Origin of the sequence: Bradyrhizobium sp. NP1 (genome assembly GCF_030378205.1) — a bacterium.
In the GTDB taxonomy this organism is placed as follows: domain Bacteria; phylum Pseudomonadota; class Alphaproteobacteria; order Rhizobiales; family Xanthobacteraceae; genus Bradyrhizobium.
On the sequence record NZ_CP127385.1, the window covers coordinates 2,983,739 to 3,041,163 of the forward strand.

The window sequence follows — 57,425 nt, forward strand, 5'->3', positions numbered from 1 at the left end:
CATGGTGGTGCTCAACCTCGTCATCATCGACCAGCAGAGCTATACCGGCGGCTTCAACGGCATCACCGATCTCGCGCAGCTCGAGATCTTCGGCTTCGCCTTCGACGCCTATGGCCGGGCGACCTATTACCTCGTCGCCTCCTGCGTCGCCCTCAGCCTCGTGGTCGCGTTTGCCTTTACCAAGAGCAAGGCTGGCCTGATCGTCCAGGCGATCCGCGACCATGAGAGCCGGGTGCGCTATTTCGGCTACGATGTTGCCGCCTATCAGATCTTCGTCTTCGCGCTGTCGGCCGCGATCGCGGGCCTTGCCGGCATGCTCTACACCATCGTGATGGAATTCGCCTCGCCGACCTTTCTCGGCGTGCCGCTCAGCCTTTCGGTCGTGGTGTGGTGCGCGGTCGGGGGACGGCAGAGCCTGGTCGGCGCCTTCCTTGGCGCTGTGCTGGTGGCGGGCATGCAGGGCGCATTGTCGGAAACGGCGGCCTTCCTCGAAACCTGGACGCTGGTGATGGGGGCGCTGTTCGTGCTCGTGGTGCTCTTCCTGCCCAAGGGCCTTGCCGGGTTGATGCACACGCTCTGGCAATGGCTGACGCGGCGGCGGCAGCCGGCTTCGGCCATGGTGCAGAGCCTCGAGCAGACGGAGGGCCGGATATGACTGCCTATCTCGATCTGCTGGACGTCAATGTCAGCTTCAACGGCTTCAAGGCGCTCAACGGCCTCAATCTGAGCGTTCGCAAGGGCGAGCTGCGCTGCCTGATCGGACCGAACGGCGCCGGCAAGACCACTGCGCTCGACATCATCTGCGGCAAGATCAAGCCGACCGCAGGCACCGTGACCTTCGGCGGCACCACGCTCAACGATCTCGAGGAACATGAGATCGCGCGCGCCGGCGTCGGGCGCAAATTCCAGGTGCCGAGCGTCTTTCGCGAACTGACGGTCAGCGAGAATCTCGAGGTCGCGCGCGCCCGCCGCACCGGGGTCTGGCGCAACCTGCGCTGGGACGACCGGCGCCTGAGCCGGCACGACATCGAGAAGCTGGCCGACATGATCGGCCTTGCCGATCAGCTGGAGAGGCCGGCGGCGCATCTGTCGCATGGCCAGACCCAGTGGCTCGAGATCGGGATGCTGATCGCGCAGGACGCCGAGCTGATCCTGATGGACGAGCCGACCGCCGGCATGACCGCGCAGGAGACCCGCAAGACCGCCGAGCTGTTCGCGCGGCTGAAGGGCCGCCACACGCTGGTCGTGGTCGAGCACGACATGGGGTTCGTCAAGGCGATCGGCGACGTCATTTCGGTGATGCATCTCGGCCAGCTGCTGGCCGAGGGAACGGCTGCAGAGGTCGAGGCGCATCCGGAGGTCAAACGCGCCTATCTCGGCTCGGGAGGCATCACCAATGCTTGAGCTCGCCGACGTCGACGCCTTCTACGGCAACAGCCGCGCGCTGCAGAACATCAACCTGCGGGTCGGCGCGGGTGAGTTCCTCTCCGTGCTGGGCCGCAACGGCGTCGGCAAGACCACCCTGATGCGCAGCATCCTCGGCCTGATGGACCGGGTGACCGGCCGTCTCCTGCTCGACGGCGCCGACATCTCCTTTCTTCGCACCGATCAGCGCGCCAAAGCGGGGATCGCCTATGTGCCGCAGGGTCGGGGCATCCTGCCGCGCTTCACGGTGCGCGAAAACCTGATGCTCGGAACCTTCGCGGCGCGGGCGAGCAAGGGGCTGGAGGAGTGGGTCATGGAGCTCTTCCCGATCCTGAAGGAGTTTTTGCATCGCCCCGGCGGCAATCTCTCCGGCGGCCAGCAGCAGCAGCTTGCGATCGCGCGCGCGCTGCTCGCGCAGCCCAAGGTCATGCTGCTCGACGAGCCGACCGAAGGAATCCAGCCCAACATCGTCGAGCAGATAGAGGAGGTCATCACGCGGCTCAACCGCGAGCACGGAATCACGGTGGTGCTGGTCGAGCAGAATGTTGCGTTCGCGCGGCGCTCCTCGACGCGCTTTGCGCTGCTGGAGAAGGGACGGGTGGTCGCCAAGGGAGACATCGCCGAGCTCAGTGACGAGCTCATTCACCGGCACATGGCGGTTTAACGCAAAGGCAAACGTTCACTTGGAAAGGGAGTCGAACTCATGTTGCATGGAGACATATCGAGCAGCAAGGACACGGTCGGCGTCGCCGTGGTCAACTACAAGATGCCGCGCCTGCATACCAAGGCGCAGGTGATCGAGAACGCGCACAACATCGCGAAAATGATCGAGGGCATGAAGCTGGGCCTGCCCGGCATGGACCTCGTGATCTTCCCGGAATATTCGACCCACGGCATCATGTACGACTCCAAGGAGATGTACGAGACCGCGTCCACCGTCCCCGGCGAGGAAACCAAGATCTTCGCCGATGCCTGCCGCAAGGCGCGGACCTGGGGTGTGTTCTCGCTGACCGGCGAGCGACACGAGGAGCATCCGAAGAAGGCACCCTACAACACGCTCATCCTCATGAACGACAAAGGCGAGATCGTGCAGAAGTATCGCAAGATCATGCCCTGGGTGCCGATCGAGGGCTGGTATCCCGGCGATTGCACCTATGTCTCCGACGGGCCGAAGGGGCTGAAGATCAGCCTGATCATCTGCGACGACGGCAACTATCCGGAGATCTGGCGCGACTGCGCGATGCGCGGCGCCGAGCTGATCATCCGCTGCCAGGGCTACATGTACCCGGCCAAGGAGCAGCAGATCCTGATCTCGAAGTCGATGGCCTGGGCCAACAACTGCTACGTGGCGGTGGCCAACGCCTCGGGCTTCGACGGCGTCTACTCCTATTTCGGGCATTCCTCGATCATCGGCTTCGACGGCCGCACGCTCGGCGAATGCGGGACGGAGGAGAACGGCATCCAGTACGCGCAGCTTTCGGTGTCGCTGATCCGCGATGCACGGCGCAACATGCAGTCGCAGAATCATCTTTTCAAGCTGATGCACCGCGGCTACACCGGACTGATCAACTCCGGCGACGGGGACCGGGGCCATGCCGTGTGCCCATATACCTTCTACAAGAACTGGATCACCGATCCCGAAGGCACGCGGGAAAAGGTCGAGGCGATGACGCGCTCCAGCGTCGGCACCGAGGAATGCCCGATCGAAGGCATTCCGAACAAGAAGGTCGCGCATCGCTGAGCGGACGGGTGGGCGCGACGGGAGCCGGCTGATGCTCCGCGCCTTGCGGCATCAGCCCGCTCTCTCGTCGTTGCCATGTCTGAAGCGTGAGCTGCCGGACCGGAGAGGCCCGGCAGATGGAGCATGATCCGGAAAGCCGGATGCATGCTCAGACAGGGCGTCAGTGCGTCGTATCACCGGAAATGCGAGAGGTGATCAAATGAGTATCGACTATGAAATCTTCGATCTCGGCAACGTCGTGCTGCAGCGCGGCGCGACGATCCGCGACTGCAAGCTGGCCTACAAGACCTTCGGCAAGCTCAATGCCGCCAAGGACAATGTGATCGTCTATCCGACCTGGTATTCCGGCCAGCATTACGACAACGAGTGGCTGGTCGGGGAGGGCATGGCGCTCGACCCCGCCAAATACTTCATCATTATCCCCAACATGTTCGGCAACGGCCTGTCGTCCTCGCCGAGCAACACGCCGGAGCCCTACAATGGGCCGCGTTTTCCGCAGGTGACGGCCTACGACAACGTCCGCGCCCAGCACCGTCTCGTCACCGAGAAGTTCGGCATCCGGCACATTCGCCTCGTGGTCGGATGGTCGATGGGGGCGCTGCAGACCTTCCACTGGGGCGCGCTCTATCCCGACATGATGGACCTGATTGCCCCGTTCTGCGGCTCGGCCAAATGCTCCCGGCATAATTTCGTCTTCCTCGAAGGCGTCAAGGCCGCGCTGACGGCGGACGCCGCCTGGAAGGAGGGCTGGTACACCGAGAAGCCGGCGCGCGGCTTGCGCGCCGCTGCACGCGTCTATGCGGGCTGGGGCTTTTCGCAGGCGTTCTATCGCCAGGAGCTCGACATCAAGACGCTGGGCTTTTCGTCGCTGGAAGATTTCCTGGTCGCGTTCTGGGAGGGCTTCTTCCTGCCGAAGGATCCGAACAACCTGCTCACGATGTTATGGACCTGGCAGAACGGCGATATCAGCGCCAACGAGATCTACAAGGGTGACTTCAGGGCGGCGCTTAAGGCGATCAAGGCCAAGGCCTACGTGATGCCGGGCCAGACCGACCTCTACTTCCCCCCTGAAGACAGCGAGTTCGAGGTTGCGCATATGCCGAACGCGAAGTTCGTGCCGGTGCCATCGGTCTGGGGCCATTTCGCCGGCGGCCCCGGAACCAATCCGGTCGACGTCGCCTTCATCGACTCCAAGCTCAAGGAGCTGCTCGCTTCCTGACGCCGCATCGCAAGGCCCCCGGGTATTTCGGATCGCCACGAATCCGGAGCAAGACAAAGAGGACTTCAGGATTGTCCGACGCGACATTGCTGCTCGATCAATACCGCATCGTCGAGGAACCCTATTACCGGCCGATCGGCGAGGAGATCACGCTGTTCAGTGCCGCCTATGCGAGCCGCATGCCGGTGATGCTGAAGGGGCCGACCGGCTGCGGCAAGACGCGCTTCATCGAATACATGGCCTGGCGGCTGGGGCGGCCGCTGATCCTGGTCGCCTGCCACGAGGACATGACCGCGGCCGACCTGGTCGGCCGCTGGCTGCTCGATCCGCAGGGCACCGTCTGGAATGACGGGCCGCTGACCACCGCGGTGCGGTTCGGCGCCATCTGCTATCTCGACGAGATCGTGGAAGCGCGCCAGGACACCACCGTCGTGATCCATCCTTTGACCGATGACCGCCGCGTGCTGGCCCTGGAGAAGCGGGGCGAGCTGATCCACGCCCATTCCGATTTCCAGCTCGTGATCTCCTATAACCCCGGCTATCAGAGCGCGATCAAGGATCTCAAGGAATCCACCAAGCAGCGTTTCGCAGCGCTCGATTTCGACTATCCGGACAATGCTGTCGAGGCCGAGATCGTGGCGCGCGAAGCCTGCATTGATCGCGCTGTCGCGGACATGCTGGTTGCCATCGGAATGCACAGCCGCAATTTGAAAGGGCAGGGGCTCGACGAGGGCGCATCGACCCGCATGCTGATCAACGCGGGACGGCTGATCGGCGGTGGCATCGACCTCAACCATGCCTGCGAGGCCAGCATCGTCATTCCTCTGACCGACGATGCCGACATCCGCAACGCGCTGCGCGACACGATTTCTGCGTGCGTCTAGCGCGCGTCCAGCGTGAGTAAAAAGTCCGGAGGCGTCGTGCCGGTTGCGCAAATCCGTTCCCTCGAAGGCTTTCGCTCCGGCCGACGCCTCGCCACGATGCTGCGGGGCAACGATGCGCTGGCGTCGGCCTTTCAGGCTGCCCAGGCCGCGCTGGACGCCCGCAACGACGTTGCCGAGCTCGGCGCGTGGGACGAAACCGCGCTGGCGCTGTTCGAGGCCAACCTCGGCGATGTCACGCTGCGTATCTTCCTCGAGCTTTCCGGGCGCTGGCCGCGCGAGCATCCGCTCGCCGATCTCGTTGCGGTCGGCGGGGCGGCGCGGCTGATCGGCCGCGAGGCCGGCAGCCGCAGCGCGCAGACGCTGCTGGTGGCGTGGCCCAGGGCAGACGCCTGTCTGCGCGCGTCTGCCGAGCGTCGTGTCGTGCTGAATGCGCTGATTGCACTGGCGGAGGCTGCGCCTGAATCGGTCGTGCTGGTTCTGGGCCGGCTGGAGCAGCTTCTGGCCGAGGCTGCGGCCGACGATTTCGCCGCGTGGATAGCGGGCGGCCTGCGCGCGGCCGGCGGCAGCACCGCGCGCCGGCGCGCCTTCTTCAGCCTCGACGATCCCTTGTCGACGCGCCTGCTCAGCCTGGGGCGCGCCGGCGGCGATTTCATCCGCCTGGAACGGCGCCTTGCCGCCGGCATGGCCGCGATGTGGAATCGGAGACCGCGCTTCCGGAAATTGCCGCCGCAAGCGTTGCCGGTGCCGCGGCGCACCTCGCTGATCGGCGGGCTCGTAGGATTGCCCGACAGCTTTCCCGGTTTCGAAGGCGCGCAGGCGCAAGCGATCTATCGCGCGGCGGCCGCGCATGCGGGCGCGCACTTCGTCCATTCGTCCGTGCGGTTTCCGGTCGGCAAGCTGAAGCCGCTGCAGCTTGCGCTGGTCTCGCTGATCGAGGATGCCCGCGTCGAGGCGCTCGCGCTCCGCGCCATGCCGGGGCTAAGGCGGCTCTGGCTGCCCTTTCACGCACAGCCGTCCGATCACACGACGGCCGCCGGGCTGATGGTGCGGCTGGCGCGCGCCTTGATCGATCCGCGCTACGAAGACGGCGATGCCTGGATTGCCAAGGGCAGGGCGCTCTTCGCCGAAGCGGCGCACCGCATCCACGACCCCGCGATCAGCCGGGAGATCGGCGGGCTGCTCGGCAACGATCTCGGCCAGATGCGGCTGCAGTTCAACGCCCGCACCTATGTGGTCGAGCCGGCCTATCGCGACGACAACCTCGCGCTGTGGGATTTCGGCGATCAGCCCGACGCACCCACCGAGGAGATCGAGCTGCTGGTCGATTCCGTGCGGATCGAGCGGAGGGACGAGGTCGATGGCAAGCGCTCGGAGGAGACGACACCGGACAACGCCCAGCGGGCGCGGGGGCGGGCGGTGGCCTCGCTCGAAGGCATTCCAGTCGCGACCTATCCGGAATGGGACTATGCCGCCGGCATCGAGCGGCCCGATTGGGTCACGATCCTCGAAGCCGACGCCCCGGCGCTTGGAAACACCACGGCGCCCCCGTCGGAGAGCGGGGAGGCAAGCCGCCACGTCGCCGCGCTGACGCGCGACGCCTCGATCGGCCGGCGCATCCGCACGAAGGGACAGCGGGAGGGCGAAACGCTCGATATCGACGCGGCCATCACGCTGATGGCGGAGCGTCGCGCCGGCTTTCTGCCGGAGGCGCGGGTCTATCAACGCGACGTGCCGGGACCGCGCGACGTCGCCGTCCTGCTGCTGCTCGACTTGTCGCAATCGACCGCCGACCGCGACCGCCAGGGTCGGCAGATTCTCGCCGTCGAGCGCGAGGCGGCCGCGATCATGGCCGCGGCGATGCAGGAAGCCGGCGACGCGATCGCCGTCCACGGCTTCAGCTCCGAAGGGCGCGAGCGGGTGCGCTATTTGCGCATCAAGGATTTTGCCGAACCGCTCGACGCCGTGGTGCGCGCGCGCCTTGCCGCGCTGACGAGCAGTCATTCGACCCGACTGGGCTCGGCGCTACGCCATGCCGGCCGTTACCTCGCGCGGCGCCGCGCCTTTCGCCGGGTGCTGCTGGTTTTGACCGACGGCGAGCCGTCGGACATCGACGTCGAGGATCCGCTCTATCTCGCCGAGGATGCGCGGCGTGCCGTGCTGCAGCTGCGGCGGGACGGCATCGACAGTTTTGCCTTCGGTATGGGCGGTGGCTCGCTTCGTCTGCTCGACCGGATTTTCGGCGGCCGCCACACGCTGCGCGTTCCCCGTATCGACGTGCTGCCGGCGCAGCTCATGCACCTCTACGGCGAGCTCAAGAAATGAGCTTGGGGCGGTCTCGCGGGGCGGGGCCCGCGGACCGCTGCGGCGACGCGCCGCTTCGACGCCCTTGACAGCGAAGGCGAAATCGCTACGGTTGCCGGCAACGCGACCCTTTCCATGCGCAGAACTCGATGACGAGATGTGCTGGGTCGCGATTAGTTTGCCCAGCGGTCGGTGTTAAGGAGCATCAGCTCGACGCCCGCCACCAGCACGCCAAGGAAGTGCTATGGTGAAAACGGGAAGCGATCATCGTCGGTCGCTGCATGACGGACGCGCCGTCTATATCAATTCGCAAAAGGTTGATGACGTCACGACGCACGAGGCGTTTGCGCGCTCGGTGACGTCGGCCTGCAATCTCTACGACTACCAGGCCGCGAACCAGGAGAAGATGACGTTCGTCTCGCCGACCAGCGGCAAGAACGTCAATCGGCTCTGGCAGCTCCCCAAGTCGCACCGCGACCTCGTGGCGCGCCGCAAGGCGCTCGAAGCCTGGGCGGAAACGACCTGCGGCATGCTTGGCCGCTCGCCCGACCATGTCGGCTCGTCGATCGCCGGCATGTATATGGGCCGCAAGGTGTTCGAGAAATACGATCCGGCGCGCGCGAAGGCGCTGGTCGACTATTTCGAATATGCCCGCGACAACGATCTCTATCTCTCCTACGTCATCATCAATCCGCAGGCCGATCGCTCCAAGGCCTCTTCGGCGCAGCCCGGCGAAGACCTGGTCGCGCGCATCGTCGATGAGGACCAGGAAGGCATCACGATCCGCGGCGCCAAGATGCTCGGCACCAGCGCGATCTTCGCCAACGAGCTTCTGGTCGCCGGCTTCATGGGGCTGCAGGCGGGTGAGGAGGCCTATGCCTTCACCGCGATGGTGCCGATGAATGCGAAGGGCGTGAAGGCCTTCTCGCGCAAGTCCTACGAGCAGGCGGCGACCTCGGTTTTCGACAATCCGCTGTCCAGCCAGTTCGACGAAAACGACGCCATCCTCTACTTCGACGACGTCAAGATTCCCTGGAGCCGGGTGTTCGTCCATCGCGACATCCAGATGGGGCAGGCGCAGTGGTTCGATACACGCGCGCACCTCTACCAGAACTACCAGTGTCAGATCCGGCTGATGGTGAAGCTGCGCTTCCTGATGGGCGCGGTGCGCAAGGTCGCCGAGGTCAACGGCATCATCAACTTCCCGCAGGTGCGCGAGACGCTCGGCCTGCTCGCCGCGAAAGCGACCACCATCGAGAGCATGGTGATCGCCATGGAGGCGGCCGGCGAGAACTACGGCGAATATTTCGTGCCGAGCCGGACGATCCTGTCCGCCGCGCAGGTGGTCGCGCAGCAGATCTATCCCGAGATCATCGATTCGATTCGCACGCTCGCGGGCGGCGGGTTGATCATGCTGCCGTCCAGCGCGCATGATTTCGCCAATCCCGAGTTCGCCTCCATCATCGACAAGACCCAGCGATCCTCGGCCGTTTCCCCCACCGAACGGGTCAAGCTGTTCAAGCTGGTGTGGGATGCGATCGGCTCGGAATTCGGCTCGCGGCATCTGCAATACGAGATCTTCTATTCCGGGGCGACATTCGTCACCCGCGGTCATTCCTTCCGCTATTTCGACTGGGATCGGTCGAAGGGAATGATCGAGGAGTTCATGGCCACCTACGACCTTCCGGACGCTTCCGACGCGGCCAGCGGCATCGCCGCGCGCGCCGCCGAATAGCAGCCCGCCACCAGTCGAGGTCAAAGCCATGGACTCTTCGCTCCGCGAGGAAGCGGCGGCTGCTGCCGCACGAGAGCAGGTGCACGCGCTGCGCCGATGCCTCGGACATTTTGCAACGGGTGTTGCCGTCGTCAGCTACGAGACGGCGACGCAGGGGCCGCGCGGCCTTACCGTCAATTCCTTTACCTCGGTCTCGCTCGATCCGCCGCTGGTGCTGATCTGCCTCGACAGGCGGTCGCGGGCGATCGAGCATCTGCCCGGCTCGCCATTCGCGGTGAACGTGCTGGCGGCGGACCAGCGCCATCTGGCGCATCATTTCGCCGGCCGCGTGACCGAGACGGCGCCGGCCTGGCGCCGGGTCGGCGGCGTTCCGCTGCTGGATCGCTCGCTCGCCTGGCTGACCTGCGCGCCCTGGTCAAACCATGAGGGCGGTGACCACGTCATCCTGCTCGGACGCGTCACCGAGTTCGGCAGCGATCCGCACGATCCGCTCTGCTTCTACCGCGGTGAATTCATCGGCGTCGCCCCTTCGCCCGGCCAGCGCGACAGCGAAGAGGTGACGGCATGAACGGAACAACCGCCAGCCGCATGGACGCGCAGCCGATCGATCCGGCGATCCTCTATTTCGGTACGCCGGTCGTGCTGATCGGCACGCGCAACGAAAACGACACGCCGAACCTCGCGCCGATGTCATCGGCGTGGTGGCTCGGCTGGGGCTGCATGCTGGGCCTCAACGCCAGCTCCAGGACGGTCGAAAACCTCAGGCGGACCGGCGAGTGCGTGCTCAACCTCCCGAGTGCGGAGCTTGCGGCCAGCGTCGACCGCATCGCGCTGACAACGGGAAGCAACCCCGTGCCGGCGAACAAGCTGGCGCTGGGCTTTCGCCACGTCGCCGACAAGTTCGGCCTTGCCGGGCTGTCGCCACTACCGGGCGACGCGGTCAACGCACCGCGCGCGCTCGAATGCCCGGTGCAGATGGAAGCCCGCGTCGAGCAGATCGTGCCCTTCGGCGCGCGCAATCCGAAGGTGCGCACGCCGATGCTCGCCGTCGAGGTGAAGGTGGTTTGCGTGCATGCGCACCCGTCGATCCTGGTCGACGGCAATCCGAACCGGATCGACCCCGACAAGTGGAAGCCGCTGATCATGAGTTTTCGCGAGTTCTACGGGCTCACAGGGCGGGTGCATCAATCGCGCCTCGCCGCATTTCCGGAAGACCGCTATCGCCCGCCGGCACGGCCCTATGCCGCCAGTCCGGCGCCAATCCCTTCTCAAGCCGCGGAGATTGATCGATGAAGACTATCATTATTGGGTTGACAGCCGCTGTCCTTCTCGCCGGTACCGCCGCACAAGCGCAGTCCGCTCCGCCGATCAAGATCGGCGCGTTTGCCTCGGTCACGGGACCGAACGCCTTCCTGGGCGAGCCGACCAAGAAGACGCTCGAACTGTTCGTCGAGCGGATCAATCGCGAAGGCGGCGTCAACGGCCGCAAGCTGAGCCTCGTCCTCTACGATTCCAAGACCAGCGCCAAGGACGCCTCGTCCATCGCGCGGCGTCTGGTCGACGAGGACGGTGTAGATCTCGTGATCGGCGGCACCAGCACCGGCGAGACCATGGCGGCGCTGCCTTATCTGGAGGAAACCAAGACACCGTTCATTTCGCTGGCCGGCGCCTTGGTCGTCGTCGAGCCCGTCAAGCGCTACACGTTCAAGACCCCGCACACCGACCTGATGTCGGTCGAGAAGATCCTTCAGCGGGTGCAGCAGGAGAAGCTCTCGCGCGTCGGCCTGCTCTCGGGGGCAGGCGGCTACGACCAGTCCTGTCGCAAGAATGCCGCTGCCGCTGCGCCGCGCTTCAACGTCACCATCGTCGCCGACGAGCAGCACGGCAATGGCGACACCGACCTGACGGCGCAGCTGACCAAGATCCGTGCCGCCAATCCGGATGCCGTGATCTATTGCGGCGCCGGGGCCTCCTCGTCGATCGCGGCCAAGAATTACCGCCAGCTCGCCATGACGCCGAAGCTCTACATGACCGTCGGCGTCGGCTCGACCTCCTATATCGAAGGTGCCGAGGGCGCGGCCGAGGGCACGCGCGTCACCGGCTCGGCCTTGCTCGCCTTCGCCGATCTGCCGCCGAGCGATCCGATCTACGCGGTCACCAAGAATTACGTCGAGACCTATGAGGGCACCTTCCACGAGGCCGCGTCCAATTTCGGCGGCTACGCCTATGACGGCCTGATGATTGCGGTCGCGGCGCTGCGCAAGGCAGGCTCCGCCGACAAGGAGAAGGTGCGCGACGCCATCGAGTCCCTGCACAGCTTTCCCGGCGTGACGGGCATCTACTCCTTCTCTCCCGACAATCATCTCGGCCTTTCTTCCGACGCCCTGCGGATTCTCGAGGTGAAGGGCGGTCGTTACCATCTGGTCGCGCCGGAGCGGCAGTCATGAGGACGCGCTCCCGTTCGAGGATCAGCGGCGCGGCCTGCTTGCCGCGCGCCGCGGGAGAGAAGCCGTGATGGTCGACTTCTTCCAGTTCATTGTCGCGGGCCTCAGCCAGGGCGCGATCTACGCGCTTGTCGCGCTAGGCTTCTCCCTGATCTATCGCGCCACGACCATCATCAACTTTGCGCAAGGCGAGTTCGTGATGATTGGCGGGCTGGGCACGGCGAGCGGGATCGCCTGGGGCCTGCCGTTCTCGCTGGCGCTGGTGATGAGCCTCGCGGCTGCCGCCTTCGGCGCGCTGCTGCTGCACCAGATCCTGGTGCGGCTGGCGAAGTCGGCCTCGATCACGCTGATCATCATCGTCACGATCGGCGCCTCGATTGCGCTGCGCGGCGCCGCGCAGATCGCCTGGGGCGGCAATTTCCACTCATTGCCTTCGATCGCGGGCGTCGAGCCGCTGCGGCTCGGCGGCGTCGCGATCATGCCGCAGACCATCCTGATCCTGGGCGGCGCCCTGGTGATGGTGGCTGCGCTCGACCAGATGCTGCGCCGAACGCGCTTCGGCAAGGCCATGGTTGCCGCCGCCATCAATCCGCGCGCAGCGACGCTGGTCGGCATTGATCTCGCCAGGGTCAATGCGGCGGCGTTTCTGATCGCCGCGCTGCTCGGTGCGATCGCGGGCTTCCTGGTCACGCCCTTGTCGATGGTGCAGTTCGAATCCGGTCTGATGTTCGGGCTGAAGGGCTTTGCCGCGGCCGTGCTCGGCGGCCTCGGCGGCCTCTACAGCGTCGTCGCGGGCGGCCTGGTGCTCGGCGTGGCTGAAGCGCTCGGCGCGGGCTACGTGTCGTCGGCCTACAAGGACGCGCTCGCCTTCGTGCTGATCATCGCCATCCTGCTCACCTGTCCGGCAGGCCTGTTCGGCCGGCTGCGCAGCGAAAGGGTCTGATTCGATGGTTTTCCTTCCGCGGCGCCTGCTTCCGTTCCTCAGCCTTGCGGTGATCCTGGTGATCCTGCCGTTCGTGTTCACCAGCAAGTTCCAGCTTTCGGTCCTGCTGCTCGTCGGCATCAATGCGATCGCCTGCGTCGGGCTCAATCTGCTGGTCGGCAACACCGGGCAGATCAGTCTCGGGCATGCGGCGTTCTTCGCGATCGGCGCCTATGCCAGCGCCATCCTCACCGACGACCACGGCTGGAACGCAGGCGTCGCGGCCGGCGCTGGCCTTGCCGCATCCTGCGCGCTCGCGCTTGCCGTCGGCTGGCCGATCCTGCGGCTGAAGGACAATTACCTGGCGATGGCGACGCTGGGCGTCGGCCTCGTGATCTATCTGGTGCTGACGCATGAGATCGCGCTGACCGGCGGACCGGACGGCCGTTCCGTCAGGGCACTCGCGATCGGCGGCTTTCGGCTGCGGGGCGAAGCGACCTGGTACTGGATCGTCGCGGGCGCGCTGCTCCTCAGCGTCTGGGCGGCGGAGAATCTCTCGTCCTCGCCCTGGGGTCTTGCGCTGAAAGCGGTACATGGGTCTGAGCGCGCGGCGGCCGCCGTCGGCATCAATGTGCATGCTCTAAAGGTTGCCGTCTTCGTGTTCTCGGCGGCGCTGGCGACCCTCGCCGGCAGCCTCTATGCGCATGCCTATGCCTTCGTCACGCCCGACGTGGCTTCCTTCATGCATTCGGTCGAGTTCGTGGTCATGATCGTGATCGGCGGGCTCGGCAGCGTCTATGGCGGCGTTGCGGGCGCGGCGATCGTCGTCGTGCTGCCGCAGCTTCTTGCCGCCGCCAGAGATTATGAGCAGCTCGTGTTCGGCCTGATGCTGATGGCGATCGCCTTCGTGATGCGGCGCGGGCTGGTGCCGACGCTTGCCGGCGCGATCGGGGGGCGGCGATGACCGTACTTGCGACGCATGACCTGCGGGTGCATTTCGGCGGGGTGAGGGCGCTCGACGGCGTTACGCTCGCGCTCGGGCTCGGCGGCAGCGTCCACGCCATCATCGGCCCGAACGGCGCGGGCAAGACCTCCTTCGTCAATGCGGTCACCGGCGTCTACCGCGCGACCTCCGGCACGATCGACCTAGACGGGCGCAATGTCTCCGGATTGTCCGCGCACGAGCTCGCCCGGATCGGTGTCACGCGCACGTTCCAGAACCTGCAGATATTCTGGACCATGACGGCGCTGGAGAACGTCGTGTGCGGATTCCATCTCGTCAACGAGGCGGGCTTCTGGCGGGGCCTGTTGCGGACGCCGCGCCTGGTGCGCCGCTCCCGTGCGATCGAGCAGGAGGCGTTGCAGATCCTGTCCTCGGTCGGGCTCGGCAAGCGGGCCTCCGACATGGCGGGCAGCCTTTCCTATGGCGAGCTGAAGCGGCTGGAGATCGCGCGCGCGATCGCCTCGAAGCCCCGGCTCCTGTTCCTCGACGAGCCGGTCGCGGGTTGCACGGCCACCGAGAAGAAGCTGCTCGGCCGCCTGATCCGCGAGCTGGCGGAAGCCACGCATGCCGCCATCGTGATCATCGAGCATGACATGAAACTGGTGATGTCGATCTCGGACCGCGTGACCGTTCTGGTCGGGGGCTGCGTGCTTGCCGACGGGCTTCCCGAACTCGTCAGGAACGACGCGTCGGTCATCGAGGCCTATCTGGGCGCAGCGAAAGTCAGGCAGGAGCGCAGCTATGCTTCTGCAGGTTGACGGCGCCTCCACGAGCTATGGCCGCATCCCGGCGCTAACAGGTGTCAGCATCGACGTCGCGCGCGGCGAACTGGTCGCCCTGATCGGGGCTAACGGCGCCGGCAAGACGACGCTGCTCAACGTCATTTCCGGCGTTCAGCCGCTGTGCGGCGGCTCGTTGCGCTATGATGGCCGCGACATCGCGGTCGTGCCTGCCGCCGGGCGCGTCGCCTCCGGGATCGTCCAGGTGCCGGAGGGACGGCAGATCTTCACGCCGCTCACGGTGCGCGAGAACCTCGAGCTTGGCGCCTACACCAGGCCGCGCCAGGAAATCGGCGGCTCGATCGAGCGCATCTTCGCGCTGTTTCCGGTGCTGGCGTCGCGCCAGGCGGCGGTGGCCGGCACGCTTTCCGGCGGCGAGCAGCAGATGCTGGCGATTGGCCGCGCGCTGATGGCGGAGCCCCGACTGCTGCTGCTCGACGAACCCTCGCTTGGGCTGGCGCCGCAGATGGTCGCCCTCATCTTCGAGAAGGTCGCCGATCTCAACGCGCAGGGCATGTCGATCCTGCTGGTCGAGCAGAACGCCTCGCTCGCGCTGGAGCTCGCCGATCGCGCCTATGTGCTCGAAGCCGGTCGCGTCGCGATGACGGGATCGGGCATGAACCTGCTCGGGAATCCGCAGGTGCAGTCGGCATATCTCGGAGCTTGAAGAAGGAGAAGACGAAGTGGGTATTGCAGCGGAGCTGCTGGTCGTCGCCGCGACGATCGAGCCGGCGGTGGAGAAGGAATGGAACGAGTGGTACGACAACGTCCACTTGCCCGAGGTCGCCGACTGCCCGGGATTCCTGTCGGCGCAGCGCTATGTCGCCGAGGAGCCTAACGGCTCGCGCAGCTATCTCAGTGTCTATGAATTGAAGGATGCCGGTGCACTCGACAGCGCCGAATTCGCGGCCCGGCGCGGCTGGGGACCCTTTGCGGCGCAGGTGAAGTTCAAGACCCTGCGCTACCGGCGCATTACTCCAATCGAAGGACGATGACGATGCAGGCGGAGAGCTGGTATTGGCAGAAGACATGGAGCGATTTTCGCCGCGGCGAGCGGCGCATCGGGATGACATGGGACGGCGGCGCGGCTGAAGTCCTGCTCTATGAGGAGGGCGTGCCGAACACGGTTGCGGCCTTCGTGGCGAAGCTTCCGGTCGAATTGCCGATGGTGCATGTGGCCTGGAGCGGCGACATGCTGATGGGCGCGCGGTCGGTTCCGATCGGCTGCAAGGAGTTCGAGAACCATACCCGGCTGGTCCGGCCGGGCGATGTCGCCTTCGACGCCAAATACGACGAGGTCACGGTGACCTACGGCACCGCCGAGGCGCGCCTGCCGTCCGGTCCGAACACGCTGACCGTGTTCGGTTCGGTTGTGACTGGTCTTGAGGATTTTGCCCGCTGGGCGCGGGCACGGCGGTTCGAAGGCGTCGGCACGGTGAGGTTCGCCGCGATCGGCTGAGAGGGGACGCGAAACTTCGATGCCTTGGGACCGATGGTCCGCCTGGCCCGATGATGGGCGGCGTAAAGGCTCCAACCAAGCAAGAACGGCCGGCCGCAGCAGAATTGAATCTGGCGGCCCGCTCAGCTCCCGGGAGTGATTTCATGATTCGCAATAGCTGGTACGTCGCGGACTTCGGCCGCAATTTCAAATACGCGCTTCAGAAGAAGGTCATCACCGGCCTTCCGATCGTGATGTGGCGCACGCAGGAGGGCGAGGTAGTCGCCTTCGACGGGCGCTGCCCGCACAAGGGATTCCCGCTGTGGGAGAGCAACCTGCTCGCCGACGGCACGCTGCAATGCGGCTACCATGGCTTCTGCTTCAACGGCAGCGGCAAGTGCACCGACGTTCCCTCGCAGCGCGACCTGCCGATCGCGCCGACCGCTGACCTGCGCCGCTACCCGACGGTGGAGCAGGATGGACTGGTGTGGATCTGGCCGGGCGACCCGGCCAGGGCGAAGCACGTCAAGCCGCCGCGCATCCCGGAGCTGGTCAGCGGCGAATACGAATTCGTCGCGGCCGATCCGCCGCTGAAGGTCAGGGCGAACTACCGTTTCCTGATCGAGAACATTCTCGATATCACCCATCTTTATCCGCTGCACGACGGCAATATCGGCAATCTCGCCAATTCCTTCATTCCGGCGGAGGTGATCGAGCGCGACCACGAGGGCAACCCGTTCATCATGACCATCCGCAAGGTCGAGAACTACCAGCTCGCGCCTTACTTCAAGCGCTGGTTCGAGCTCGACACCGTCGACCGCGAGCACACCCACCAGATGGTCGGTCCGGGCCTGATCCGCGTCGACCTGCGGATCGCGCCGCATGGCAAGCTCGGCACCGCGGAGCAGCGCGGCTATATCGTCGCCAACTGCAACACGCCGATCGACGAGAACAACCTCGAATGGCGCTGGATCATGATGACCAGGCGCGGCGAGCGGTTTCCGGCCGACCCGACCATGACGCTGGTGCAGGGTATCGCGTCGGAATTTCCGGCGGTGGCGCAGCAGGATGTCTGGGCGCTCGAGAAGCAGCATGAGGCGCTGGAGTTCAGCCCGGAATTCGCCGACGGCTCGCAGTTCCGCGAGGTGAACCTGCGCGCCGACAAGGGGGTGGTCACCGCGCGCCTTGCGCTGTCGAAAATGGCGCAGGCCGAGGGCAATCGCCTGTTCGGTATTGCCGTGCGCGAGCGCCCGGACAGGGTGGTGGCCGCCGGGTAGGAGCGGTCGCGAGCGGCGGCCTTGCGCCGCGCAGATCGCCACGCCCTCGATCGCCGATCAATGGCCGCGCGCTCGCGATGTTGATGGCAGTTCATCGAGCAGGGCTTTCGCGTCGGCCAGGTCCGGCGCATCGCACCCTGCGTCAAAGAACTGATAGATGTTCAGTAGGCGCTCATGCGCCTCCGCATGCCTGCCCTGATCGGACAAGACACGGGCGAGGCTCGTTGTCGCACGCAGTTCGAACGATCGTGATCGCTGCCCGCGGGCGACCGCAACGGCCTGCTCGTAATTGGCGATCGCCGCGGCACTCGGCCCGCGGCGGGCGAGGAGATCACCGAACAGGCGATGGATTTCTGGTTCAGCCCATCGCTCGCCGGTTTCGCTCGCAGTCCGAAGTGCTTCCTCGAACGTGCGATGGGCGAGGTCCGGCTTCTCGTCAGCGGCATAGGCCTCGGCGAGGAACGCCAGGCAAATCGGGCGAAAAATCCGAGAGCCCGTTTGCGCCCAAATCCGCAGCCCATCTTGCAGCAGCCCGACCGCGTCTCCTGCTCGGCCTGCGCGCATGGCGCGCCAGCCGCACAAAAAGTCACCGAGTGCCTGCCAATACGGAAGCTGGCGATCATCGGCGAGCTCCGTTAGCTGACTTCCGATCTCTGCCACCTTGTCCACATTGCGGAGCAGCACGTACGTCATCCCGGCATGCCATAGGGCATACAGCCGTGACTGATCGTCATGCTCCAGCGCGTGACCTCGTTCCAGCTCGCCCTCCGCAGCCATCGCCGCGTCCGCAGGCCGGCCGGACAGCCACAGCGCCCATGATCGATACGAGTACATCGTCACGCCCACATCGTGGCCGAAGCGCGCGCGCAGGCTCCGACCCGCCGGGGAGGCGGCGCTATGCTCGTCGGGATCGTAGCGCACAAACGCCTGGTCCAGTGCGTCGCTCGCGTCTGCGATATACCCGTTGATCAAGCGCGACGTTCCGACCAGGCGATACCCGACCATGATCGCACCCGCCTCGTCTTCGCGCACGGCAAAGGCCAGGAATTCGTTGGCTTGCTCCAGCATCGGCCCGGGTTGGCCACTGAGGTATTGATAGGCCCACAGCCCGTAGAGCGCGGCGAGATGCAATCCCGCGTCGCCCACGCGTTTCGAGAACTCGTGCGCTTTGGTGTAGGCCTCGCCCACCTGCTGGTCCGCGTAGCCCTTCAGTTCTTGCAGCGTTCGGGCGAGCGCAGTCTGCAGCTTCAGCTCACCACGCCGTCGGATGTCATCGTCAGGTAATGCGGAAATCAGCTGCAACGCCTGGGTGATATGCTCGTGCGCCTCCTTCAACGCCGAGTGCGACAGCGCGCGGTCACCGGCGACAGACAAATAGCTGACCGCCTTTACCACATCGTCCGCCTCTCGGTAGTGACGCGCAATCAGCTCGGGCTGGCTCGCCGAGATCTCCGTGAAGTGATTTTCGAGGGTTTCGGCGATTCTGGCATGAAGCGCGCGTCTCGGCTCGCGCAGCAGCGTGCTGTAAGCCACATCCCGTACCAGCACGTGCTTGAAAGAGTAGGTCGCCTGCGGCGTGCCACCTTGCCGGAGCAGCAAACCGGCCGCAATAAGACGGTCAAGCGCCGCTTGCAGCTCCGCCTCCGGCTTGCGCACGACCGCAGCCAGCAGGGAGTGGGAGAACTCGCGTCCGATCGCCGCCCCGATTTGCGCCAACTCCTTGCCAGGGCCAAGCCGGTCGAGCCGCGCCATCAACGACGCGTGTAAGCTCGCAGGGACCGCCAGCGCCGGCGGAGGAACCAGGGCGGCGGTCCGCTGTGCTTCGCTTTCGCTCTCGGCCTCCAGTACCGCCTTCGTCATCTCTTCAACGAAGAGGGGGATGCCGTCCGTGCGCTCGATGATATCCTGCCGTATGTTCGCCGGCAGAGGCTTGTTTCCCACGATGTGGTCGATGATGGCGCCGACTTCGCGAGGCGCCAGCCGATTGAGACTGAGGGAGGTTACGTACGGCTTTCCGACCCAGCCCGGCTCGAACTCCGGCCGGAAGGTTACGATCAGCAACACGCTCAGTGTCCGAAGCCGGTCCACCACCCGACCCAACAGTTCCAGGCTGCTGGGGTCGGACCAATGCGCATCTTCGAAGATCATCAGTACCGGACAGGAGCGGGCCAGAGCCTCCACTTGCAGCGCAACTGCTTGCAGCGTTCTTTGCCGGCGCTGCGGCGGAGTGAGTTCGACCGCGGGATAGCGTTGGTCGTTCGGCAGCGACAGCATCGCGGCAAAGAGCGCAGCGTCCTGCGCCGATGTCGAGGTCTGTTTGAGCAACCCGTCGAGTTTGTCGAGTTTCGCTCGCGCTGTGTCCTCGCGCGCCAGTCCGGCGGCACGTTCGATTTGGCCGATGAACGGGTAAAATACACTGTCAGTGTGTTGCGGGGAGCAGGAATAGCGCAAGCGTATGTGTGGTTCGTCAGCAAGAAGTCCGACCAACGCGCTCGTCAGCCGTGATTTCCCAATACCGGCCTCGCCGGAGAGCAGCACGACCTGGCCTTTACCGCCCGTTGCCTTGAAGAAGCGCCGCCGCAGCAATTCGAATTCCTTTTCGCGCCCGACGAGCGCGGTCAGGCCGGTCGCATGCAGCGCCTCGAAACGGCTTGCCACGGAACTCGCCTGCAGCACCGCCCACGCGCGCACCTGCCCGGCAATACCCTTGAGACTCCTCATTCCGAGGTCATCGAGCTGGAAGAAACCGCCGAGAAGTCTTCGCGTGCTTTCGGCGACGACGACCATGTTCGGTCCGGCGATGCTTTGCAGGCGCGCCGCAAGATTCGGTGTCTCGCCTACCATGCCGCGTTCTTCCGATTCACCCGATGGGATCAGATGTCCGACCACGACCACTCCGGTCGCGATACCGACCCGGACTTGCTGAGGAGCGCGCGTCTTGAGTCCGGCAACGACCGCAATCAGCTCAAGCCCGGCCCGTACCGCTCGCTCGGCGTCGTCCTCATGGGCCTGCGGATAACCAAAGTATACGAGGACACCATCCCCCACATATCGGGCGACGAACCCGCCGAAGTGGCGCACGGTATCGGCGACGCATTTCTGATAGGCCGAAATGACCTCTCGCAAGTCCTCCGGGTCCATGCCGGTGGAAAGCGCGGTCGAACCGACCAGGTCCGCGAACATCACCGTGACTTGCCGGCGCTCGGCTTCGTCCCGCGGGCTGGATTCGGGCCCAGGCGCAGGCTTGGCCGTGGTGGAGGCTGTCCCGGCAAGCTCGGCAATCGCCCGGAGCAATCTCCGGCGATCGCCAAGAGGCACGATGCCAAGCTCCTCCTTGATATCCTTGTCCGTGAGGTCTCGAAGGATCGAAAAATCGATCCGATGTTCGGCGAAGCGGTCCGCGTACTCGGACAATCCGAGCGAAGCGAGCCACTGTCTGACCGACGGCATCGCGCTAGGCGTTCCGTTGCGCGAGGTCGTTCACGCAAGCGCGCAGCGACCCGAGACCGCGACTTGCCGGCGCGACGGCCATCTCCTGATCAACGGTCATCTCTTTAGTCTCCTTCAGATGGACCCGTCGTCTTTTTGGTCGCCTTCCACGTAGCAGCGGCAGACGGTTGCGGCTCTCGCTGCAACGGCGTCGTTGCCGAACGGTTGCGTCCGCGATCACTGCACGGCCGCGTCAGTGCGGCCAGCTTTGCGGTATCGATCGGCTTGCGGACGCAGTTCCACGAAGACGGTCGCGACATCGCGGCTGCTGGTCATGTTGGCCCTCCCGGCTGGCTTGGACAAGAGATGGTATTTTCAGGAGCGGGGATGCTGCGGTTGGGCTTGCCGCACTTTTGCGCTTTTTTCCGCTTGACACGCAAGCCGCCCGGAAAAACCATCGCGGTTTTTAGGATGCGCTCAAGAGAAAATCTTGTGATTGCGAGCCAATGATTTGTGTTTTCGCGCCGTAAGCCCAGATCCTGGATTGTTGGCAACTATGCACTCTGCCAGGCCCAAAAGCTTCCGTACGATACCGAGCGCCACCGGAGGGATCGCTCGTCTGGCATGCGCCCGACTGCGCAAGTCGGGCAAAGACGTGAGGCCGGTTCTGTCGGGGGCCGGGCTGACTGTCCAAGAAGCGGACGATCCGACCATTCGTCTTGCGGTACGCACCCAAATCAAGGTCCTGGAGTTGGCGGCCGAAGAACTTCAAGATGAATTTCTCGGGTTTCACTTGGCGCGCAGCTTCGACCTGCGCGAAATTGGTCTGGTTTACTATGTATTGGCATCCTCAGAGCAACTGGCGGACGCTCTGCGGAACTGCGAGCGCTACAGCAGGATAAACAATGAAGGGGTCCGCTTGCATTTCACCCTGGATCGGTCGGCGACCATTGCTCTCGACTACGTAAACGTAGACCGATGGTCGGATCGGCATCATTTGGAGTTCTGGCTGGTTACGCTGCTGCGGATCTGCCGACAGGTGACAGACAACCGACTGGTGCCACACCAATTGAAAGTCAGGCATCATCGTGCCGACTCGCCTGCGGAATTCAAAACCTTCTTTGGAATTGATGTTCAATTTGGCGCGGATGCTGACGAGATCATGTTTTCGGCGTCAGTGGCTTCGCATCCGATTGTAGGGCGCGACAGCTATCTAAACAGGTTACTGCGACGATACGCGGAAGAAGCACTTTCTTCCCGGCCGGGAGCGCGCGCGAGTATTCGTTCGGACGTGGAGCGGATCGTAGCGCAGCTGCTTCCACACGGCAGAGCCGGAGCTTCGGAAGTCGCGCGCCAGCTTGGGATGAGTTCTCGAACGCTATCGCGAAAACTTCGTGATGAGGGCGGTAGCTTCGCGGATATCCTGGACGAACTGAGGGCCGCGCTCGCCAAACGGTATCTCAGCGATCGCGACTTGCCGGTTTCCGAAATAGCGTGGCTGACCGGCTATCGGGAAGTCAGTTCTCTAACCCATGCCTTCAGGCGGTGGACTGGAATGACCCCGAGGCAATTCCGATTATCCGAGTGCGGCCGCGGCAAGAGAACAGGTAGCCGGCGAGTTTCAAAAAAGGCGGTCGGCAAGAAACAGAATCGTAATTGGCGACGCCCGCGCCTCTAAATCGAAAAGATTACCCATATCGCCAGCGCGGATGCTGCGGACCGGTGGGTTCGGCACGTCGCAATGAACTCGGAATGGTGCAACAGTTTGCCGAGGTCGGAAACGGCAGGCTGGACGTCGGAATCGCAGGACACCCGGCCAATAGCGGTGAACGGCCCCGGCGTCATCACGGGCGGTGGCTGGTAGCCTCCGTCCGCGACGTTGCTGCCGGCTGACCGGCTGCGAGCCACAGCGAGAGCAGTGCGGCAAGCATCAGCAAGGCGACGTTGCAAGTCAGCGCAATGGCGAAGGCGTGCGCGTAGGCCGTCAGGTTCTCGCCGGCGCCGAGCGCGCTGAAGAAGACGCCGCCGATCAGCGCGACGCCGAGCGCGGCGCCAATCTGGAAGGTGGAGATGATGACCCCCGAGGCGAGGCCGGCGTGGCGCTGGTCGACGCTGCCGATCACGACCTTGATCACCGAGGGCACCACGATGCCGTAGCCGAGGCCCGCCACCAGAAGCGCGATCTCGATATATCCTGGAACCACGTCCAGCACCGACAGGATCACCGCGCCGAAGCCGATGACCTGGACGATGAATCCAAGCGTCAAGGCGCGGGGCCCGAGGCGCTGCATGATGCCGGCCGATGCGAAGGAGGCCGCGAAATAGCCGATGGCGAAGGGCAGCGTGCGAAGGCCGGCGTCGAGCGGCGTCAGATGAAGGCCGCCCTGCAGATAGACCGAAAACGTCAGGTAGAAGGACGACAGCATGTAGAAGACCAGCGCCATGACCGTGCCGGTCGCAAAGCCTCGCTCGCGGAACAGGGAGAGATCGACGAGAGGTGAGCCGCCTCGCGACGTCACCCGCTTTTCGAACTGCATGAAGACGGTCAACGAGACGGGTGACAGCATGAGCATGATGATCATCCAGAGTGGCCATCCCGTTTCGCGCCCCTGAACCAGCGGATAGACGAGAAGACCGAGCGTGGCGGAAAGCAGCGCCACGCCGCTGATGTCCAGCCGCTGGACATGATCGGCCCGCGAATCGGCGACAAAAAGCAGGCTGCCGGCAATGGCAACGAGACCGATCGGGACATTGATGAGAAAGATGGCCTGCCAGGTGAAACCGAAGGGATGCGACGACACCAGAACGCCGCCAAGGATCTGTCCGGCGATGTTGGCGAGCCCGAACGTCGCGCCGTAGAGCGCAAACGCCGTGCCTTGCTCGGCGGCCGGAAACAGGACGCGGATCGAGGCAAGGACCTGCGGCGCCATCGCCGTCGCCGTCAGGCCCTGCAGGATTCGTCCGGCGATCAGGACGCCCGGCGACGACGCAAGACCGCACAGGACGGAAGCGAGCGTGAAGCCGGCGGCGCCGAGCATGAACATGGGCTTGCGCCCGAGCCAGTCGCCGAGGCGGCCACCCGTGATGAGGAATACGGCATAGGTCGCCGCATAGGCGGAGATCACGAACTGGACATCGCTCGACGTCGCACCGAGACTCTGGCGGATGGCGGGCAGCGCCAGGTTGACGACGTTGAAATCGAGGACCGGGAGAAAGGCGCCGATCAGCAGGACCGGAAGCGCAAACCACCGGCGCGGATCGCCTTCCGCTGGCAAGACACTTCGCTTCGCCAGGATTCCAGCCTCGATACTCATGACTTGCTCCTTATTGGTACGCCCCGCTTCGAGCAGGGTGGCTTGGTGGAATTGTCGGATCTCAGGGCAGGGGATGCTTCCGCGTCGGCCGCTTCGAGCAGGGTGGCAATGTCCAGCATTTCGTGCTCTCCGATGCAAAGCCGGGCTTACGGAGGCGAGGGCTTTTCTCGCGCGACGGACGCCGACAGCGCGCCGCCAAGGACGAGCACCGCCACGACGCAACCGAGTGCGAGCGCGAAGGCGTGAGCGTAAACGTAAGCAGCCGACGTCTGCGATGGCCCGAGCGCGCCATAGAAGACGCCGCCGATGACCGCGATGCCGAGCGCAGAGCCGATTTGCAGCGCGGAGATGACGACGCCTGACGCGAGCCCGGCGTGACGCGGATCGACACCGCCGACGACAGCCTTGATCACGGAAGGCATGATGATGCCAAAGCCCATTCCGGCGCCGACAAGACCGGCATCGCGGCCGGCGGGAAGGATGCTCGCGACCGCCAGCATGAGCAGCGCGAAGCCGAGCGCCTGAAGCGCGAAGCCAAGGGTCAGCGCATAAGGTCCAAGCCGCTGCATCAGGTAAGACGATGCCAGGGAAGCAACAAAACTCCCGCTGACGTAGGGCAACGTCGCGATGCCTGCGTCCATCGGCGTCAGATGCAGCCCGTTCTGGAGATAGACGGAGAAGGTCAGGAAGAACGCGTTCTGCATGTAGAAGGCGAACGCCATCACGATGCCCGTGGTGAACCGCTTTTGTCGGAACAGCGACAGCTCGACCAGCGGCGATCCTCCACGCTGACCCAGCCGGCGCTCGAAATTGACGAAAAAAGCAAGCGCCGCGGGCGAGGTCGCGAGCATGGCGACGGTCCACCACGGCCAGCCCATCTCGCGTCCCTCGATCAGCGGATAGACGAGAAGGCCAAGCGTCAGGGAGAGCAGCACGACGCCGCCGGCATCGAGCCGCTGCGCATGCTCCGCGTGCGAGTCGCGCAGGAGGAACCATCCGCCGAGCAGGGTGGCGAGGCCGATCGGTATGTTGACAAGGAAGATCGCCTGCCAGGCAAGGCCGAAGGGATGCGACGAGACCAGGATGCCGCCCAGAACCTGACCAAGCAGATTGGCCAGACCAAACACCGCGCCATAGAGCGCAAGTGCTCGTTCCTGCGACGCGCCCTGGAACAGGACGCGGATCGACGCCAGCACCTGGGGCGCCATCACCGTCGCCATCACGCCCTGCAGGATGCGTCCGGCGATCAGCGCCGCCGGCGACCAGGCCGCGCCGCACAGCGCCGAAGCCGCGGTGAAGCCCGCAACGCCGATCAGGAAGATGCGCCTGCGTCCATAGAGGTCGCCGAGCCGTCCCCCCGTGATGAGGAAAACCGCATAGGTCGCGGCATAGGCGGAGATCACGAACTGGACGTCGCTGGACGTGGCGCCGAGGCTCTGGCGGATGGAAGGCAGCGCCAGATTGACGATGGTGAAGTCGAGCGGCGGCAGCAACGCGCCGGTGAGCAGCACCGGCAGGGCCAGCCAGCGCCGCGGGTCGCCCGTGGGCTGCCGCGCAGCGGGGAGGGGCGTTGGTTCGATTGCCTGAAGCTGCATCCTGCCCTCCGGAGCCTGCGCTGGCCTGGATTTGGGATGTGCATTGCCAAACAACAATTGTATATTTTGACCAAGTCAGCTTGCAAAAATGGACAGGCCGCCGTGGACTGGGACGATTTGCGTCTGGTACTTGCCGTGACGCGGGAGGGCACGCTCTCCGGCGCGGCGCGCCGGCTGGGCGTGACGCACTCGACGGTGTTTCGCCGGTTGGGTGCGATCGAACAATCGCTCGGTGTCCGGCTTTTCGACCGCTTCCGCGACGGTTATTCAGCGACCGCTGCCGGCGAGAGCACAGCCGCGCTTGCCGCGCGCTTTGCCGATGATTTCGTGGCGCTGGAGCGTCGTCTGTCCGGCCAGGACCTGCGCCCCTTCGGCATGGTCCGGATCACCACGACCGATACGATCTGCACGATGCTGATGCGGCACATTCCGTCGCTGCGGGCCGCGCATCCGGAGATCCGGCTTGAGATCACGATTTCCAACGTGATGGCGAATTTGACGCGCCGCGAGGCCGATATTGCGCTGAGGCCCGTTCCCGCGCCGCCCGAGACCCTTGTCGGACGGCGGATCGCCACCATCACGCATGCCGTCTATGGCTCGCCCAGCTATCTGTCTCGCCGGGGGAGTGCCGACAGGACCGACCACGACTGGATCGGGCTTGACGACATGATGGCAACGTCGGTGATCGGCCGGTGGATGCGCGAGAACATCGAAGACGACCGCATCGCCGTCAAGGTCGATGCGCTGCCTGCACTCACGGATGCAGCCTGCGCAGGGATGGGGCTGGCGCTGCTGCCTTGCTATGTCGGCGATGCGGAGCCCCGCTTGCGTCGCGCGCGATCGGTTGCCGTCTCGGCCGCGAGTTCCACGCTGTGGCTGCTGACCCATGGCGACCTGAAGCGCACGGCCCGCATCCAGGCGGTGATGAATCACCTGGCGACCGCGCTGGGTTCGGAGCGCGCACTTCTGGAGGGCAAGCGGCCAGGCAAAGGGGCCGCTCCACGCGCGCCGCGGACGAACGCCGGCTGAGCGCCTATCGTTCTCGAAGCGCCGACCGCTGCAGCTGCCGGCCGCACACGCTCGCGAGCGAGGGTCGGGATATCAACGACTATCGAGCTTTACTGTCCGACAAGCTGTAGAGATAGTTCGTGTCCAGCGGCTTGATGCCGCTCACATCGATGTTTTCCTCGGCGAGTACGCGTCGCGCGATTCGGAACATGTCGGTTCCGGTCGGGATGCCGCAATATTGCGCGATGTGGAGCAGCAGCTCCCGCAATTGCTCCAGCGGAACCTTGGTTCGCAGGAGCGCGTTGCGGAAATGATGCTCGAATTCGTGCATTTGCCCGGATGCGGCCAACATGGCCAGATTGATCAGGCTGAGCTGTTGCGGCGGAATGATGTTACCGGATGTTGGACGTCCCGCAGTCGGAGAGCCACACCAACTATCGGTCTCGGAAATATCTGAGCAAGGCATCAACCGCGTTGTTCGTCCGACAGTCGCAAAATGGGCATGTCAACTATTCGCCGGCCAAGCCAAGGACCAGCGTTGCAAGCACACGAGCGCCCGCGAGTGCATCGGCCGGCGTGATCCGCTCGTTTTCGTTGTGGCTGATGCCCTTCCAGCATGGAATGAAGATCATCGCCGTCGGACAGATATAGTGCAGGTAGCGCGCGTCGTGTCCGGCTCCGGAGGGAATCTCCATGTGACCGAGCCCGCGTGCGGCCGCCGCAAGGCGGATTTTCTCGCGTAACGGGCCGGGGAATTCCAGCGGAGGATCGTGGATGAGCTCGCGAATCTCGGCTTCGCATGTGAGGCTGTTGGCCTTGCAGATCGGCGCCACCTGATCGCCAAGGCGAGCGAGCGCTGACGTGTCGGGATGACGCAGGTCGATCGAAAATTCAACCTCGGACGGCACGACCGACGGGGCGTTCGGCCTGACGGTGAACATACCGACGGTGAAACGTACGATATCATCGGGATCGGCGAATGTATCGCGCAGCGCCGAGACGATCCTCACCGAATCCATCAATGCGTCCTTTCTCGCGCTGCGAGGAGAGGTGCCTGCGTGATTCTCTTCGCCGACGATCCGGACGCGGAAGGTGCGCTTGCCCTGAATGCCAGTCACGACCCCGATCGGGATCGACCTCATGTCAAGGATCGGCCCCTGCTCGATGTGCGCTTCCACATAGGCCGCAGGCGTGCCGCCGAGCGGCCGATGCGCCAGCGCATTTTCGGCGGCGCGAACCGCGCGCAGCGCACCGGCAACCGTGACGCCGTCGGCGTCGCGTACGGCGAGGATGTCCTCAAGGCGGCGCTTGCCCGCAAAGGCGGCCGAGCCCATCATGCCCGGCGCAAATCGCGAGCCCTCCTCATTGGTCCAGCAGACCAGCTCGATTGAACGTCTCGGCTTGGCTCCGGCGGCCACGATCGCTTCAAGGCACTCGAGACCCGCCAGCACGCCATAGACGCCGTCATACTTGCCCCCGGTCGGCTGGCTATCGATATGCGAGCCGACGAGAACCGGCGGCAGGTCGGGATCACGGCCGGGCAGGCGCAAGAACAGGTTCGCGATGTCGTCGGTGGAGGGCTGCAGGCCGATTGCGGCGGCCCACGTCATGAGCTGGGCGCGGGCATCGATTTCGGCCCTCGACAACGCCGGCCGATCGACGCCGCCCGCAGGCGTCGCGCCGAACGTGGCCAGTGCCTCGTGCCGTGCCCAGAGCCGGGCGCCGTCGATGAAATGGTCGATGTCAGCCATGGTCAGTCGGTTCGCATGATCTGCGCGGGATTGGCCCGCGGATCGCGTTTGCTCCACTTGCCGTGTTCGACCGATTTGAGGAAATCGGCGACGAAGCCGTTGAACGCGGTCGGCTCCTCGAGGTTGATGGTGTGGCCGCATTTCGGCAGGATCAGAAGACCGCACGCCGGGATCACCCGCTTCAGGAAAAGCCCGGGCTGCAAGCAGTGGTCGTCTTCATCCCCGGATACGACGAGGGTCGGGACGGCGAGCGTGCGCAAGCCCGCCTCGAGATCGTAGAGCGAGGGCCGCCTGGCCTGCACACCGCGCATGGTGTTGGCCGCGCCGATCTCGGAATGCTCGCCGAGCCGCTCGGCGAATTCCAGCCAGCCGCGAGAATCCTTGTTCTGGAATTGCACCCGCGAGGCGCCGGAAGCGTAGGTCGGCGCGAACTTCTTGCTTCCCAAAGCGAGGAAGGTGGCGGCGACGGTCTCGGAGACGCCCTTGAAATAGTCCTCGTGCTGCTTTTCCGCGCCATAGCCGCTGCCGGCGACCACCAGCGAGCGGGCCTTGTCGGGCCACATGAGCCCGAGATGCAGGGCGGCGAAGCCGCCCATGGAAAGGCCGACGATATGGGCGCGGCCGCCGGCGACGCCGTCGACGACATCGCCTATGTCGGCGGCCGCCCTTGCCTGGGAGTACAGCGAGACGTCCTGTGGCACGTCGGAGGGTGGATAGCCGCGGGCCGCGAAAGTGATGCAGCGGTACCAGCGGGAGAAGAAGCGCAGTTGCGGCTCCCAGCTCCTGTGATCACCGCCGAACTCGTGGACGAAGACGAGCGGATCGCCTTGGCCGGCTTCCTCGTAATAGAGGCTGATGCCGTCGCTGGTCGTGATGTTTGGCAAGGCTACACCTCTTTAGAATGCGGCCACAGGCTCATTGATGCCTCTGGCTTCCTCGATCGCCTGCGGCAGCAGTTCGCAGAACTCCCAGGCCCAGGCCTCCGGTACGGTGACGCTCACCTTGATGAAGCGATCGCCGAACGCCTTGGTGTGATAGCCGCCATGACGGATCTGGATGTTGTGGCGGCCCATGACGGCGGCGAGAGCCTCCGGGCGGACACCGGCGTCGGTGCATTCGATCACCAGGAAGTTTCCGTTCGAGGGAAACACCGGCATCGACAGGCCTTTGATCTTGTCGACGGCGCGCTTGATCAGCTCCTGATTCTTCCGCTGTGCTCGCAGCACGGTCGGGAACCATTGCGCCTTGGTCTTCAGGCCTGCGATCGCACCGCGCTGGGCGAGCATGCTCGATCCGAGATTATTGGGAGGAGCCGCGGCAAGCTGCTCGATGATGTCGGCGGACGCCACCAGTGCGCCGACCCGCAAGCCGGCAAAGCCGAGCCATTTCGAAAAGCTCCAGACCGTGATGGTCCTTTCCGGATAGAAGGTGGCGGCCAGCGTGTGATTGAACGCGAAGTCGCGGTAAGTGCAGTCGTGCACAAGGATCGCGCCCGCGCCGCGTGCAATCTCCGCGATCCGGCGCATTTCGTCTGCGGTGCAGCAGGTGCCGATCGGGTTATTCGGATCGACAATATAGATCATGCGGGTCCTGGCGGTGACGACCTCTGCCAGCCGCGCCGGATCGAGGCGAAAGCCATGCTCCTCGCCATAGATCGGGATCTGGATGACTTCGGCGCCGGCCGCCTTGGCGAACGCCATCGGCCACGCCCAGGTCGGGTCGGTGGTCACGAACTGGTCACCGGGACGGCAGAAGGTGCGGCAGACGTTATAGAGTCCCTCCACCGCGCCGTCGGTCACCATGCAGGCGTGCGGCGCGAGGCCGAGTTCTTCGACGATCAGGCTGCGGAGTTCCTCGAGCCCGAGCGGCGGCGCGTAGGCGTGAAACTCCTCGTTCTCGATGCAGTCGACCATCGCCTTACGAACGGCAGGATCGACCGTGTAATGGTTGGTGTTCTGCCCCATCCAACGCAGGCCCTTGGTATTGACCAGATGGTCGAAGTGCCTGTTACGCTGCTCGAACTGCTTCATGGACTTGCCCTTCAAATGATCGAGCGGCGCGAGGCGATGCCGCCGTCGATCGTCACGATGGTTCCGGTGATGTATCCCGCGCGAGGGGAGGCGAGGAAGACGATGAGGTCGGCGACCTCTTCGGGCGTGGCGGGACGCTTGCCGGGATACTTGTCGTGCAGCTCTTCCCAGCGGCTCTCGTCACCGTGCCATTCGGTCGCGCGCTTCTTCATCATCTTGACCATGCGGTCGGTCGCAACCGGTCCGGGATTGACGCCGACCACGCGAACGCCGTGATCCAGGCTGACGCCGCCGAGCCCGCGGGTGAACGCCATCAGGCTCGCATTGCCCGAAGCGCCTGCGATATAGTTGGCGTCCCAGTTTTCGCCGGAATTGCCGATGTCGTTGACGATGACGCCGCTTCTGCGCTCCACCATGCGCGGATAGAGGTGACGGGTCAGATTGATGTAGCCGTAGACCTTGACGTTCCAGCCGTTGCGCCACGCCTCTTCGCTGACGCTCGCGAGGTTGCCGGCCGGAATATCACCGGCGTTGTTGACGAGGATGTCGGCATCGGAAAACCGCTCGGCGAGCTTGCCGACCTGCTCGGAATCTCCCATGTCGACCGGATGAGTCGTCACCGAGACGTTGCACTCGCGCGCGATCGCCTCGCTGTTTGCCTGTAGCTGGTCCGCCGAACGCGCTGTCAGATATAGGTCGCATCCCTCGCGCGCGAAGGCCCAGGCCGTCGACAACCCGATTCCCTTTGACGCGCCGGTGATGAGGACGCGTTTGCCCTTCAAGTCGAGATTCATGCAGTTCTCCCTGTGCTCATGAACGAGATTGCGGTGACATGTGCAGCCCGCGGTCGTAGAAATCGCGCAGTGTTTTCTGGTGGCGGGCCATCGCCGGCTTGAGCGCGCGCATCTGCTCGCCGGCCGCGCGGGCCTGGGCGAGCACGTCCTGCTCGGCCGCAGCGAGGTCGATGGTGACGAGCTTGCCGTCCGAGACGATCTGCCTGCCGGCAACCCAGAGATCCCTGACATAGCGGGACGAGGCCCGCGCGATCATCGCGTCCTCGGGTTCGATCATTCCCTCGATCAGGTCGCGCGTCATCGCCGCATAGTCGAGCGAGAGCACGTCCATCGGCATGCCGGGCTCGATCGCGCCATAGCCGTGCTTGTTGGTGACGATCCAGAAGCCGGTCTTGAGCGCGGCATCGAACAGGCTGGCCGGCGTCAGTCCGGGCGGACGATGCGCGACCGAATGCAGATAGAAGCTCAGCCGCAGCTCGCGCAGCATGTCCTCGTCGTCGTCGAGCGAAAAGGAATCGAGGCCGAAGGCGAATTTCAATCCGGCGCGCAGATAGCGGTCGATCGGGGACAGGCCGGAATAGAGATGAAGATTGGAGCTGGTGTTGACCGCGATGCTCGCGCCACGGCTTGCCAGGAAGTCGCATTCGGCCTGCGACAGCCAGATGCCGTGCGCGCCGGTAAAGCGTTCGGAGAACAGGCCCATGGCGTCGTAATGCTTGAGGATGCCGTTCGGAAACGCCGCATCAGCCCATTGGCGCTGCGGCTCGCTTTCGAGGAAATGCATATGGATGCGCCGGTTGTCCGCGGCGGCGGCGGCGATGATCGCCTCCATCAGTTCGTCGGAGCAGGCGTGCGGGCTGTTGGGCCCGTACTGCACGAAAAAGGTGTCGGACTCGAGCTTGCCGATCTCGCGCGCGATCTCGATGTAGGTTTCCGCCGACGGCCACGGATAGAGCCAGGTCTTTTCGATCAGCGCCCGGTCCTCGGGGGACTGCAAGGCCAGGACCGCCTGATCGTCGCCGAGCGCCATGGTGCAGCGGTTGCGGAATGGAACGACGAAGCCGACGCGGATGCCGACATCTTTGGCTGCCCGCGCGATCGCGCGGGCGTCGTCGATCAGCCGGTCGACCCGGATCGATGAATAGACGCAGAGCGTCGTGCCGATGCCGGCCAGCGCCATCCGACCCAGCGCAAGACAGGCATTGGAATAGACGTCGATGCGGGGGTGGGCATAGAGCGCGGCACGCCAGGTTTCGAAACGCTCGTCCCTGGCGCCGAAGGCGAGATGCCTGAGGCCTCGCACATGGTCGTGCGCGTTGACGAGGGCCGGCATCAGCAGGCGGCCATCGCGAATCGCTGGGCCGCCCACGGCCACGTCGGTGATCAATCCGTCGGCAAACGCGATGCGCGCATGGCTGTCGCATGGCGCTTTTCCCGGCTCCCGCCACAGCAGACTGCTGGAGACGATGGATTGCTTGGTTGTCATTTCTGCTCTCCCTGCGCTCAGATTGCATAATTAAATGGCATTGACAATACAATCAATGCATCTATTGTATTTTTAAACAAGGGAGGCTGCATATGAGGGTTACGGTTCTGGCCGCCATGATTGGCGCGCTATGCGGTGCGGGCGCCGCTTCTTGCGAAGAGGCAATCAAGATCGGCGCTGTCTATCCAATGAGTGGGCCGGTCGCCTATGATGGGCAAACCCTGTTGCAAGGCGCGCGCGTTGCGGTCGGCGAGATCAATGCAGCCGGCGGAATCAAGGGGCGGAAGATCGAGCTCGTCGTCGAGGACGGCGCCTGCATTCCCGCGCAGTCGGTCGCCGCCGCCGAGAAGCTCGTCAGCAGCCAGAAGGTGGTCGCGCTGATCGGAGCCTTCTGCAGCTCATCGACCGGTGCGGTGATGGACGTGGCCAAGCGGCACGGCGTTCCGATGGTGGCGGGCATTTCGACTGCACCCAACCTCACCGAACGCGGCAACGACTATTTCTTCCGCATTCCCGCCACCTCGGCGATGCTCGCGAAAGCGTTCGCCAAGCCGATGCTGAAGCTCGCAGGCGGCAGCAAGTTCGGCTTTCTGGTTGTCAACGACGATTGGGGGCGTTCGATCATCGACAGCTACAGCCCGGCCCTGACGGCGGAGGGCGCGTCCGTCGTCGCGCAGCAGATTTACGATACCAACGACAGCGATCTTTTTCCCTACATCACCAATATCAAGCGCAGCGCGCCGGATGCGGTGGTGCTTGCCGGCAACACGCAGAATGCGGTCGCGCTCACCGAGCAGATCCGGCAGATGGGGCTTGGCAGCAAGTTCTTTGGCGAAGGCTCGTTCGCCGCGAAGACCTATTACAAGCTGGTCGGCCAGAAGGGCGACGGCATCTACGGGCTGATGTCCTATGTCTATTCGATCGACAACGCGCGGAACAAGGCGTTCGTCGCGAAATACCAGGCCGACTATAACGACCTGCCCACGACCTATTCCGCTTCCGGCTACAACGAGGTGAGCGTGGTGGCCGACGCGTTGTCGCGCGCCGACATCGCCGATCCGAAAGCGATCCGCGATGCGGTCGCGCAGACCGACATGGAGGGTTTGGCCGGTCGCATCCGGTTCACCAAGGCGGGTCAAGGCTACGGCTTCAACGTCTATCTCACCTTGAGCAAGGACGCGCAGCCCCTCGTCGCCGATCAGGCGGTCATTTCGGCCCCCAACTGACGCGCCGCCGAAAGCAGACGCATGGACCTGATTCCGCAATACCTGTTCAATGGGCTCGTCGTTGGCTCGAGCTACGCGTTGATCGCGCTCGGGCTGACGGCGATCTTCGGTCTGATGAACCTGGCCAACTTCGCGCATGGCCAGTTCTATATGCTGGGGGGCTTCGTCGGCTTCTGGCTGACCCGGCGCGCCGGCCTGCCTTTCTTCCTGGCGGTCGGGGTGACGACGCTTGTGGTCGGCTGCGCCGGCTACTTCCTGGAGAAATTCCTGTTCCGCCGCTTGCGCTCGGCGCCGCTGATGAGTTCCGTGCTTGCCACGATCGGCCTGGCCATCGTGCTCGAGAACGGAGCGCGCCTGCTCTGGGGCCCGAGCCCGGAGCGGATCTTCAGCGGCCTGCCGTCGCAGAGCATCGAGCTGTTCGGCGCTCTTGCGACCCCCGAGCGGTTGATCACGATCGTGCTGACTTTCGTGCTGATCGGACTGCTTGAGTACAGTCTCTACTTTACGCGGGCCGGCATGGAGGTGCGGGCGACCTTTCAGCAGAAGGAAGCCGCCGCGCTGGTCGGCATCAACATCGAAAGGCTTTATGCGCTGACCTTTGCGCTGGGTGCGGGACTCGCCGCGCTCGCTGGTGTCATGCTGGGGTCGATCTTCGTGGTGCAGCCGAGCATGGGCGGTGTCGCCACGCTGAAAGCGTTCATCGTGGTGATCCTCGGCGGGCTCGGCAACTTTCTCGGCGCCATTGCCGGCGGTCTGCTCCTGGGCATGGCCGAAAGTTTTGGCAGCATCGTCTCCTCTGCTTACAAGGACGCTATCGGCTTCGTCCTTGTCATAGCGGTCCTGCTCTACAAGCCCGACGGATTATTCGGAAAGCGATGATGCGGTCATCCTTAACCCTCAAGCGTGGTACGGCGGTGCAGATCGGGCTCTTCGTGCTTGCGCTGCTTGCCGCAACGCCGCTCCTGGTGAGCGACAATTACTACCTGCACGTCCTGACGATGGCCTTTATCTTCGTGATCCTGGCGGCGAGCCTCGACCTGCTCGTCGGCGTCGCCGGATTGCTGTCGCTCGGGCACACCGCATTCTTCGGCATCGGGGCCTATGTGTCCGCACTTGCGACCATCCATCTCGGCACCGGGTTCTGGATCGACCTGCCGTTGGCGGGTGCGAGCGCGGCGCTGCTCGCGCTCTTGCTGGGGCTCGCGATCCTCAACGTCCGCGGCCATCGCTTCGTGATCTCGACCATCGCGATATCGGAGCTCGGTCGGCTCGTCGCCTACAACTGGACCAGCGTCACCGGCGGCCAGATCGGCCTGTCGCTGCCGAAGACGGCGCCGATCAGCACGCCGTTCGGCCCGCTGTCCTTCGCCTCGCCGACCGTCATGTACTACCTGATCGGCGCGATTGCGCTGGCGTCGACCCTGGTCATCTACCGGATTGCGTCGTCGACCGTCGGCCTTGGTATGAAGGGGCTGCGGGAGAACGACAACCTTGCCGAGGCCGTCGGCGTCGACACGCGTTCGATGGCGACCATCGCCTTCGTGGTCAGCGCATTCTTCGCCGGAGTCGCCGGCGCGCTATACGCCCACTTCATGTCATTCGTGTCGCCCGACCTGTTCTACTTCTCTTACATGACCACCATGCTGGTGATGGTCATCCTCGGCGGCAAGGGAACGATCATCGGCCCGGCTTACGGCGCGCTGATCTTCACCATCGTGCCCGAAAGCCTGCGCGTCGCCAGCGAGTATAGGCTGATCATTTTCGGCGCGCTGCTCGCGCTACTCGCGGTCGCCTTTCCGGGCGGCCTTGCGCAACTTTTCCAGGATGCCGCTTCGAAGCGGGGCAGGGGGGCCGAACTTGTGGATCAGCGCTGACAATATCGACATGGAGTTCGGCGGCGTGAGGGCGCTGAAGTCGGTCTCGTTCCAGGCCTTCACCGGCAAGCTCACCAGCGTGATCGGTCCGAACGGCGCGGGCAAGAGCACGCTGTTGTCGGTGATCTCGGGCTTCCAGCGCCCGACCCGCGGGTCGGTCAGCTTCGGCAATGACGTCATCACCGATTGGCAGCCTTATCGCATCGCGCGGCACGGCATCGTGCGCTCGTTCCAGAAAACCGAGGTGTTCGGCGAACTGAGCGCGCTGGAAGCGGTCGAGATCGGCGCGATGCGCCGCCGCCCGGCGACGTTGTCGCATTTGTTCGACGGTCGCGCGGCGCGCGAGCCGCTGCGCCGCGACGCGCTGGAGGCGCTCGAATTGTGCGGCCTTGCCGGCAAGACACGAGTCCGGTGCGCCGAACTCTCCTATGGCGAACAGCGCTTGCTGGGTGTCGCCGTCGCGCTCGCTTCGCAGCCGCGCATGCTGCTGCTGGACGAGCCGGCGTCCGGCCTCAACCACGCCGACGCGCATCGACTGGGCAGGATTCTGACCGGCATTACCGACCAGGGGATCGGCGTGATGCTCGTCGAGCACAACATGCAGCTCGTGATGAGCGTCTCAAATTTTGTCATCGTGCTTCACCATGGCGAAAAGATCGCCGAAGGTCTGCCCGCCGAAATCTCGCAGAACAGTGCCGTCATCGACGCCTATCTGGGAACCGAACATGCTGCTTGAGCTTCGCAACGTCGCCTGCAGCTATGGTGCGGCCCGCGCGCTGCATGACGTTTCACTGTGCGTCGAACCCGGCGAGATCGTCGCACTGATCGGATCGAACGGCGCCGGCAAATCCACCACCTTGCGGGCGATCTCAGGGTTGATGCCGGTGCGCAGTGGCTCAATCTGGTACATGGGAAAGCGGATCGATTCGGAGCCACCGATGCGGATCGTCGCGGCAGGGATTGCCCATTGCCCGGAAGAGCGGAAGATCTGGCCGCATATGACCGTGATGGAACATCTGCGCCTCGGTGCGCCGCGGGCCACCGACAAGCAGCAGGTCGCGAGCCGGATCGGCCAGATCCTGGCGCTGTTTCCTGTGTTGCGCGAGCGCATGAGCCAGCGCGTCGGCACGATGTCCGGCGGCCAGCAGCAGATGGTCGCTATCGGCCGGGCGTTGATGTCGAACCCAAAGCTCCTGTTGCTCGACGAACCGTCGCTCGGGCTGGCGCCGAAGGTGATTGCCGAGGTCGCCGAGGCGATCCGCGAAATCAATCAGTCCGGAACCGCGGTGCTGATCGTGGAGCAGAATGCGTTCCTGGCGCTTGGCCTCGCGCAACGCGCCTATGTCATCGAAAACGGATCGATCGTGAAGGCAGCGGCAGCCGAAAGCCTGCGCGGCGATCCGGCGATCCGCACTGCCTATCTTGGCCTGTAAGTGAAATCATGACACGTATCCTCCTGAAAAATATCGGAACGCTTCACACCTGCGACGACCGTCGTCAGGTTCTCAAACACGCTTATCTGGTGATTGACGGCAACATCATCCGCGAAGTCGACGCAGGCACAGCGCCGGACGGCGTCTTTGACAGCGAGGTCGACCTTGCCGGATGCATTGTCATGCCCGGCCTCGTCAACATCCATCATCATTTCTACCAGAGCGTCTCCCGCGCGGTGCCTGCCGCGCAGCGTGGCCATCTCGTCGCCTGGCTGAAGCTCGTCTACCCGATCTGGTCGCGCTTGACGCCGGCCGATCTCGCGGCGGCGACCTCGGCCGCCTGCGCCGAGCTCCTGCTCACCGGCTGCACGACGACAGCAGATCACTCCTACCTGCTGCCCGGCGCGCGTGCCGAATACGTCGACGAGGAAGTCAGCGCCGCGCTTGAAACCGGAATCCGGCTGCATCTCGTCCGCGGCAGCCTGACCACCTTTGAGGATGATATCGAGCAGGAGCTGACCACGCGGCTGGGTGCTCGGGCCGGTGGGCTGCTGGACGACGAACAAAGCGTGCTCGCCGACATGACGCGCACTGCCCGGCGATACCACGATACATCGTTTGGCTCGCGCACCCGGGTCGGCTTTGGCCCGACCACCGTGACCTACCGCAACATGCAGTTCATGCGCGATATCGCGACGCTTGCGACGGAATTCGGTTGCGGGCTTCATACGCATTTCCACCCGCGGCTCGACGAGCGTGAAGCCGCCGCACAGCTGCCGGGCGGCACGCCGACCGGTTTCCTGAAGGAGACCGGCTGGCTGCGTCCCAGCACCTGGTTCGCTCACTCGACCCGGCTCAACGACCATGAAATGGCCGTCCTTGGCGATGCCGGTTGCGCCATCGCGCATTGTCCGCGCATGATCCTCAGGCTCGGCGCACGCGTACCGCCGATCCATATGTACCAGCGGCACGGCATCCGGGTCGGTGTCGGCGTGGACGGGGCAGCCAGCAACGACGCCGGGTCGATGATCGGCGAGCTCCGCCTGGTGCCGCTGCTGCACCGGCTGGCGGGCGGTGAGGGCACTGTCCCTCATCAGGAGTGGATTGACCCCGACGACGCCCTTGATATGGCGACGCGAGTCGGCGCTGATATCCTGGGCCGTACCGACATCGGTAGCATCGCCGCCGGGATGAGTGCAGATATCACCGCTTTCAAGCTGGACGCGATCGGTTATGCCGGTGCGGTTGCCGATCCGCTTGCGGCCCTCCTGCTGGCGGGGAGCGAGCAGCGCGCCTTCCTGACCATGGTCGACGGCAGAATCAAGGTCCTCAATGGCTCGCTCTGTGATCAGGACGAGCATCGCCTGCGGCGGGGACTGGACAACGCGGCGAACCGCATTCTTGCCGAAGCCGCGCAGCTCACCGGCGTCGTCTACGAAAACTATCCGAACCGAACCTAGAAATATTGCCATGGCCAAATTGTCAGAAAAATCCAAAGCCCGTTCGAACCAGGCCCCGGTCGCCGAGGAAGGCTCCGAATCGCTGACGGTGGCGCAGCGGATTCGCCAGGAGCTGGAAGACGACATCGTGTTCGGGCGGCTGCGGCCGGGCGAGCGCATCGATGAGGTGGGGCTCGGCCAGCGCTACTCGGTCTCCCGCACGCCGGTGCGCGAAGCGCTCAACTATCTCGCCTCCTCTAGCCTTGTGACCATCAAGCCGCATCAGGGCGCCACCGTCGCGGAGCTCAGCCTGTCGAAGCTCGTGGAGCTGTTCGACGTGATGGCGGCGCTGGAAGGCTTCTGCGTCAAGCTCGCGGCGCGCCGCGTCACGCCGTTCGAGATGAAGCGGATCAAGGAAAGCCACGAGGTCTGTGCGCAATACGCCATGGCCGGCGACGCAATGGGCTTCTTTGAGAAGAACAACGAATTTCACAACCTGCTCTACGAAGCCTCCGGCAACGAGACGCTGATCGAAATGACCAAGGGGCTGCGGCGCAGGGTGGCACCCTACCGGCGCTATGCCACCTTTCAGGGCAGCCGGATGCAGGAATCGGTGAGCGAGCACGCCGCCATCATGGGGGCGATCGAGGCCAGGGACGGCGTTCTTGCCGAGCAGCTCATGGCCAAGCATCTGTCGATGCTGGTCCTCGGATTCGCCGACCTCGTCGCCGCGATCCGCAAGGAGCGGAGTGAGGATTAGCCACTCGCTCCAGCGGCGCCGCAAGCGAACATCTTCGAACAACCATCAGTGGAGGCAACGTGACCGCCTACAGCGGGCCGGTTTTTGACATGGCCGTAAAGCAATTCACCGTGATCGCGGACTATCTTTCGATACCGGAGGACGTCAGGCCGAGGCTGTTGATGCCGAAGCGCGCCGTCACGGTGTCATGCCCGATCCACCGCGACGATGGTACGACCGCGGTGTTCGAGGGATATCGCGTGCAGCACCACCTCACGCTCGGTCCGACCAAGGGCGGCACACGCTTTGCGGCCAGCGTCGATCTCGGCGAGGTCGCCGCGCTGGCGATCTGGATGAGCTGGAAATGCGCGCTGGTCGGGCTGCCCTATGGCGGAGCCAAGGGTGGCATCGGCGTCGACCCCTCGAGCCTGTCGAAGCGTGAGCTCGAGGCACTGTCGCGCCGCTACATGCAGGAGATGATTCCCTTTGTCGGTCCGCACACCGATGTGATGGCGCCCGACATGGGTACCAATGAGCAGGTGATGGCGTGGTTCATGGACACTTATTCGATGTACCAGGGCCGCACCGTCACGGAGATCGTGACCGGCAAGCCGGTCAGCGCCGGCGGCACGCTGGGACGGCGCGAGGCGACCGGGCGCGGCGTCGCCCATCTGACGCGTCGGGTGATGAATGATCGCGGCATCGATTCAAATCGCGCGACCGCAGTGGTGCAGGGCTTCGGCAATGTCGGCTCCATCGCCGCGCTGGAACTGCATCGAATGGGAGTGAAGGTGATTGCCGTGAGCGACCACACCGGTGCGCTGCATCGCCCCGCCGGGCTCGATATTCCCGGGCTCATCGACCACGCCGCGGCGCATGGCAGTATCGCCGGATATTCGAACGAGCTCGTTTTCGATCCGGAGGATGTGCTGACATTGCCATGCGACGTGGTGATCCCCGCCGCAATGGAGCGGGTGATCGACGCGCGTGTGGCGGCCAATCTGCGTTGCCGCATCGTGGCGGAGGGAGCCAATGGTCCGACCACGCCGGAAGCCGACCTGATCCTGGAACGTCGCCAGGATGAGATCTTCCTGATTCCGGACATCCTGTGCAATTCGGGCGGGGTCGTTGTCAGTTATTTCGAATGGGTACAGGATCTGCAGCAACTGTTCTGGGAAGAGGAAGAGGTGATGCGCCGCGAGTACCAAATTCTTGATCGCGCTTTCGATCGCATGGTGATGCGCGCCGCGCGCGACAAGGTGTTTAACCGTACCGCCGCCATGGCGATCGGGGTGGATCGCGTCCGCGGCGCCAAGGAGACGCGTGGCCTGTTTCCCTGAGTGCGGTTGGCGGGTTGGGGCCGTTCCGGTTCCCGGCAGGATTGAGCCGTTTCGTGTCGAGGCCAGCAATGGCGAACGAGCGCGGCCCTGCCTTCGTGTCGTCGGATACGCGCGATATAAGGAAGGGCGGCATATTCATGATCGACATGCACGGGACGCGGGACCTCGCGGCTCGACAAGAGGCTGGCGAAGAACAGGAGCGAGCAACCGGCTCAAGCATGATGCGCGGGGCGGGACCGCTCGACAGTGCGGGCTGTATGTCGGCAAGAGGCGGAACGGCAGCAGCAATTGATGAAAAGCTGCCGGGTGCAAGCGAGACCCGACTATTCCACCCTAGCCGTCGATTTGCGCGGCGCCAGTTCGATCGGCAAATCGATAACACGACGCGTTGCCTCGCCAGCGATGTTTTGCAGCAGGCAGTTGGCCGCGATCTCGCCGATCCGGCCAACGGGTAAATGGACGCTCGTCAGCGACGGGAAGATATGGCCGGACATCTCAATGTCATCGATTCCAACCACCGAGAATGCTCCAGGAATAGCAAGGCCGCGCGAATGGGCTTCCTCGATACAGCCGATGGCGAGAATGTCGATCCCTCCGATAACTGCCGTCGGCGGGTCCTCGAGCGCCAACATCAGGGCGCAGCCGGTTCGGCCGCCTGCAAGTGTCAGCGGCTGTTCGGTTACGCGCCAGTCCGGAAGGTCGAGGCCTGCATCGGAGAGTGCGGCGCGCATTCCCGCAAGCCGCGCCGCCTGCCGGTCATTGAACTGAAGCGCGCCGATCACAGCGCCGATCCGCTTGTGCCCGAGTTCGATGAGGTGCTGCGCGGCAAGACGCCCGGCCTTTTCATTGTCGACTACGACGGAAGCAAAGCGGTCGCTGCCGCACCAGGTCAGAACAACCGCAATGCCGGAGGCGCGGAGCATCTCCCAGGTGGTCTCGGGTCGCTGCGCGCCGACAAGCATGAGGCCATCCACGCCTCGTGTGAGCAGGGTACGAACAGCTTCGGCTTCGGCCGCCGCGCTGTAGTCGTGCGAGGCGATCAGCAGCTGGTAGCCCTGTTGCGATAAGGTCAGCTGCATGGATTGCAGCGCACGCGAGAAGATGGCGCTGTCGAGCGTAGGGACGACAGCTCCGATGGTCATCGACCTGCCGGATGCGAGCGCTCGCGCTGCGCCATCCGGGACATAACCGAGGTGGATCGCACTTGATCGCACTCGCGCCAGAGTCTCGGTACTGACCAACTCGGGCTGCGCGATTGCACGCGAAACGGTCGCTGCGGAAACCCCCGCATGGCGCGCGACGTCCAGTAGCTTTACCTTTCGATGCGTGACCATCTTAGAATCTTCGGCCGTCCATGAAAGTCTTTTCATAAACGGGTCTGGCGAAAAACGCAATTAATTGCCGTTGACAGGCGCGAAGCGACGGTAGCTAATGAAAGCGCTTTCATAAAGCAAGCAAATCTGAGGATGCGGGAGCGGCGGCGAGGGTGGATCGGGTTGGCGACGTTTGCAGTGCTGGTGGCGCTGTGGTTCGTCGTGACCAGTGCCGGGATCGTCACGGCTGGGCGATTTCCGTCTCCGCGGGATTTCTGGCTGGCGCTTGTTCAGATCAGCATTCACGGCTACGCGGGCGGCCAGCTCTTCACCCATGCGCTTCACAGCCTGCTTCTCGTTGTGGCCGGCTTTTTGGTCGCGGTGCTGACTGGCGTGCCGCTCGGCTTGTGGATGGGCTGGAGCCGCCGCGCCGAAGCGGCGATCAATCCGGCATTCCTCATCATTCGGCCGATTCCTCCGTTGGCCTGGATTCCGCTCGCTATCCTCTGGCTGGGGCTCGGTGATGCGGCCAAGATCATGGTGATCTGGTTTGCCGCCTTTGTGCCCTCGGTCATCAACACCTTCAGCGGTGTCCGCACGATCGATCGGCCGACTATCGAGGCGGCGCGGATGCTTGGCACGCCATCCGGGCGGTTTGTCGCCGAGATACTCATTCCCGCGGCGTCGCCCATGATCTTCACCGGCTTGCGCCTCTCGTTGCAGGCGGCCTGGACGACCTTGGTCGCGGCCGAACTGGTCGGCGCGCTGGTCGGGCTTGGCTTCGTGCTGAACATGGCCCAGCAGGATATCTATCCAGGCATGATCCTGGTCGGGATGCTCGCCGTAGGCGTGCTCGGGTTCCTTACGACCAGGCTGTTGGGCGAATTGGAGCGCAGGGCGCTCGCATGGAATGCGGCCGCGGGGAGCGGACGATGATGGATCGGCCTCTCACTGCCAAGGAAACCTTTCTTTGGAGTCTGGTCGGACTTTTCGTGTTCTGTGGGTTTTGGACGCTGCTGTCGACATCGGGCCTCGTTCCTCGACAATTCCTGCCGACGCCGCTCGATGTGATTTCGCGCTTGATCGAACTGCTGACCAGACCATTCGCAGGGGCAACCTTGCCGCAGCATCTCGTGGCGAGCGCCGGCCGCTATCTCTATGGGCTCACGCTGGCCGCGTTGATCGGCATTCCGCTGGGATTGCTCATGGGCTGGTTCAGATTGCTCGATGATATCCTGTCGCCGATTTTCGAGTCGCTGCGGTTCATCGCGCCAATCGCTTGGGTGCCCTTTGCTGCGCTGTGGTTCGGCACCGGAATCGGCGGTCCAGTGATGATCATCTTCGCCGGAGCTTTTCCGCCCTGCCTGATCAATGCTTATCGTGGCGCCCGCTTCGTCGATCCGCGCCTGATCGAGGCCTCGCAAATGCTGGGCACGGGGCATGTTCGCACGATTGTCGAGATCCTGTTGCCGGCGTCGATCCCGTCGATCGTGGCCGGTCTTCGCGTGGCGGCTGGTCTTGGCTGGCAATCCCTGGTCGGTGCCGAGCTTATTGTCGCCGCAAGCGGCGTGGGCTTCATGATGGTGCAGGCTCAGGCCAATGTGTCGACGCAAACCGTGATGACCGGAATGATCGCGATCGGGTTTGCCGGCATGCTGATCGATGTCGTGTTGCGCCATGGCGAGGCCTTGATCCTGCGCCGGCGCGGCATCGGCGCCTAGGGGACATCGGAATGGGCTCAATCCGGTTTGAGAGGGTGAACAAGGTCTTCGGCCCGAAGAAGGCCAGCGTGAAAGCACTCGACGACATCAACCTTGAGATCGCCGAAAAGGAATTCGTCGCAATCGTCGGCCCGTCAGGTTGCGGCAAGACCACGTGTCTTCGTATTGTTGCCGGCTTTGAGCAGCCAACGTCGGGGACGGTGACTGTGAACGGTCGACTCGTGACCACTCCAGGTCCTGACCGTGCGGTGGTCTTCCAGCATTTCGCGCTGTTCCCGTGGAAAACTGTACGCGAGAACATCGAGCTTGGCTTGCGCAACAAGGGGGTTGGCCGGTCAGAACGCGACGGTCTCATCGCCGATGCGCTGAAGCTGATGGGGCTTGAAACCCATGCCGACGCTTTTCCGCATCAACTTTCCGGTGGGATGCAACAGCGGGTCGCTATCGCGCGGGCTTACGTCCTGAAGCCGGAGGTTCTGCTGATGGATGAGCCGTTCGGTGCGCTCGACGCGCAAACCCGCGTCGTCATGCAGGAAGAGTTGGTACGGCTAGCGCGTGTCAATCCGCGCACGGTCCTCTTCATCACCCATTCAGTGGAAGAAGCGGTTTATCTCGCTGATCGCGTGGTCATCATGACTCGCCGGCCTGGTCGCATCAAGGAGCTTCTCGACGTCAGATCGACACGCGAGGCGGAAAACTGGAATCGATTCTCGAGGATCGAGGATGTCATGGATCAGGAATCCTTTGTCCGCCTGCGCACGCACGTCTGGAAATCTCTTCGGGAAGAAAAGCACGATAGCTCATCGCGCTGACACATCCGTTTCAATTATAAAACTGGAGGAAAGGTCATGGTCTCAAAGGCAATCAAGGCGGCAATAGCGGCCGTTGTTCTGGTTGTGCCGATGCACGCAGGCGCGCAAACCGCAATCGGCGTCAGTTACCAGCCGTCGCTCTACTGGGCGCTGCCGTTCCACTACGCGAATGTCAAGGGATGGTGGAAGGAAGTTGGTCTTACGCCAACCTTTTCGACGTTCCCGGCCGGCGCTCCGCAGATTGCAGCGTCAGCAGCCAAGTCCTGGGACGTAGGAGGCACCGGCTCCGTTCCGGCGGTGCTTGGTGCCGCCCGCTTCAATATCCTGACCATCGGCATCACCAATGACGAGTCGAAGACAAATGCCATGATGGTGCGAGGCGACAAGTTCGACGCCATCGCCGCGAATCCGAAGCTTTTGAAGGGGCAGCGGCTGCTTCTGACGACCAACTCGACCGTCGACTATGCCTCGCGCAAGTGCCTTGCCAAATTTGGGCTGGCGCAGAGCGACATGCAGTTTGTCAACCTCGGGCAGGCCCAGATCATCACGGCGATTACATCCAATAATGGTGATATCGCGGGTGTCTGGGCTCCGAACACCTATACGCTCGAAGAGCGTGCGAGTGCCAAGTATCTCTGTTCGGGAGCCGATTCGGGTGCGGTCGTTCCCGGCGCGCTGGTCGTTCGCGCGGACTACGCCAAGGAGCACCCCGACGAGGTTGCCAAATTTCTGGCTGTTTACCTGCGCGGCTGGTTGTGGGCGAAAGCCAATCCTGCTGAAGCCCGCAAGCTCGCTCTCGATTTCTACAAGGAAGGCGGACTTGAGACGAGCGCCCAGGCGATGGAGCAGGAGTTCGCCTTGCGGCCGACTTTCTCGCTCGACGAGCAGCTGAGCCTGATGTCGCGGGCGACCGGCGCTTCCATCGTAGACGGATGGTTTTCGAAAATCGGCAAGTATCTTACCGAGGTCGGGACAATCCCGTCCGATCCCGATCCGAAATCCTTCATCTCGGACGAAATCATGAAGCGCGTCGCCGCCGATCCGAAGCTGCGCGCCTTCGCCACGGAACTCAACCAAAAATAGGCGTTGCAGGAAGATCCGGCCGCGGCGTCGGCCGGGTCTTCGCAGCGTCCCGCAGCACAGCGAAGAGGTGAAATCCGTATGTCCGTCACTTACTTGAAGAAAGCGGCGAAGTCCCCCGAAACCGAGACTGAAGCAGCTCGTGCAGTCGTCACAGAGATGCTCTCGGTCATCGAGGCGGGCCGCGAGCAGGCGGTGCGCGATTACGCTGTGAAGCTGGACAAATGGTCGGGCGCGATCGCGCTGGACAGCAAGTCGATCGAGATGCGGACACGTGACATTCCGCAACAGGTAAAGGACGACATTGCATTCGCCGCAGGCAATGTGCGTCGTTTTGCCGAGGCGCAACGGGCTTCGGTGCAGGATTTCACGTTCGAGATCGCCCCTGGCCTTCAGCTTGGCCAGAAGCTGGTCCCCATCAATACGGCCGGGTGTTACGTACCGACCGGACGTTACGCGCATATCGCGTCGGCTTACATGTCAATCGCCACGGCGAAAGCTGCGGGCGTGCGAACCGTCATCGCTTGCTCCGCGCCCTACAAGGGAGAGGGGATCCACCCCTATGTGCTTTACGCGATGCACGTTGCCGGCGCCGACGTCATCATGTGTCTCGGCGGCGTGCAAGCAATTGCGGCTATGGCGTACGGCCTCTTCACGGGCCGCAAGGCCGACGTCATCGTCGGGCCTGGCAACAAGTTTGTCGCCGAGGCCAAGCGCATGCTCTTTGGCAAGGTCGGCATCGATGTCTTTGCCGGCCCGTCGGAGGTTGCCGTCATTGCTGATGAGAGCGCAGATCCTCTCATCGTCGCGACCGACCTGGTCGGACAAGCAGAACATGGGCACGAGAGCCCAGCGTGGCTGATCACCTCGTCCCGCCGCATCGCCGAGGAAGTATCCCGCATCGTACCGCTCTTGATAGAGCGCCTGCCGGCGACCGCGCGTGAGGCGGCCGCTGCGGCGTGGCGAGACTATGGAGAGATCGTGCTGTGCGATACTCGCGACGAGATGGTTGGGGTCTCGGACACTTACGCGTGCGAGCACCTTGAGGTGCACTGCGCGGACCTCGACTGGTGGCACGCTCAGCTCACGAACTATGGGTCGCTTTTCCTTGGTGAGGAGACGAATGTCGCGTTCGGCGACAAGGTTTCGGGGCCCAACCATATTCTGCCGACGAAGTTTGCAGCGCGTTACTCGGCGGGTCTCTCGGTACACAAGTTCCTGAAGCCGCTGACCTGGCAGCGCATGACGCAGGAGGCGTGCAAGGTCATCGCACCGATCTCCGCACGCATATCTCGCCTCGAGGGCATGGAAGCGCATGCGCGAACGAGCGATGTTCGGATGGAGAAATATGCGCCAGGCTCGAATGCCGATCTCGGCGCTCCGGTGGGGTCGTGATGAGCTTCAGGCTCGCATCCCTCTTTGACCTGACCGGACGGGCGGCGCTGGTCACCGGCGGCAACAGCGGCATCGGCCTGGCGATGGCGCGCGCGCTTGGTCTTGCCGGAGCGAAGGTTGCGCTCGTGGCGCGCCGTGTCGCCGAATTGGAGAAGGCGCGTGCCGGATTGTCGGACGACGGGATATCCGCCGCCGTTATTGTGGCCGATCTGGCGTCGCCCGATGCGGGAATTGTCGTTGCCACATCGGCAGAACAGCTCGGTCTGTCATTCGACATTCTGGTCAATGCCGCCGGCGTCAATTTTCGACAAGCATTCTGCGATGTCAGCGCAGAAGCATTTGATCTTCACATGGCCTTGCACCTTCGCGCCCCATTTCTGCTGACAAAAGCTCTTGCGCCGTCGATGGCCGCAAGAAGGTGGGGGCGGATTATCAACATTGCCTCGTTGCAGAGTTGGCGCGCGTTCCCGAACTCTGCGCCTTACGGCGCAGCCAAGGGGGGCGTGTTGCAGCTAACGCGGGCAATCGCGGAAGAATGGTCGCCCGTCGGGATCACCTGCAACGCCATTGCGCCGGGCTTTTTTCCGACGCCGCTGACCGCGCCGGTGTTCGGCGATGTCGAGCGCGCGCGGCGGCTCGCGGCGCAGACGGCCATCGGTCGAAACGGCGATCTCAATGATCTGACGGGCGCGACGGTGTTCCTTGCGTCGGAGGCGGCAGCCTATGTGACCGGGCAGACGCTGGCGGTCGACGGCGGGTTCACCGCGAAGTAAGGAGGCGCGTCAGGTGAGAGCTCTTGTTTATACCGGTCCGAATGCGCTCGAGCTTCGCGAGGAAAGCGACCCCGTACCGCTCGCCGATGAAGTGCTGGTAAAGGTCGAGGCCGTCGGTATTTGCGGTTCCGACATGCACGCCTATCACGGCCACGACTCGCGACGACCGCCGCCGCTTATCCTCGGCCATGAGGCGGCTGGTCGAGTCCTGACGGGTCCGCGCACGGGGGAGCGCGTCACGATCAACCCGCTCGTCGTCGATCCGACCTGCCCTTATGCGATTGCGGGGCGGTGGCACCTGTCACCCACGCGCCAGATCCTGTCTATGCCGCCCCGGCCTGGCGCATTTGCCGAATATGTGCGGGTGCCTGAGCGCAATCTTGAGCATATCCCGGATGCGTTGCCGATCGAGCACGCCGCCCTCGCTGAACCGATCGCGGTGTCCTGGCATGCCGTGCGACTCGGTATGGAGCGGCTTCTAGCGCCTGCGGCGTCAGCGTGTACCGTCATTCTCGGCGGCGGCGCCATCGGACTGACGGCAGCGATCGTGGCGCGGCATTTCGGCGCGACGGATCTGCGCGTCGGCGAAACAAACCCGCTTCGCCGCGACATGCTGCACCGCGCAGAAGGCATCGAGACCTATGCGCCCGGCGGCCCCTCTGAACCGGACGAGAGTAGTGTCGATCTCGTCATTGACGCGGTCGGAGCCCTGGCGTCACGGGCCGCAGCCAGTCGCATGGTCCGCCCGGGCGGGGTGATCGTCCATCTTGGCCTGCTGCCCGGCGCCGATGGGCTCGACATTCGCAAGGTCACGCTCCAGGAAATCACGTTTACAGGATCGTATTGCTACACACCGATGGACTTCAAGCAGACCGTCGCGGCGATTGCTGGCGGTCGGCTCGGAAAGCTGCGTTGGTTCGAGGAGCGCACGCTGTCAGACGGCGCGCGAGCATTTGCCAGCATTGATGCAGGTGCTGTCGCCGCAGCCAAGGTCGTCTTAAGACCTTAAGCGCGAGATGACTCCCAAGGCCTCGTGCGATCGGCCGAGTCGGCGTGCTTGCGGATAGTGCGCCGCGCTGGCCGTCGTCGTGTCGTTTTTGTCCCTCGCTGCCATCAGCACTGCGCCGATCAGGCCTCGGCCGTGCCGTGCAATCCGCAGGGCGGCCCCGTCAAAAAGAGGCGGGATCGCCATCTGATGGCTTGATCCAATATTTAATATCTTATATAAGATATGAAATAGAGTGGGGAGGGGCATCAATAATGGCAGTTCAAAGGGGTACATCGGACAGGAAGGGCGGCGTCCCGCACGTTTTGGCCCATAATCCGAAGGACAATGTCGCCGTCGTGGTGGTAGAGGGCCTGAAGGCGGGGACCAAGGCCCTGGGGGTCGTCACCGAAGATGATTCCACCTTTATCGTCGATGTGAAGGACGACGTGCCGATCGGGCACAAGGTCGCCCTGACCGATCTCTCCGATGGCCACACCGTGATCAAATATGCACAGGACGTCGGCCGCATGACGGCAGCGGCGGCGAAGGGCCGCCACGTCCATACGCACAACATGAAGACGAAGCGTTGGTGAGGATGCCATGAGCACACTGGCAATCACGAATGAACTATCCTCGGCGTTCGTCGGCGGCGCGCCCGATCAATTGACGACGCGCGCATCGCCGGGCAGGCGCGCCTCTGCGGATTTCAGCCATGCGAAGTTCACGGGTTGGCGCCGCGAGAACGGCCGTGTCGGCATACGCAACCACGTCGTCATCCTTCCGCTCGACGATCTTTCGAACGCCGCGTGCGAAGCGGTGGCGAACAATGTGAAGGGCGCAATGGCGTTGCCCCACGCCTATGGCCGGCTCCAGTTCGGCGAGGACCTCGAGCTGCATTTCCGTACCCTGATTGGAATTGGTTCCAATCCGAACGTCGCGGCGGTGGTCGTCATCGGGATCGAGGATGGCTGGACCGGGCGCGTCGTCGACGGTATCGCCAAGACTGGCAAGCCGGTCGTCGGCTTCGGCATTGAGGGGCATGGCGACATCGCGACCATCGCAAGGGCGAGCTACCAGGCCAAGCGGTTCGTGCAGTGGGCGTCGGAGCTAGCTCGCGAGGAGTGCCCGATTTCTGACCTCTGGATATCAACAAAGTGTGGTGAGTCCGATACCACCACTGGGCTGTCGTCCTGTCCGACCGTCGGCAATATGTATGACAAGCTGATCCCGGTCGGCATCCATGGCGTATTCGGTGAAACCTCAGAGATCACCGGCGCCGAGCATCTCTGCAAGGAGCGCGCCGCAACGCCCGAGATCGCCGACAAATGGTACAGGATGTGGAAGGCGTACCAGGAGGAGGTAATTGAGGCGCACAAGACAAACGATCTCTCCGATTCCCAGCCGACCAAGGGCAACATCGCCGGCGGCCTGACCACCATCGAAGAGAAAGCACTCGGCAACCTGGAAAAGATTGGCCGCAGGTGCCGCTACATCGATGCGCTGCAGCCGGCTGAGACGCCGACCAGGGGACCGGGTCTCTACTACATGGACTCTTCATCGGCAGCAGCCGAGTGCGTCACGCTGATGGCGGCGGGCGGCTACGTGGTCCACACTTTCCCGACCGGGCAGGGCAACGTGATCGGCAATCCCATCGTTCCGGTGATCAAGATCAGCGGCAACCCGAAGACGCTGCGTACCATGGGCGAGCACATCGACGTCGACGTCACCGGCGTGCTCCATCGCGAGATGACGCTTGATCAGGCCGGCGACGCGCTGATCGACATGATCATTCGCACCAGCAACGGCCGCCTGACGGCAGCGGAGTCGCTTGGTCATCGCGAGTTTTCCATGACAAAGCTTTATCGAAGCGCCTGAACCGGCGAAGGTGGGTTCGTGCCCGCCGCATGTTGCCGCGTCGAGCGTCGCACGCGCAGGCGCCGCGGGCTATGGAATGAATGAGGGTGTCGGCAGCGCCGCTCACGAGCCGCGATCCGGACTGGTGGACCTTGCTCTCTCGAAGGTGCGCGGAGTGACGATCACTTTTGGCTCGGGGTTGACATGTGCGCGCGTTGCCTACGGCAGAACGATATCTTATATCTGATGTCTTCCGGGGAGGGCCTGGATTCGCGTGACCGATAAAGCATCTTCACCGATCGGGCTGACTGCGTATCAACCACTCTATGCGCAGGTGAAAGCCTTGCTGCTCAAGCGCATTGGCTCCGGAGGCTGGAAACCCGGCGAGATGCTTCCAAACGAGAATGAATTGGCGGCCGAATACAAGGTGAGCCAGGGAACGGTGCGCAAGGCGCTGATGGCGCTCGAGGCCGACAAGATGCTTGTCCGCCGCCAAGGCGTTGGCACTTTCGTCGCTCGCCACTCGCGCGATCAGGCCCTCTTTCAGTTCTTCCGCATTGTCGATCTGGATGACAGCCGGTTGACACCGACCAGCAAGGTGCTCACGCAACGCATTTTGCGTGCAAAAAACGATCAAGCTTCGCGATTGTCGATCGAGCCGGGTGCGGAGCTGCACGCGATTGTCCGGGTTCGATACCTCAATTCCATTCCCGCTATCTTCGAGAGGATTTTCGTACCGGTCGTCCTGATGCCCGATCTCGCAGTCGAGGAGGGCAAGGAGATGGGCGACGAGATGTATGTGATCTACCAGGAACGCTTCGGTATCAGCATAGCGCGCGTCGCGGAGCGATTGGCCGCTGTTGCTGCCACCGCCGAGGAAGCGCGCCATCTAAAGCGCGAGGCGGGGGCCCCATTGCTCGAAGTGCTGCGCGTTGCGTCCGACGTGAATGGACGGCCGGTGGAACTCCGGGTCAGCCGCTGCGACACTGCCCAAAGCCGCTATGCCGCGGACATCCAGTGATGCGGCCTGCTGAAGCAGCGGTCGCTGGTTAAGGGTCCTTGATCGAACGCCAAGCCGCCGCCGGGCGGGCTCAATGGTCGAGCAGGCGCCTGGCGGCGCGCCTGACATTTTGGATCATCAACATTGCCTGCGGGTCGTGCGTCGGCCGAGCGTCAACGACAGCTTCTTTTATCCTTCCCAATCTGTGCGACGGTTTTGATGTCTGACCACCGATCGGCCGGGCAATGCAAGCCAATCTGAATTTCAGAGATTGAGAGCTGGCGCGCTTTAGCGGCCGTTCGTTCCGGTCCCTTTGCTGACCGATATCGAGCGTTTGGAACGTCATCAAACGCCCGGCCAGATTCCACGCCCAGGAAAAACGCAAATGCATGCGGCGCGTTTCGCCCGAGACGCGCACCATCGAGCCCGTCCAGCGACGGCCTGGCACGCTTGACTTGCGGCGGATTTGTTGAATAGTAGTCAAATATAAGAACGATGTTCCGATAAAAGGAACATCTTCGGCGACCTGATCGTCGCTGCGCAATCCAGAAAGCCGGGAGCGGTTTCGATGCTGTTGAATTCGGGGCGTCTGTTCGAGGGCATGAAGAAGGAGTCGCTGGCGGCAATCGTCGCGACGATGCCCGAAAACGTCACCTACTCGAGCGGCTTCTGGGCAATGAGCCAATGGATCAGGCGAGGGCCGCAGGCCTATGTGCTGACGCCTGCCGCGGGGCACGGCGATCCCGTTGTCATCGCGAGCACCGGTCTTGTTGACCTTGCGGCGGATCCGGAGGTCTGGGTCAAGGACGTTCGATGCTTCGGCAAGTTCATCGTGGATCGCGCGCCCAGCGTCGAACTTGATGCGCACGACACCAGAATCGAGTCGCTGCTGGCCGAACAGGACGGTGCCGATGCCGTCGCGGTGTTGGTGAAGGCGATCAAGGATCGCGGCCTTCAGAATTCAAGAATTGGTGTCGATGAGATCGGCATTCTTCCTCAATATTGGGACAAGCTGGCCGATGCGCTGCCGGGGGCGACCCTGGTACGGGCGGCGGATGTGTTTCGCTATGCGCGCGCGATCAAGACGCCGGAGGAGATCGCACGGCTGAGGAAATCGGCGCAGATTGCCGATCTTTCCATCAGCGCCGCGCTCGCGGTTGCGCGCCAGGGCAGCACCGAAATGGATCTGGCGCGGGCATTCCACACGAAGACCATCGTGGAAGGCGGGCTTCCGGTGCTGGGCTGTATCGGCGTCGGCACGCGCAGCGCGATGACCAATGTCCAGCCCGGCGAGTGGGCCCTGCGCAACGGCGACGTCATTCGCTTCGATGTGGGCGGACGCTACAAGCACTATCGAGCCGATATCGCGCGCAATGGTATTCTGGGCGAACCAAGTGAGAAGCTGCGCCGATATCACAAGGCCATCTGCGCGGGCCTTGATCGTGCGATCGCGATGATCAAGCCCGGCGTACGTGCCGCCGATGTGTTCAACGCGGCGGTCGAGACGGTGCGCCGCGAGGGTATTTCCCACTATCAGCGCAGTCACGTTGGCCATGGCATCGGTCTTGACGGTTATGATGCCCCCAATATCGCTCCTTCGAGCAACGACGTGTTCGAAGAGGGCATGGTCATCTGTGTCGAAACGCCATACTACGAGATGGGTTTTGCCGGTCTTCAGGTCGAGGACACGCTCGTCGTTACGAAAGATGGCGTCGATTCCTTCATGATCTCCGGGACAGAGCTGCGGGTGCTCTGATGGCAAGGGTGCTCGGGCTGCAGTGCATCCGTTGCGGTGCGCCTTATCCGGCGGCTCATTATGCGCGGGATTGCCCGGCCTGTGCGCCGACCGTCCGCGCCAACCTGACGATCGTCTACGACGAATCGCTCAGACGGCGTCGACCCAAGCCGACCAGCGCGGCCAGCCGCGGCCTTTGGCGATATGGCGATGTCCTGCCCGTTGCAGAGGAAGATGGTGTCTCCCTCGGCGAGGGCGGCTCGCAGCTTCACCATCTGTCTCGTTCGGGCCGGTCGATCAAGCTCCGCAATCTGTTCGCGAAGGACGAGACCAGAAATCCGACATGGTCGTTCAAGGACCGGCTCGCCTGCATGGCGGTGTCCAGCGGCAAGCAGCTCGGAGCAAAGGTCATCGTGTCGAGTTCGTCCGGAAATGCCGGAGCGGCAGCCGCGGCTTACGCTGCCAGGGCGGGCATGCCCTGCGTGGTGTTCACGTTCAAGGGGACCGCCGGCCCGATGCTGACGCAAATGCGCAGCTATGGGGCGAAGGTCGTCGCCGTCGAAAACAAGCCGGACCGCTGGCGGTTCATGGAATATGCGGTCCGGAAGTTCGATTGGTTCCCCACGTCACCATTCTTCGGGCCGGTGATCGGAAGCAATCCGTTCGGCATCGAAGGCTACAAGACCCTCGCCTACGAAGTGGTGGAGCAGCTCGGCTGGAAGGTTCCCGATTGGTGCATCTTGCCCGTCTGCTACGGGGACGCGCTGGTCGGCATGTGGCGCGGCTTCGAGGACATGATGGCATTCGGCTGGACGGACCGGATGCCGCGCATGGTCGCGGCCGAGGTTTATGGATCCATCGGTGCCGCGCTGGCCGACGGTTCCGACGCGCCGCCGGACATGCCGAGGGCGTTCGACACGGTGGCCGTATCCATCGGAGCTACCCAAGGCACCTACCAGGCCTTGGACATCGTTCGTCGCTCGAAGGGTGCGGCGCTGAAAATCAGCAACGAAGACATGATGTACTGGCAGGGATCGCTTGCTTCGGAAGAAGGGCTGTATGTCGAGCCATCGTCTGCGGCGGGACTCGCCGCTGCCGAGCAGCTGGCGAAGTCGGGGCATCTGGGCGTCGATGAGACTGTCGTCAGTCTGCTCACCGCCAGCGGTCTGAAAGATCCCGCGGCTACCGCGAAATGGCAAAGCGAGCTCGTGACGGTGCCGTCAAACCTAGAAGACGCGATCGCCGTGTTGACGGCGGCAGAGATCTTCCCGGGCAATTGATAGAGGAGATTGAAATGGTGTCGAAATTCGCGTCCATGGTGGCGAGCCTGGCCATCGCTACGTGGGCTCTGAATGTCGCGCCCGCCCGGGCCGAATATCCCGACAAACCGATCACGATGATCGTTCCCTGGGCGGCCGGCGGCAGCACCGATCAGACGGCCCGGGTCCTCGCGAAAGCTGCCGAGGCTTCGCTTGGCCAACCCGTCGTCATCATCAATCAGCCTGGAGCATCGACCACCATCGGCCTTGCGGCGCTGGCAAGCGCGAAGCCGGATGGCTACACGATCGGGACGTTGTCGAGCACCGGCTACCTGGTGGCCCTGCAGGGTCGGCAGCTTCCGTTCCACCCGATCGATTCATTCACCTACATCAGCTACTACGGTGACAACGTGATCGGCGTTGCGGTCCGATCCGACTCGCCATGGAAGTCGCTCAAGGATCTTGTGGAGGACGGAAAAGCCAGGCCCGGCGCAATCAAGTACGGAACCGCGGGGGTTGGCACAACGCAGCATCTCACGACAGAGGCGCTGCAATTCAGCTCCAAGGCGAAATTTGTCCATATCCCCCAGCAGGGATCGGCGGCTTCGATGCCGTCCCTTCTGGGAAAACACGTGGACTTTGTTACCGAGACCTCGGTCTGGGCTCCTTTTGTCGAAGACAAGCAAGTCCGGCTTCTGGCCGTTACCACGCCGAAAAGGTCGAAGCTGTATCCCGATGTGCCGACGCTCACGGAGCTGGGGTACAAGTCCCTGAGATCCGTGCAGGCGATCATCGGACCGGCCGGCATCCCCGAGCCCATCCGGATGAAGCTCGAAGGCGCATTCCGCACCGCTCTAAAAGACAAAGCCTTCCAGGAAACGATGGATCGTCTGGCCATGGAAACGATCGATCTGCCCGGCCCGGAGGTGAAGAAGCTCGTCGAAGGCGAATACGAGCTCGCCAGCGAGTTGGTAAAGGAAATCGGAAAGTCGAAGTAGTCAAAAGCGGGACACACTGATGGTCAGGATTGCACCGACATATCTCGCCATAGCAATGCTGGGCGTGCTGGCGCTGGTCTTCGGCGCCGGCGCACTCAAGCTCGGCTTCTGGGGCGATGATGGCCCGGGTGCAGGTCTGCTTCCGTTCGTCGTTTCCTCGCTGCTATTGCCGATGCTCTTTCTCGTACTGCGCGAGCCGCTTCCATCAGCGGAGACCGGCTTCACGGCAGGGCCTCTGTCCGCGATCGCGCTTGTCATCATCTACGCTGCGCTGCTGTCGCGAGCAGGCTTTGTGCTGTCGACGCTCGTGCTGCTCTTCTTGTGGATTCGTCTGTTCTATCGCCAAGGCTGGCTTCGCTCGGCGGCATGCAGTGCCGGTCTTACGGGCCTCGGCCTTCTGATCTTCGGTGTATTCCTGAAGGTTCCGATGCAGCTCTTTCCGGATTTCCAATGATCGACGCTCTGCAAAAACTCGCCTACGGCGTTTCTCTGTCGCTTGAGCCGGCAAATCTGCTCTATGCCTTCATCGGCTCAGTCCTGGGGACGCTCGTCGGCGTGCTGCCCGGCCTAGGCCCCGTGACGACCATCGCGGTGCTCCTTCCGGTCACCTACCACGCGGGATCACCGCTGGGCGCCATCATCATGCTGGCGTCGATCTATTACGGCGCGATGTACGGCGGTTCGACGACCTCCATCCTGCTGAAAGTGCCGGGTGAGGCGGCGTCGGTTGTCACCTGCATCGATGGTTACGAAATGGCCAAGAAGGGGCGTGCCGGTCCGGCCCTCGCGATCGCGGCGATCGGCTCCTTCATCGCGGGCACGTTGGCGGTATGTGCCCTGGCGCTGGTCGGCCCTGCTTTCGCGAGCTTTGCGGTCTCCTTTGGCCCGCCGGAATACTTCGCCCTTGCGCTCTTCGGCCTGTCGCTGAGTGCGACGCTGTCGGCGGGGTCGCCGATCCGCGGGATGTGTATGGTGTTCGCAGGACTGCTGCTCGGCCTGATCGGCGTTGACACCATAACCGGCGTCGAGCGCTACACCTTCGGCATCATGTCGATCAGCGACGGAATTGATCTCGTGCCGATGCTGATGGGGCTTTTTGGCCTCGGCGAGATCCTGCACAATCTCGACAGCAAGGATGAATCTTCGCTGGTGGCTTCGAAGGTCGGGCGTCTCTTTCCAAGCCGGGACGACTGGAACGAATCGAGCGGGCCAATCCTTCGGGGGTCCTTCATTGGCTTCCTCGTCGGATTGATACCCGGTGGCGGCGCGATCCTGGCCTCGTTGATGAGCTATACGTTGGAAAAAAAGCTGTCGAAGACGCCGGAGAAATTCGGCCATGGAGCCATTGCGGGCGTGGCCGGGCCCGAATCGGCCAACAATTCCGCTGCAACCGCATCATTCGTTCCGCTCCTCACGCTTGGTCTTCCGGGAAATGCCGTGACGGCCGTGCTGTTCGCCGGTCTGCTGATTCAGAACGTGCAGCCCGGACCACTCATGCTGGTCAAAAGTCCAGACGTGTTCTGGGGCGTGATCGCATCAATGTATGTCGGCAATATCATGTTGCTGATCCTGAACCTGCCGCTCGTCGGTCTGTGGGTTCAGCTGTTGCGGGTTCCCTCTTGGGTGCTCAGTCCGGCGATCCTGCTGATCGCAATATTTGGAACGTACAGTCTCCGGAGCAATTTCGCTGACGTCCAGACGCTTATGATCTTCGGCGCGATCGGATATGTCTTTCGCAAGGCCGACCTGGACGCAGGTCCGCTCATCATGGCGTTCATCCTGGCCAATATCCTGGACACCTCGCTGCGGCAGTCCCTGCTGATGGGCGACGGCAGCATCGCAATCGTCTTTCTGCGGCCGATCTCCGCTGT

54 protein-coding genes (2 of these 54 running past the window's edge) are annotated in these 57,425 nt (G+C 63.7%); 43 read left to right on the plus strand and 11 right to left on the minus strand.

The window, feature by feature from the left end; all coding sequences use genetic code 11:
* From urtC to QOU61_RS14135, 18 genes are all read left to right on the plus strand, one after another.
* Positions 1-655: the 3' portion of an urea ABC transporter permease subunit UrtC gene (gene urtC / locus QOU61_RS14050; protein ID WP_289659303.1), read on the plus strand. The gene continues 482 nt to the left of window position 1, outside the view; 655 of the gene's 1,137 nt are visible here — the last part of the coding sequence; its start codon lies off the left edge, out of view; its stop codon occupies positions 653-655.
* Positions 652-1,404 (plus strand): urea ABC transporter ATP-binding protein UrtD, encoded by a 753-nt coding sequence (gene urtD / locus QOU61_RS14055; RefSeq protein ID WP_289659304.1) that lies wholly within the window; start codon positions 652-654, stop codon positions 1,402-1,404. The genes urtC and urtD overlap by 4 nt, the downstream gene beginning before the upstream one ends.
* Positions 1,397-2,089: an urea ABC transporter ATP-binding subunit UrtE gene (gene urtE / locus QOU61_RS14060; RefSeq protein WP_289659306.1), complete on the plus strand. Its 693-nt coding sequence runs from the start codon at positions 1,397-1,399 to the stop codon at positions 2,087-2,089. Before urtD ends, urtE begins: the two co-directional genes overlap by 8 nt.
* Positions 2,090-2,128: 39 nt before the next feature.
* A complete protein-coding gene (locus QOU61_RS14065; RefSeq protein ID WP_289659308.1) occupies positions 2,129-3,166 on the plus strand; it encodes an aliphatic amidase in 1,038 nt (345 codons plus the stop codon).
* 199 nt (positions 3,167-3,365) lie between these two features.
* Positions 3,366-4,385 (plus strand): alpha/beta fold hydrolase, encoded by a 1,020-nt coding sequence (locus QOU61_RS14070; protein ID WP_289659310.1) that lies wholly within the window; start codon positions 3,366-3,368, stop codon positions 4,383-4,385.
* Between the two features lie 71 nt (positions 4,386-4,456).
* Positions 4,457-5,269, plus strand: coding sequence for a CbbQ/NirQ/NorQ/GpvN family protein (locus QOU61_RS14075; protein WP_289659312.1), 813 nt, complete (start codon positions 4,457-4,459; stop codon positions 5,267-5,269).
* Positions 5,270-5,305: 36 nt separating this feature from the next.
* Entirely contained in the window at positions 5,306-7,591 is a 2,286-nt protein-coding gene (locus QOU61_RS14080) for a nitric oxide reductase activation protein NorD (protein WP_289659314.1), read from the plus strand.
* Positions 7,592-7,814: 223 nt separating this feature from the next.
* Positions 7,815-9,305: a 4-hydroxyphenylacetate 3-hydroxylase family protein gene (locus QOU61_RS14085; protein ID WP_289659316.1), complete on the plus strand. Its 1,491-nt coding sequence runs from the start codon at positions 7,815-7,817 to the stop codon at positions 9,303-9,305.
* A 28-nt stretch (positions 9,306-9,333) separates the two neighbouring features.
* On the plus strand, positions 9,334-9,873 hold the full coding sequence (locus QOU61_RS14090) for a flavin reductase family protein (protein ID WP_289659317.1): 540 nt from the start codon (positions 9,334-9,336) through the stop codon (positions 9,871-9,873).
* Positions 9,870-10,598: a flavin reductase family protein gene (locus tag QOU61_RS14095; RefSeq protein WP_289659319.1), complete on the plus strand. Its 729-nt coding sequence runs from the start codon at positions 9,870-9,872 to the stop codon at positions 10,596-10,598. Before QOU61_RS14090 ends, QOU61_RS14095 begins: the two co-directional genes overlap by 4 nt.
* The gene (locus tag QOU61_RS14100; protein ID WP_289659320.1) at positions 10,595-11,752 is read left to right on the plus strand and encodes an ABC transporter substrate-binding protein; all 1,158 of its coding nucleotides are present in this window, start codon (positions 10,595-10,597) and stop codon (positions 11,750-11,752) included. The genes QOU61_RS14095 and QOU61_RS14100 overlap by 4 nt, the downstream gene beginning before the upstream one ends.
* Positions 11,753-11,819: 67 nt before the next feature.
* Complete coding sequence (locus tag QOU61_RS14105) at positions 11,820-12,692, plus strand: branched-chain amino acid ABC transporter permease (protein ID WP_289661513.1); 873 nt, start codon at positions 11,820-11,822, stop codon at positions 12,690-12,692.
* A 4-nt stretch (positions 12,693-12,696) separates the two neighbouring features.
* Positions 12,697-13,635 carry a branched-chain amino acid ABC transporter permease gene (locus QOU61_RS14110; RefSeq protein ID WP_289659321.1) on the plus strand — a complete coding sequence of 313 codons (939 nt, stop codon included), beginning with the start codon at positions 12,697-12,699 and terminating at the stop codon, positions 13,633-13,635.
* Positions 13,632-14,432: an ABC transporter ATP-binding protein gene (locus QOU61_RS14115; RefSeq protein WP_289659323.1), complete on the plus strand. Its 801-nt coding sequence runs from the start codon at positions 13,632-13,634 to the stop codon at positions 14,430-14,432. Before QOU61_RS14110 ends, QOU61_RS14115 begins: the two co-directional genes overlap by 4 nt.
* Positions 14,416-15,120 carry an ABC transporter ATP-binding protein gene (locus tag QOU61_RS14120; RefSeq protein ID WP_289659325.1) on the plus strand — a complete coding sequence of 235 codons (705 nt, stop codon included), beginning with the start codon at positions 14,416-14,418 and terminating at the stop codon, positions 15,118-15,120. The genes QOU61_RS14115 and QOU61_RS14120 overlap by 17 nt, the downstream gene beginning before the upstream one ends.
* Positions 15,121-15,136: 16 nt before the next feature.
* On the plus strand, positions 15,137-15,448 hold the full coding sequence (locus QOU61_RS14125) for a DUF4286 family protein (RefSeq protein WP_289659327.1): 312 nt from the start codon (positions 15,137-15,139) through the stop codon (positions 15,446-15,448).
* Positions 15,445-15,912, plus strand: a complete 468-nt coding sequence (locus QOU61_RS14130; protein ID WP_289659328.1) for a DUF3830 family protein — start codon at positions 15,445-15,447, stop codon at positions 15,910-15,912. The genes QOU61_RS14125 and QOU61_RS14130 overlap by 4 nt, the downstream gene beginning before the upstream one ends.
* Positions 15,913-16,055: 143 nt before the next feature.
* Complete coding sequence (locus QOU61_RS14135) at positions 16,056-17,168, plus strand: Rieske 2Fe-2S domain-containing protein (protein WP_289659331.1); 1,113 nt, start codon at positions 16,056-16,058, stop codon at positions 17,166-17,168.
* A gap of 57 nt (positions 17,169-17,225) precedes the next feature.
* Here the strand turns inward: QOU61_RS14135 and QOU61_RS14140 are convergent, their stop codons facing one another.
* On the minus strand, positions 17,226-20,618 hold the full coding sequence (locus QOU61_RS14140) for an AAA family ATPase (RefSeq protein ID WP_289659332.1): 3,393 nt from the start codon (positions 20,616-20,618) through the stop codon (positions 17,226-17,228).
* A 634-nt stretch (positions 20,619-21,252) separates the two neighbouring features.
* On the opposite strand from QOU61_RS14140, the gene QOU61_RS14145 reads away from it, so the two are divergent.
* On the plus strand, positions 21,253-22,275 hold the full coding sequence (locus QOU61_RS14145) for an AraC family transcriptional regulator (RefSeq protein ID WP_289659335.1): 1,023 nt from the start codon (positions 21,253-21,255) through the stop codon (positions 22,273-22,275).
* A gap of 166 nt (positions 22,276-22,441) precedes the next feature.
* Here QOU61_RS14145 and QOU61_RS14150 read toward each other — a convergent pair whose 3' ends face one another.
* Together QOU61_RS14150 and QOU61_RS14155 are read right to left on the minus strand one after the other, a co-directional pair.
* A complete protein-coding gene (locus QOU61_RS14150; protein ID WP_289659337.1) occupies positions 22,442-23,911 on the minus strand; it encodes an MFS transporter in 1,470 nt (489 codons plus the stop codon).
* Between the two features lie 146 nt (positions 23,912-24,057).
* Positions 24,058-25,506, minus strand: a complete 1,449-nt coding sequence (locus tag QOU61_RS14155) for an MFS transporter (protein ID WP_289659339.1) — start codon at positions 25,504-25,506, stop codon at positions 24,058-24,060.
* 36 nt (positions 25,507-25,542) lie between these two features.
* On the opposite strand from QOU61_RS14155, the gene QOU61_RS14160 reads away from it, so the two are divergent.
* On the plus strand, positions 25,543-26,535 hold the full coding sequence (locus tag QOU61_RS14160) for a LysR family transcriptional regulator (protein ID WP_289659341.1): 993 nt from the start codon (positions 25,543-25,545) through the stop codon (positions 26,533-26,535).
* A gap of 79 nt (positions 26,536-26,614) precedes the next feature.
* On the opposite strand, the gene QOU61_RS14165 is transcribed toward QOU61_RS14160, so the two are convergent.
* The 6 genes from QOU61_RS14165 to QOU61_RS14190 are packed head-to-tail and all read right to left on the minus strand — an operon-like array spanning position 26,615 to position 32,575.
* Positions 26,615-26,980: a carboxymuconolactone decarboxylase family protein gene (locus tag QOU61_RS14165; RefSeq protein ID WP_289659343.1), complete on the minus strand. Its 366-nt coding sequence runs from the start codon at positions 26,978-26,980 to the stop codon at positions 26,615-26,617.
* Between the two features lie 43 nt (positions 26,981-27,023).
* Positions 27,024-28,265 (minus strand): M20 family metallo-hydrolase, encoded by a 1,242-nt coding sequence (locus tag QOU61_RS14170; protein ID WP_289659345.1) that lies wholly within the window; start codon positions 28,263-28,265, stop codon positions 27,024-27,026.
* Positions 28,266-28,267: 2 nt separating this feature from the next.
* Positions 28,268-29,149, minus strand: coding sequence for an alpha/beta fold hydrolase (locus QOU61_RS14175; RefSeq protein WP_289659347.1), 882 nt, complete (start codon positions 29,147-29,149; stop codon positions 28,268-28,270).
* A gap of 12 nt (positions 29,150-29,161) precedes the next feature.
* On the minus strand, positions 29,162-30,295 hold the full coding sequence (locus QOU61_RS14180; protein WP_289659349.1) for a pyridoxal phosphate-dependent aminotransferase: 1,134 nt from the start codon (positions 30,293-30,295) through the stop codon (positions 29,162-29,164).
* A gap of 11 nt (positions 30,296-30,306) precedes the next feature.
* Positions 30,307-31,089 carry an SDR family oxidoreductase gene (locus QOU61_RS14185; RefSeq protein ID WP_289659351.1) on the minus strand — a complete coding sequence of 261 codons (783 nt, stop codon included), beginning with the start codon at positions 31,087-31,089 and terminating at the stop codon, positions 30,307-30,309.
* A 16-nt stretch (positions 31,090-31,105) separates the two neighbouring features.
* Complete coding sequence (locus QOU61_RS14190) at positions 31,106-32,575, minus strand: amidohydrolase family protein (protein ID WP_289659353.1); 1,470 nt, start codon at positions 32,573-32,575, stop codon at positions 31,106-31,108.
* Positions 32,576-32,667: 92 nt separating this feature from the next.
* Here QOU61_RS14190 and QOU61_RS14195 point away from each other — a divergent pair, with 92 nt between their 5' ends.
* The 8 genes from QOU61_RS14195 to QOU61_RS14230 are packed head-to-tail and all read left to right on the plus strand — an operon-like array spanning position 32,668 to position 40,626.
* On the plus strand, positions 32,668-33,801 hold the full coding sequence (locus QOU61_RS14195; RefSeq protein WP_289659355.1) for an ABC transporter substrate-binding protein: 1,134 nt from the start codon (positions 32,668-32,670) through the stop codon (positions 33,799-33,801).
* A gap of 21 nt (positions 33,802-33,822) precedes the next feature.
* The gene (locus QOU61_RS14200) at positions 33,823-34,680 is read left to right on the plus strand and encodes a branched-chain amino acid ABC transporter permease (RefSeq protein WP_289659357.1); all 858 of its coding nucleotides are present in this window, start codon (positions 33,823-33,825) and stop codon (positions 34,678-34,680) included.
* The gene (locus QOU61_RS14205; protein ID WP_289659359.1) at positions 34,680-35,675 is read left to right on the plus strand and encodes a branched-chain amino acid ABC transporter permease; all 996 of its coding nucleotides are present in this window, start codon (positions 34,680-34,682) and stop codon (positions 35,673-35,675) included. The genes QOU61_RS14200 and QOU61_RS14205 overlap by 1 nt, the downstream gene beginning before the upstream one ends.
* Positions 35,659-36,411, plus strand: a complete 753-nt coding sequence (locus QOU61_RS14210) for an ABC transporter ATP-binding protein (RefSeq protein ID WP_289659361.1) — start codon at positions 35,659-35,661, stop codon at positions 36,409-36,411. Before QOU61_RS14205 ends, QOU61_RS14210 begins: the two co-directional genes overlap by 17 nt.
* Positions 36,404-37,108 carry an ABC transporter ATP-binding protein gene (locus tag QOU61_RS14215; protein ID WP_502876958.1) on the plus strand — a complete coding sequence of 235 codons (705 nt, stop codon included), beginning with the start codon at positions 36,404-36,406 and terminating at the stop codon, positions 37,106-37,108. Before QOU61_RS14210 ends, QOU61_RS14215 begins: the two co-directional genes overlap by 8 nt.
* A gap of 8 nt (positions 37,109-37,116) precedes the next feature.
* A complete protein-coding gene (locus QOU61_RS14220; RefSeq protein WP_289659365.1) occupies positions 37,117-38,568 on the plus strand; it encodes an amidohydrolase family protein in 1,452 nt (483 codons plus the stop codon).
* A gap of 10 nt (positions 38,569-38,578) precedes the next feature.
* A complete protein-coding gene (locus QOU61_RS14225; RefSeq protein ID WP_289659367.1) occupies positions 38,579-39,307 on the plus strand; it encodes a GntR family transcriptional regulator in 729 nt (242 codons plus the stop codon).
* Positions 39,308-39,366: 59 nt separating this feature from the next.
* Entirely contained in the window at positions 39,367-40,626 is a 1,260-nt protein-coding gene (locus QOU61_RS14230) for a Glu/Leu/Phe/Val family dehydrogenase (protein WP_289659369.1), read from the plus strand.
* A 323-nt stretch (positions 40,627-40,949) separates the two neighbouring features.
* Here the strand turns inward: QOU61_RS14230 and QOU61_RS14235 are convergent, their stop codons facing one another.
* Positions 40,950-41,960, minus strand: a complete 1,011-nt coding sequence (locus QOU61_RS14235; protein WP_289659371.1) for a LacI family DNA-binding transcriptional regulator — start codon at positions 41,958-41,960, stop codon at positions 40,950-40,952.
* A gap of 162 nt (positions 41,961-42,122) precedes the next feature.
* Here QOU61_RS14235 and QOU61_RS14240 point away from each other — a divergent pair, with 162 nt between their 5' ends.
* The 10 genes from QOU61_RS14240 to QOU61_RS14285 all read left to right on the plus strand — a co-directional run bounded on the left by QOU61_RS14240 (position 42,123) and on the right by QOU61_RS14285 (position 51,583).
* Positions 42,123-42,875 (plus strand): ABC transporter permease, encoded by a 753-nt coding sequence (locus QOU61_RS14240; protein WP_289659373.1) that lies wholly within the window; start codon positions 42,123-42,125, stop codon positions 42,873-42,875.
* Complete coding sequence (locus QOU61_RS14245; protein ID WP_289659375.1) at positions 42,872-43,660, plus strand: ABC transporter permease; 789 nt, start codon at positions 42,872-42,874, stop codon at positions 43,658-43,660. Before QOU61_RS14240 ends, QOU61_RS14245 begins: the two co-directional genes overlap by 4 nt.
* A 35-nt stretch (positions 43,661-43,695) precedes the next feature.
* Positions 43,696-44,472 (plus strand): ABC transporter ATP-binding protein, encoded by a 777-nt coding sequence (locus QOU61_RS14250; RefSeq protein ID WP_289659377.1) that lies wholly within the window; start codon positions 43,696-43,698, stop codon positions 44,470-44,472.
* Between the two features lie 90 nt (positions 44,473-44,562).
* The gene (locus tag QOU61_RS14255; RefSeq protein ID WP_289659378.1) at positions 44,563-45,555 is read left to right on the plus strand and encodes an ABC transporter substrate-binding protein; all 993 of its coding nucleotides are present in this window, start codon (positions 44,563-44,565) and stop codon (positions 45,553-45,555) included.
* A 78-nt stretch (positions 45,556-45,633) separates the two neighbouring features.
* Positions 45,634-46,947, plus strand: coding sequence for a histidinol dehydrogenase (gene hisD / locus QOU61_RS14260; RefSeq protein ID WP_289659380.1), 1,314 nt, complete (start codon positions 45,634-45,636; stop codon positions 46,945-46,947).
* An 83-nt stretch (positions 46,948-47,030) separates the two neighbouring features.
* Complete coding sequence (locus tag QOU61_RS14265; RefSeq protein WP_354142525.1) at positions 47,031-47,720, plus strand: SDR family NAD(P)-dependent oxidoreductase; 690 nt, start codon at positions 47,031-47,033, stop codon at positions 47,718-47,720.
* A 13-nt stretch (positions 47,721-47,733) separates the two neighbouring features.
* On the plus strand, positions 47,734-48,729 hold the full coding sequence (locus tag QOU61_RS14270; RefSeq protein ID WP_289659382.1) for a zinc-dependent alcohol dehydrogenase: 996 nt from the start codon (positions 47,734-47,736) through the stop codon (positions 48,727-48,729).
* 251 nt (positions 48,730-48,980) lie between these two features.
* Positions 48,981-49,301 carry a UxaA family hydrolase gene (locus QOU61_RS14275; RefSeq protein WP_289659384.1) on the plus strand — a complete coding sequence of 107 codons (321 nt, stop codon included), beginning with the start codon at positions 48,981-48,983 and terminating at the stop codon, positions 49,299-49,301.
* Between the two features lie 7 nt (positions 49,302-49,308).
* Positions 49,309-50,583, plus strand: a complete 1,275-nt coding sequence (locus QOU61_RS14280) for a UxaA family hydrolase (RefSeq protein ID WP_289659386.1) — start codon at positions 49,309-49,311, stop codon at positions 50,581-50,583.
* A gap of 253 nt (positions 50,584-50,836) precedes the next feature.
* Entirely contained in the window at positions 50,837-51,583 is a 747-nt protein-coding gene (locus QOU61_RS14285) for a GntR family transcriptional regulator (protein WP_289659388.1), read from the plus strand.
* Positions 51,584-51,653: 70 nt separating this feature from the next.
* On the opposite strand, the gene QOU61_RS14290 is transcribed toward QOU61_RS14285, so the two are convergent.
* Positions 51,654-52,106 carry a hypothetical protein gene (locus tag QOU61_RS14290; RefSeq protein ID WP_289659390.1) on the minus strand — a complete coding sequence of 151 codons (453 nt, stop codon included), beginning with the start codon at positions 52,104-52,106 and terminating at the stop codon, positions 51,654-51,656.
* Positions 52,107-52,130: 24 nt separating this feature from the next.
* Here QOU61_RS14290 and QOU61_RS14295 point away from each other — a divergent pair, with 24 nt between their 5' ends.
* The 5 genes in view from QOU61_RS14295 to QOU61_RS14315 are tightly spaced (at most 55 nt apart) and all read left to right on the plus strand, a layout consistent with a single transcriptional unit that may run on beyond the window.
* Positions 52,131-53,318, plus strand: coding sequence for a M24 family metallopeptidase (locus QOU61_RS14295; protein ID WP_289659392.1), 1,188 nt, complete (start codon positions 52,131-52,133; stop codon positions 53,316-53,318).
* Positions 53,318-54,577, plus strand: coding sequence for a pyridoxal-phosphate dependent enzyme (locus tag QOU61_RS14300; RefSeq protein ID WP_289659394.1), 1,260 nt, complete (start codon positions 53,318-53,320; stop codon positions 54,575-54,577). The genes QOU61_RS14295 and QOU61_RS14300 overlap by 1 nt, the downstream gene beginning before the upstream one ends.
* Positions 54,578-54,591: 14 nt before the next feature.
* Entirely contained in the window at positions 54,592-55,554 is a 963-nt protein-coding gene (locus tag QOU61_RS14305) for a tripartite tricarboxylate transporter substrate binding protein (RefSeq protein WP_289659397.1), read from the plus strand.
* Between the two features lie 55 nt (positions 55,555-55,609).
* A complete protein-coding gene (locus tag QOU61_RS14310; RefSeq protein WP_289659399.1) occupies positions 55,610-56,008 on the plus strand; it encodes a tripartite tricarboxylate transporter TctB family protein in 399 nt (132 codons plus the stop codon).
* Positions 56,008-57,425, plus strand: partial view of a tripartite tricarboxylate transporter permease gene (locus QOU61_RS14315; RefSeq protein ID WP_502876959.1) — the 5' portion only. It continues 94 nt past the right edge of the window; 1,418 of the gene's 1,512 nt are visible here — the first part of the coding sequence; its start codon is at positions 56,008-56,010; the stop codon falls past the right edge of the window. Before QOU61_RS14310 ends, QOU61_RS14315 begins: the two co-directional genes overlap by 1 nt.

Coding starts and splice junctions, on each gene's coding strand:
- QOU61_RS14255 (WP_289659378.1), top strand. CDS start 44,563: ATGCACGCAGGCGCGCAAACCGCAATCGGCGTCAGTTACCAGCCGTCG.
- QOU61_RS14295 (WP_289659392.1), top strand. CDS start 52,131: ATGCTGTTGAATTCGGGGCGTCTGTTCGAGGGCATGAAGAAGGAGTCG.
- QOU61_RS14110 (WP_289659321.1), top strand. CDS start 12,697: ATGGTTTTCCTTCCGCGGCGCCTGCTTCCGTTCCTCAGCCTTGCGGTG.
- QOU61_RS14245 (WP_289659375.1), top strand. CDS start 42,872: ATGATGGATCGGCCTCTCACTGCCAAGGAAACCTTTCTTTGGAGTCTG.
- QOU61_RS14165 (WP_289659343.1), bottom strand. CDS start 26,980: ATGCCTTGCTCAGATATTTCCGAGACCGATAGTTGGTGTGGCTCTCCG.
- QOU61_RS14160 (WP_289659341.1), top strand. CDS start 25,543: ATGTGCATTGCCAAACAACAATTGTATATTTTGACCAAGTCAGCTTGC.
- QOU61_RS14195 (WP_289659355.1), top strand. CDS start 32,668: ATGAGGGTTACGGTTCTGGCCGCCATGATTGGCGCGCTATGCGGTGCG.
- QOU61_RS14170 (WP_289659345.1), bottom strand. CDS start 28,265: ATGGCTGACATCGACCATTTCATCGACGGCGCCCGGCTCTGGGCACGG.
- QOU61_RS14200 (WP_289659357.1), top strand. CDS start 33,823: ATGGACCTGATTCCGCAATACCTGTTCAATGGGCTCGTCGTTGGCTCG.
- QOU61_RS14140 (WP_289659332.1), bottom strand. CDS start 20,618: ATGCCGTCGGTCAGACAGTGGCTCGCTTCGCTCGGATTGTCCGAGTAC.
- QOU61_RS14265 (WP_354142525.1), top strand. CDS start 47,031: ATGGCGCGCGCGCTTGGTCTTGCCGGAGCGAAGGTTGCGCTCGTGGCG.
- QOU61_RS14150 (WP_289659337.1), bottom strand. CDS start 23,911: ATGAGTATCGAGGCTGGAATCCTGGCGAAGCGAAGTGTCTTGCCAGCG.
- QOU61_RS14190 (WP_289659353.1), bottom strand. CDS start 32,575: ATGACAACCAAGCAATCCATCGTCTCCAGCAGTCTGCTGTGGCGGGAG.
- QOU61_RS14205 (WP_289659359.1), top strand. CDS start 34,680: ATGCGGTCATCCTTAACCCTCAAGCGTGGTACGGCGGTGCAGATCGGG.
- QOU61_RS14090 (WP_289659317.1), top strand. CDS start 9,334: ATGGACTCTTCGCTCCGCGAGGAAGCGGCGGCTGCTGCCGCACGAGAG.
- QOU61_RS14095 (WP_289659319.1), top strand. CDS start 9,870: ATGAACGGAACAACCGCCAGCCGCATGGACGCGCAGCCGATCGATCCG.
- QOU61_RS14115 (WP_289659323.1), top strand. CDS start 13,632: ATGACCGTACTTGCGACGCATGACCTGCGGGTGCATTTCGGCGGGGTG.
- QOU61_RS14305 (WP_289659397.1), top strand. CDS start 54,592: ATGGTGTCGAAATTCGCGTCCATGGTGGCGAGCCTGGCCATCGCTACG.
- QOU61_RS14070 (WP_289659310.1), top strand. CDS start 3,366: ATGAGTATCGACTATGAAATCTTCGATCTCGGCAACGTCGTGCTGCAG.
- QOU61_RS14220 (WP_289659365.1), top strand. CDS start 37,117: ATGACACGTATCCTCCTGAAAAATATCGGAACGCTTCACACCTGCGAC.
- QOU61_RS14155 (WP_289659339.1), bottom strand. CDS start 25,506: ATGCAGCTTCAGGCAATCGAACCAACGCCCCTCCCCGCTGCGCGGCAG.
- QOU61_RS14065 (WP_289659308.1), top strand. CDS start 2,129: ATGTTGCATGGAGACATATCGAGCAGCAAGGACACGGTCGGCGTCGCC.
- QOU61_RS14280 (WP_289659386.1), top strand. CDS start 49,309: ATGAGCACACTGGCAATCACGAATGAACTATCCTCGGCGTTCGTCGGC.
- QOU61_RS14085 (WP_289659316.1), top strand. CDS start 7,815: ATGGTGAAAACGGGAAGCGATCATCGTCGGTCGCTGCATGACGGACGC.
- QOU61_RS14275 (WP_289659384.1), top strand. CDS start 48,981: ATGGCAGTTCAAAGGGGTACATCGGACAGGAAGGGCGGCGTCCCGCAC.
- QOU61_RS14130 (WP_289659328.1), top strand. CDS start 15,445: ATGACGATGCAGGCGGAGAGCTGGTATTGGCAGAAGACATGGAGCGAT.
- QOU61_RS14185 (WP_289659351.1), bottom strand. CDS start 31,089: ATGAATCTCGACTTGAAGGGCAAACGCGTCCTCATCACCGGCGCGTCA.
- QOU61_RS14135 (WP_289659331.1), top strand. CDS start 16,056: ATGATTCGCAATAGCTGGTACGTCGCGGACTTCGGCCGCAATTTCAAA.
- urtD (WP_289659304.1), top strand. CDS start 652: ATGACTGCCTATCTCGATCTGCTGGACGTCAATGTCAGCTTCAACGGC.
- urtE (WP_289659306.1), top strand. CDS start 1,397: ATGCTTGAGCTCGCCGACGTCGACGCCTTCTACGGCAACAGCCGCGCG.
- QOU61_RS14180 (WP_289659349.1), bottom strand. CDS start 30,295: ATGAAGCAGTTCGAGCAGCGTAACAGGCACTTCGACCATCTGGTCAAT.
- hisD (WP_289659380.1), top strand. CDS start 45,634: ATGTCCGTCACTTACTTGAAGAAAGCGGCGAAGTCCCCCGAAACCGAG.
- QOU61_RS14105 (WP_289661513.1), top strand. CDS start 11,820: ATGGTCGACTTCTTCCAGTTCATTGTCGCGGGCCTCAGCCAGGGCGCG.
- QOU61_RS14310 (WP_289659399.1), top strand. CDS start 55,610: ATGCTGGGCGTGCTGGCGCTGGTCTTCGGCGCCGGCGCACTCAAGCTC.
- QOU61_RS14300 (WP_289659394.1), top strand. CDS start 53,318: ATGGCAAGGGTGCTCGGGCTGCAGTGCATCCGTTGCGGTGCGCCTTAT.
- QOU61_RS14100 (WP_289659320.1), top strand. CDS start 10,595: ATGAAGACTATCATTATTGGGTTGACAGCCGCTGTCCTTCTCGCCGGT.
- QOU61_RS14225 (WP_289659367.1), top strand. CDS start 38,579: ATGGCCAAATTGTCAGAAAAATCCAAAGCCCGTTCGAACCAGGCCCCG.
- QOU61_RS14120 (WP_289659325.1), top strand. CDS start 14,416: ATGCTTCTGCAGGTTGACGGCGCCTCCACGAGCTATGGCCGCATCCCG.
- QOU61_RS14235 (WP_289659371.1), bottom strand. CDS start 41,960: ATGGTCACGCATCGAAAGGTAAAGCTACTGGACGTCGCGCGCCATGCG.